Here is a 57,671-nt window from a genome sequence, read left to right as displayed (position 1 = left end):
GTTCGCGATCGACCAGCCCCATGGCGCCCAACTCCCGAAGTGCCTCGCGTACCGGGGTCCGCGAAACGTCGAAGCGGAGAGCGAGGGAACCCTCATCCATTCTTTCGCCCGGGGACAGTCGGCCCGTTACGATCAGGTCTGCGATAGCCCGTACCATCTGTTCGACGGTCGTTCCTGGCCTTATCACCTGTCTGCGCCTGATCTGCTTCACGTGCCGAGTCCGTATCGTCGACTGCATGCAGATTCACATAACAATTGGGAAAGTCAAATAATTTGCTTCTTTTAACGTCTTAGCAGCACACATGAACGAACGACTGAAGCTAACTCTCCCCGACCATGTGACGGTTTTGTTCAAATATATACCAATGATTATTTTATCATCACACGCACCCAAAAACTGCATGCAGTTTACACACACCCCTCGGTGTCGATTTTTTTAATGTTTATAACCAGCGCCTTATGCCTTTGGCACAGTGATTGCATACACTTTGCTGTGACGTTTTTTTCAGGCCCTCGCCGCAAGGAGCATACAGATGACCAAACTCCTTTCCATGAACCGCCGCAATTTCCTGCAAGCCTCTGCCGCCAGCGCGCTCGCCATCACGCCCGGCCTCCTGACGAGCCGAGCGTTCGCCCAGACCGCGCTGACGGTTGGCTTTATCTATGTCGGACCCAAGGATGACTACGGGTACAATCAGGCGCATGCCGAGGGCGCTGCAGCCCTCAAGGCGTTGCCTGGCGTAACCATCGTCGAGGAAGAGAACGTGCCGGAGACGGTCGATGTCCAGAAGACAATGGAGTCGATGATCAACCTCGACGGCGCGACCCTGCTCTTCCCGACGTCCTTCGGCTATTTCGATCCGCACATGCTCGCCATGGCGGCAAAATATCCTGACATACAGTTCCGCCATTGCGGCGGCCTCTGGCAGGAGGGCAAGAACTCTGACAACACCGGCTCGTACTTCGGCTACATCGGCCAGGGCCAGTATCTGAACGGCGTAGCCGCGGGCTATGCGTCGAAGAGCAAGAAGATCGGCTTCGTCGCCGCCAAGCCGATCCCGCAGGTCCTACAGAACATCAATTCCTTCCTACTCGGAGCGCGCTCCATCGATCCGACCATCACCTGCCAGGTGATCTTCACCGGCGAGTGGTCGCTGGCCGTCAAGGAAGCGGAGGCCGCCAACGCGCTGATCGATCAGGGTGCCGACGTCATCACCTGCCATGTCGACAGCCCGAAGGTGGTGGTCGAGACGGGCGCCGGTCGTGGCGCCTTCATCTGCGGGTACCATGCGAACCAGAGCCCGCTTGCGCCGGAAAAATACCTGACCGGCGCCGAATGGGCCTGGGGTAACGTCTACTCCGACTTCGTCAAGAAGGCACAGGCGGGAGAAAAGCTCGGCAATTTCGTGCGCGGCGGCCTGAAGGACGGGTTTGTCAAGATGAGCCCACTCGGCTCTGCCGTCTCGACCGAGTCCCGTACCAAGTTCGACGCGACGCTCGCCGAAATGATGGCCGGCAAATTCTCCGTCTTCAAGGGGCCGATCAAGGACAACAAGGGCAACGTCGTGGTTGCGGCAGACAAGAGCCTTGCCGAAGACGCGATCGAACTCGAGAGCATGGACTACCTGGTCGAGGGCGTCGTCGGATCCACGGCTTAGGCCTTAAGGGAAGAAGCGTCATGACAGTCGAGGCGAACAATCCCGCAATCTCCATCGTTCCCGGGCGCTCCCTGCTCGGACCGGTTCTGGAATGGCTAGCACGACGGGCAGAACCTGTCGCGATCAGCTTCGGCGCGATCCTGATCGGTCTGGCGCTCTTCTCGGTTTTTATCATGGCGGTCGGCAAATCGCCGGCCGTCCTCTTCCAGCTGATGTACACCGGTGGCTTCGGTAGCTGGTTTTCCGTGCAGAACAGCCTTAGCCGTTCAGCCCCCCTCCTCCTGACTGCGCTCTGCGTTGCGCTGCCGGCCCGGCTCGGCCTCGTCATCATCGGTGGTGAAGGTGCCGTGGTCCTCGGCGGGGTCGCGGCCGCCGCCATCGCGCTGCCCTTTGTCGGCGTGCTGCCTGCCTTTTTCGTGCTGCTCCTGATGGCAGCGGCTGCGATGATCGCCGGCGGCATCTGGATCGGCCTTGCCGGCTTCCTCCGGCACTATCGCGGTGTCAACGAAACGATATCGTCCCTGCTTCTCGCCTATATCGCCATCGCTTTGATGAACCAGTTCGTCGAAGGGCCACTCCGCGATCCGGCCAGCCTCAACAAGCCATCGACCACCCCGCTGCCACCCGAATACATGCTCGGCAAGCTGCCCAGCATGGACGTGCACTGGGGTCTGGCCATCGGCATCGTCGCCTGCATCATCTCGTGGATACTGATCGAGGTAACCAGCTACGGCTTTGCCGCTCGCATCGCCGGCGGCAATGTTCGGGCCGCACAGATCCAGGGATTACCTGTCGGACGGCTGATTGTCGGCTTCACCGCCATTGCCGGCAGTTTCGCGGGACTTGCCGGGATGATCGAAGTCGCCGCGGTGCAAGGCAGTGCCAATGCCTCGCTGGCGGCGGGCTATGGCTACACGGGCATCCTCGTCGCTTTCCTCGCGCGACATAATCCACTCGCGATCATTCCCGTCGCCATCCTTCTTGGCGGCATCGATGCATCGGGTGGGCTCATCCAGCGTCGCATGGGTCTACCGGACGCCACCGTGCTTGTGCTGCAGGGCACGCTCTTCGTCGTCATCCTGTTTTGCGAAACCTTCTATGGCCGCTTCAAGATCTTCAATCCCGACCTCTGGAAAAGGAGCGCATGATGGACGAGACCGGCATCGGCATATGGGGCGTCCCGCTCGCCATCCTGGCAGGCGCGATCCGCGTCTCCACCCCGTTCATTTTCGTTAGCCTCGGCGAGACGATCACCGAACGGTCGGGTCGTATCAATCTCGGCCTGGAAGGTACACTCGTCGTCGGTGCGATGACTGCCTATGCAGTCGCGGTAATGAGCGGGTCCGCCTGGCTGGGCGTATTGGCGGCCATGGGCACCGGCGCCGTCTTCGGATTGGTTCACGGCTGGATCTGCAAATGGCCGAAGGTCAACGATATCGCAATCGGCATTGCCATGATGCAATTCGGGCTTGGGCTCGCCTTCTTCCTCGGTAAACCCTTCATCAAGCCGGTAGCGCCGCACCTACCGTCGATCCCGCTCGGATTCTGGTCCCGCCTGCCGCAGGTTCAGGCGGCGCTGAATATCAACGTGCTCTTCGTGATTGGCGCTTTGCTTGCCGTTGCGCTCTGGTGGGCGTTCAAGAACACGCGCGTAGGTTTGGTGCTGCGTGTCGTTGGCGATAGCACGGATGCGGCGCGCGCCATGGGCATCGATCCAGATCGCGTACGGCTGCTTGCCACTGCCGTGGGCGGTTCGCTCGCTGCTGTCGGTGGGGCTTATCTCTCCCTCTTTTATCCCGGCTCGTGGAATGAGGGGATTTCGTCCGGCCAGGGCCTGATGGCGGTCGCGCTGGTAATTTTTGCGCGCTGGAACCCCATCGGGTGCTTCCTCGCCGCGCTCCTCTTCGGGGGTGCAGGTGCGCTCGGCCCCGCCCTTCAATCGGTTGGCGTCACGCAGGGTTACTACCTGTTCTATGCAGCCCCATATGTCCTGACGCTCGCCATCCTGATTGCCACCTCCTCGCCCACGCGTTCGCTGTCTGGCGCGCCCGGCGCGTTGTCACTCACGAAGTAATGGGGATGGCATTGAACGGTCTTGGTGGCCTCAACAAGTCAGAGAACGGCGTCTACGACACACCCGTCAGGCGCGATGGCGAAGCATTCAAACTTGTGGGCGAATAGAGGAGACAGACCGTGGATATGATGACTGAAACCAAAGAGCGCTATGTCAGGGCTGACCCCTATCCTTGGCCCTATAACGGCTCGCTCCGACCTGACAACACTGCTCTGATCATCATCGACATGCAGACGGATTTCTGCGGCAAAGGTGGCTATGTCGACCATATGGGCTACGACCTGTCGCTGGTGCAGGCGCCGATCGAGCCGATCAAAAGGGTGCTGACGGTGTTGCGCGCCAAGGGCTATCACATCATCCACACCCGCGAAGGACACAGACCCGATCTCTCCGACCTGCCGGCCAACAAACGCTGGCGCTCGCAGCGCATCGGCGCCGGTATCGGCGATGCCGGCCCCTGCGGCCGCATCCTGGTGCGTGGCGAACCGGGGTGGGATATCATTCCGGAGCTTTATCCCCTTGAAGGCGAAGTGATCATCGACAAGCCGGGCAAGGGCTCCTTCTGCGCCACCGACCTGGAACTTATCCTGAACCAGAAGCGTATCGAGAACATCATCCTGACGGGCATCACCACCGATGTCTGCGTCTCGACGACCATGCGCGAGGCCAACGACCGCGGCTTCGAATGCCTGCTGCTGGAAGACTGCTGCGGCGCCACCGATTACGGCAACCACCTCGCCGCCATCCAGATGGTGAAGATGCAAGGTGGCGTCTTCGGTTCCGTCTCCAGTTCCACCGCTCTGGTGGAGGCGCTCCCCTGACGCCATCGCTGCGCGCCCATCTCGCTGGAAACGTTGGCAAGCCCAATCTGTGCGGATCGGGTAGCGCCGAGCATCTGAAGCTGCCCCGTGGCGGTCCTGTGGCAATCATCGTCAAAAAGGAGATATGAAGTGAGCATCGTACGCGACACGGCTCTTCCGCAGGCCGGTAAGGCCGTCGGCATCCAGACACTCGACATGACGATGCGCTTCGGCAGCTTCACGGCGCTCGAGCGCGTCTCGGTCAACATTCCGGCCGGAACGTTCCACGCGCTGCTCGGTGAAAATGGCGCCGGCAAATCCACTCTGGTGAAATGTATCATGGGTTTCTATCAGCAGACCTCAGGATCGCTGTCGGTGGATGGCCGCGAGGTCGCAGTCGCCTCGCCCAAGGATGCCGCCACCTATGGACTGGGCATGGTCTATCAGCACTTCACGTTGGTGCCGTCGCTGACGGGCGCGGAGAACCTCGTCATCAGCCGTGCAGCGGTCCCTGCAATCATCAATTGGGCAAAGGAGCGCAAGAATCTCGCATCCTTCATGCAGGGGATGCCCTTCAAGATCCCGCTCGACCGACCGGTGAGCGAACTGGCGGCCGGCGAAAAGCAAAAGCTGGAGATCGTCAAGCAGCTCTACCTCGGCCGCTCTTTCCTCGTGCTCGATGAGCCGACCTCGGTGCTGACGCCGGCAGAAGCGGACGAGATGCTGGGACTGGTGCGCGGAATGACGCAGCGTGGCGAACTTACGGTGTTGATGATCTCGCACAAGTTCCACGAAGTCACCAGGTTCGCCGATGCCGTATCGATCCTGCGGCGTGGCAAGCTGGTCGGCAGCGGCAATGTCGGCGAGCTGTCGACAGCAGAGATGGCCTCGATGATGATAGGCGACGTGAAGCTCGCGGAGCTGGATACGCGGGTGCCGGTATCGAAGACTGCGAAATCGGTGCTCAGGGTCGAGCAGGTGAAGGCTCCCGACCGGTCAGGGCTGAAGACCATCGAAATCGAAACCCTCACGGTTCGCTCCGGCGAGATCGTCGGTATTGCCGGCATCTCCGGCAACGGACAGAAGGAGCTGACAGAGATTTTAGCCGGTCAAAGGCCGACGGATGCAGGGACTGTTACGGTGAACGGTGGGTCCTATGGCGCGACCCGCCATGAAACCCGCAAGAACCACGTTCGCTTCATCCCCGAAGAGCCGTTGCAGAACGCCTGCGCGCCGAAGATGACGGTCAGCGAGAACCTTGCCTTCCGGACCTTCGACGTCAGGGCGGACGGCAAGGATGCGATCTGGCTGAGCAAGGGCAAGATGAAAAAGCGGGCGACGGATCTCATCGCCGATTTCAAGGTGAAAGCCGCTTCGTCTTCGTCACCGATCGCCGCGCTTTCCGGCGGCAATGTGCAACGAGCCGTGCTGGCACGCGAATTGACCGGTGAGGTCGACCTGTTGATTGTCTCCAACCCTTGCTTCGGTCTCGACTTCTCCGCAGTCGCCGAAATAAGGGCACGCATCATGAGGGCACGCAATTCGGGCGCGGCGGTATTGCTGCTATCGGAGGACCTCGACGAACTGTTGGAAATGTCCGATCGCATCATGGTCATCTCGGGCGGAAAGCTTGTCTATGAAACCCCCGCGCGCACGGCTGACATTTCGGTGATCGGCGAGCATCTGGCAGGACATCACTGATGGAGATCAATGCACAACCCTTCGCGTTTCCAACCCGACGGCACGAGCTGGCACTCATTGTCATCGACATGCAGCGTGATTTCGCTGAACCCGGCGGTTTCGGGGCCAGCCTTGGCAACGACGTCGACCGCGTCACGAGAATCATCCCCGACGTCAAGCGGCTTCTCCAGGGGTTCCGCGACGCGGGACTACCCGTCATTCATACGATGGAATGCCACAGGCCGGACCTTTCCGATCTACCGCCCGCCAAGCGCAATCGCGGTAATCCCAGCCTTCGGATCGGCGACGATGGCCCGATGGGTCGGATCCTGATTGCCGGTGAACCGGGTACAGCAATCCTGCGAGAACTGGCACCGATCGATGGCGAGGTCGTCATCGAGAAGCCGGGCAAGGGCGCATTTTATGCGACGGAACTTGGTGACGTTCTCAAGCAGAGCGGCGTAAGCCAATTGGTATTTGCAGGCGTCACCACGGAAGTCTGCGTGCAGACGACGATGCGCGAAGCCAATGATCGCGGCTACGAATGCCTGCTCGCCGAAGAGGCCACGGAGAGCTATTTTCCGGAATTCAAGGAGGCAGCGATCGCAATGATCCGCGCGCAGGGTGCGATCGTTGGATGGACGGCGCACGTGGACGATATTCTGGAGGTTATCGGGCATGCCTGAAACGAAGCGCGAACTGTTGACGTCAGGAGGCTGGAAAGACTTGCCATTCGAGCCATTCCGGGGTGATGTCACCATTCACTGGATCAAGCCGTTCGAAGGCGACCAGCCTGGGGTAGCGCTGCTGAAATATCAGGCTGGTGCAACCGTTCCCCGCCACCGCCATGAGGGTCTGGAGACCATTCTCGTCCTGAAAGGAACGCAATCGGACGAAGCGGGCGATTACGGCGAGGGCAGCTATGTTGTGAATGCGGCCGGAACTGAGCATTCGGTCTGGAGTGATGCGGGCTGCGTCGTGCTTATCCAGTGGGACCGGCCGGTGAAGATAATCGAAGAGGAAACAGCATGACCGGCGGACCGGCATTCGATATCACATCCCTGCATTCCTTCTACATCAACGGCGGCACGGTCGCCGAGATCATCGAGACCATATTTGCGCGCATCGCCGAGGTCGACGATCCGGGCATCTTCCTCCACCTGACCGACAGGAAGGGGCTCCTGGAGCAGGCCGCTGCGCTCGGGGCCTTCGATGCGGCGGCAAAGCCGCTTTGGGGCATTCCCTTTGCCGTCAAGGATAACATCGACGTCGCCGGTATGCCGACAACAGCTGCCTGTCCCGACTACGGCTACTTTCCGGACGTTGACGCAACGGTCGTGCGCCTGCTCAGGGAGGCCGGAGCGCTGGTCGTCGGGAAAACAAATCTAGACCAGTTCGCCACCGGCCTTGTCGGTGTCCGATCGCCCTATCCGATCCCGCGTAACGCAATCGATGCTAAGCTCGTGCCTGGCGGCTCGAGTTCCGGATCCGCGGTCGCGACGGCCCAAGGCATTGTCAGCTTTGCATTGGGCACCGACACGGCGGGTTCCGGACGAATTCCTGCCGGGCTCAACAACATTGTCGGGTTAAAGCCTACCCTCGGCGCACTGTCGACGACGGGCGTCATTCCCGCCTGCCGGACGCTCGATTGCGTCTCCATCTTCGCCCTGACTGTCGAGGACAGCTGGAGGGTGTTCGGTGTGGCGGCGCGTTACGATCAGACGGACGCCTACTCCAAGGCTATCCTTGCAACTGGCTTTGGCGCTGTGCCGCCGGTCCTCACCATCGGGGTTCCGGCAACGAGCGATCGCCAGTTCTTCGGAGATGCGGTCATGGAGGCTGCCTACGAGAACGCCCTGACGACGCTCACGCGGCTTGGTCACCGGCTCGTCGAAGTGCCATTTGGCGATTTCTACAAGGTTGCCAACCTTCTCTATGAAGGCGCGTGGGTGGCTGAGCGATATGCGGCGGTGAAGGACTTCTTCGATACCCGGGAAGAGAGCTTTCATCCGGTTACGCGCAAGATCTATGGCAGCGCCAGAACGCTGACGGCTGCCGATGCTTTCAACGGACTCTACACACTGGCGGCACTGAAGCAGACGCTCCAGCCGCTGATTGCGTCGGTCGATCTGTTTTGTGTGCCAACAGCGCCGAGCCACTATACGCTCTCAGATCTTGCCGCCGAGCCTATCCGGGAGAATTCCCGTCTCGGGACCTATACGAACTTCGTCAATCTTCTTGATATGTGCGGCATCGCCGTGCCGACCGGCAAACGTACCGATGGCCTGCCGGCGAGCGTCACGTTGCTCGCGTCCGCCGGAAGGGACGCCGTGACGGCATCGCTGGCTCGCGACATCCATCAGGTTGCCGACGTGACGCTGGGCGCCACAGCTTGGCCACTGCCACCCTCAACGACGACCGCAAGAACAGGTGACGAAGCGCTGATCGATCTTGTCGTGGTGGGGGCGCATCTCTCGGGCATGCAGTTGAACACCCAGTTGCGCGATCTCAACGCTCGGTTTTGCCGCGCGACACAGACATCAAATGCCTACCGGCTTTACGCCCTCGCCGGCCAGGTTCCGGCGAAACCCGGAATGATCCGTGTCGACGTCGGCAAGGGCGGCAGGATCGACGTCGAAGTCTGGCAGTTGGCACCAGCGGCATTCGGGGCATTTGTCGCGGCAATTCCTTCCCCGCTCAGCATCGGTACGATCCAGCTTTCCGATGGTACCACCGCAAAGGGATTCCTGGTCGAAGCCACAGCGATCGCAGGAGCGATCGACATCACGGAATATGGCGGCTGGCGCAACTACGTCTCATCGAGGCAAGAAGGATTGGCTCGCGGCACGGGCTGACGTACCACTCACGCAGCGCCGACACCCCTATGCGATTGCGGCCAGTCAACCTCGAAAGTCATCTGGTCATAAGCCGGAACAACGTGATCCGGCGTCTCTGCCATCACGGTGTCGTAGTCGAGCGGCGTATGCATGTGGGTGAGAATCGCCTTCCTCGGTTTCAATCGCTCGATCCAATCGAGCGATTGTTCCAGCGACAGGTGGCTCGGGTGATACCGGTATTGAAGGGCATCAATCACAAGCACGTCCAGCGCCTCAAGTTTTGATACAGTTTCTGGTGGAAAGTCACTGATATCGCTACAATAAGCTACGTCACCTATCCTGAAACCCAATGAAATAATATCGCCATGCTGCTGTGCATGCGGCTCAAACGAAATCGTCCCGCCGCCGCCACTGATCCGCAACGGCACGCCTATGTCTTCGATGATCTTTGGTTCGACGATGGGCGGATAGTTGCTTCCCGGAGGCGTTTCCATGCAATAGGCGAAACCGCGGCGTATGCTGTCCATGGTGCTCTGTGTCGCATAGATCGGCACGCGCTGCTGCGAACCAAAATAATAGCCGCGCAGATCATCGAGACCATGAATGTGATCCGCATGCGCATGCGTATAGAGTACGGCGTCGACGTGCTTGACACCGGCTGTGACCATCTGCGCTCGGAAATCCGGGCCGGTGTCGATGACGACCGTGGTGACGCCACCGTTGTCGTCATATTGCTGCACCATGAACGATGCGCGCGTGCGGCGGTTCTTGGGATTGGTCGGATCGCATGCGCCCCAGTCACCGGTGATGCGGGGCACGCCCGGCGACGACGAACAGCCGAGAATGGTGAAACGCCGCCGGTAACCCACTGCGTCAGATCCTCGGCATCTTCGAGAAACAACGGAAGGCGTTGTCGGTCGTGATCCGAGCGATTTCAGCGTAGCTGAGGCCAAGCGTGTCGGCGAGGACCTCGGCGGTGTTGACCACGTAGGATGGCTCGTTCCGCTTGCCGCGCCATCGTTTCGGCGCGAGGTAGGGTGCGTCGGTCTCGACCAGTAGCCGGTCGTGCGGGATCGTCTTGGCTATATCGCGTAGTTCGTCAGACTTCGGGAACGTCAGGATGCCCGAAAAGGAGAGGTAGCCACCGAGTTCCACGCCCGTTCGTGCGAGTTCCGGGCCGGCCGAAAAGCAATGCAAGATGAAAGGAAAAACGCCCTTCGCCGTTTCCTCGGTCAGGATTTCAGCCATGTCCTCATCGGCGCTGCGGCTGTGGATGACCAATGGCAGGCTTGTTTCACGGGCCGCCGCGATATGCCGGCGAAAACCGGTCTTCTGATCTTCCGGTGTCTGCGTATCGTAGAAGTAATCGAGACCAGCCTCGCCTATCGCGACGATCTTCTCATGGGCGTCGGCGAACCGGACAAGGTCTTCGGTCTGGATGTCGAGCTCTTCATTCGCGCTGTTTGGATGCGTGCCCACGGAACAGAAGACAGAAGGATATTTCTCGGTAATGGCCAGTAGCCCGTCCAGCTTGCGAACGCGCGTCGAGATCGTCACCATCTGCCTGACACCGGAATCATGGGCGCGCTTGACGATCTCGTCACGCTCCTGGTCGAAGTCGGCAAAATCCAGATGGCAATGCGTATCGATGAGCATGGAGCCTCACGCCTCCGGTGCGACATAGCGTGGGAAGACGGGTTTTGGCGCCTCGATCGCCGTGCCCGCGATAAGCCTGCCTGCTTCGCCAAGTGCCGCAAAATCTCGCTTGTCGGCGGGCGCGGCAACCAGGTCGAGCAGCTTGTCGGCAGATTCCGGTACGAACGGCTGCAACAGGATCGCGATCTGGCGGACGACTTCGGCGGTAACGTAGAGCACCGTTGCCATCCGTGCGGGATCGGTCTTCTTCAGCGCCCACGGCTGCTGGCCAGCGAAGTAACGGTCGGTTTCGGATACGACCGATATGATCGATGCAAGCGCACGATGGATCAGCTGCCTGTTCATGTCATCGTGTGTCGAAGCATGCAATGCGTCGGCAGCTGACAGCATTGCCTTGTCCTCGTCAGTGAGCGGACCGCATTCAGGAATCTGGCCATCGCAGTTCTTGACGATCATCGACAGCGAGCGACTGGCCAGATTGCCGATGCCGTTTGCGAGGTCGGCATTGATGCGGGTGGCGATCGCGTCTTCGCTGCAATTGCCGTCCTGGCCGAAGGAGATTTCGCGCATCAGGAAATAGCGGATCGCGTCGAGCCCGAAATGACCGATAAGCTCGACCGGATCCAGCACGTTGCCGAGCGACTTCGACATCTTCTCGCCGCCCTTGGCCAAAACGAAACCGTGCGCGAACACGCGCTTGGGCAGCGGCAGTTTTGCCGACATCAGGAAGGCTGGCCAATAGACCGCGTGGAAGCGGATGATGTCCTTGCCGATAATGTGAACATCGGCCGGCCAGTATTTCGCCCGCGGGCCGTTCTGGTCTTCAATATAGCCGGTTGCCGTGATGTAGTTGGTCAACGCGTCGACCCAGACATACATGACGTGGGCAGGATCGTTCGGAACCTTGATGCCCCAGTCGAAGGTGGTGCGCGAGATCGATAGATCTTTCAGCCCCGACTTGACGAAGGAGATCACCTCGTTGCGTCGCTCGGCCGGCCCGATGAAATCCGGATTGGCTTCGTAGAGCGCCAGAAGCTTCTCCTGGTACTCGGAGAGCTTGAAGAAGTAGCTTGCCTCTTCCACCCACTCGACCGGCGTGCCCTGTGGTCCGTAGCGCACACCATCACCGCGCAGCTCCGTCTCGTTTTCCTGGTAATACGCTTCGTCGCGCACAGAATACCACCCGGCGTAGCTATCCTTGTAGATGTCACCGCTATCGGCCATCAGGTTCCAGATGTTCTTCGAGGTCTCGTGGTGCCTCTCCTGCGTGGTGCGGATGAAGTCATCGTTCGAGGCGTTCAACAGCGTGGCCATCGACTGGAACTCGGCGGAATTGCGATCGGCCAACTCCTGCGCAGAAATACCTTCGGCACGCGCCGTCTGCTGCATCTTCTGGCCGTGCTCGTCGGTGCCCGTCAGGAAGAAGACATCCTTGCCGTCGAGGCGCTGGTAACGCGCCATCGCATCGGTCGCGATCAGTTCGTAGGCATGGCCGATATGCGGCTTGCCGTTCGGGTAGGATATCGCGGTGGTGATGTAATAAGGAGTCTTGTCTGTCATGGCGGCCATCGTGTCCGGCTTACTCTATAAAATTTGTCAGCCGCTCTTAGCGCATGTGCCGGCGAAGCGAAACACTAAGTTTGGCAAGGATCAGTGATTTGGCGATCTGCGGAAGGCCGCCCTTGACTCGGTTTTGGCTGCATTCTACCCCAGACAAAACGAAAATGGCGGGACAACAGCGACGTGACAACTCCCATGCTTGGCAGCACGATTTCACGCGCGTCCTTGAGGTAGCCGTTTGACTTTTCTTGCCAGCTTCAATCCACTCTATTCTCTCTCGGGCCTCTTTGTTGGCGCACTTGTCGGCATCACGGGCGTGGGCGGCGGCTCGCTGATGACGCCGCTTTTGGTGCTGCTTTTTGGCATCCATCCTGCTACCGCTGTCGGCACCGACCTGCTCTATGCCGCCGTGACCAAGACAGCCGGCACGGCGGTCCACGGCATGCACGGAAGGGTCAATTGGCGTATCGTGGGCTGTCTTGCGGCTGGCAGCGTCCCCGCTGCCATGCTGATGCTCTGGCTGCTGGCGGGCATCGACCGCAAGAGCGTCGAAGCGGCACACACAATCACAACCGCGCTCGGCTGGTTAGTGGTAATGACCGCCGTCATGCTGGTCTTTCGCAAGCAGGTTCTTGCGCTGGCGCTTCGAGCGATCGGAAGGCGTTCCAAGCCTAGGCCGGTTACTATTGCGCTTTGGACGACAATGCTCGGTCTCGCGCTTGGCGTGTTGGTGACACTGACGTCCGTCGGTGCAGGGGCGCTCGGCGTGACCGTGCTTCTTGTTCTGTATCCTCGACTGGACGTCCGTGAGATCGTCGGCTCCGATATTGTACATGCAGTGCCTCTCACCCTGATCGGCGGCATGGGTTACTGGATGATCGGCGAGATCGATTGGGGGATTCTGCTCGCACTCCTGGTCGGCTCCATCCCCGGCATCATTGCCGGCAGCCTGATAGCACCCAGGCTGCACGAGCGGACAATCCGGATCGTGCTTGCACTCACGCTGGCCGTCGTCGCCTGGAAGCTGTTGTCCGCCTGATCACGGCCCAGGCTGCTTGATCTCGCCGAGGATGCTCAGGACCGTCTGCTTGCGGTCAAGATTATAGGCATCCGAAACCGCTAGCCTTTCCGCAATATCCGAGTGAATCCGCGAGAGCCTTTCAGCTGCGGCGACCTGTCCCGCCATCGCTGCTGCGCGCGCCCTGTTGATGAGGTCGTCGCCTACGTGTCCGGCAAAAAACTCGAAGATCGTTTCGCTCTCCTTGCCGGACAGGGCGTCTGCAAGGCGGTGCATCGCCTTGCGCGCCGAAGGTCCTTGCGTCGCGAGAACCTCGTTGTAGGCAGCGATAATCTCTCCACCGCCATAGTTTACGAGTTTGAGTGCCTCACCCACGCTGCCCTTGGCAGCCGCAAGCAAGCCGCCCTCACTGGCATCGACGCCGAGGTTGGCAAGGGCAGCGCCCAATGCACTATCCCCAAGCGGCGATAGCCTTAGCGGCAGGCAACGCGATCGGATAGTCGGCAGCAGCTTGCCCGGCGCATGGGAAATCAACAGGAACATCGCGCGCTTGGGCGGCTCCTCGAGAATCTTGAGGATGGCATTCGCCGCATTGCGGTTCATGTCGTCGGCGGGATCGATGACGATGATACGCCAGTTGCCGGTGCCCGATGTCTGGGAGAAGAAGCGCCCTGCCCGCCGGACCTCGTCGACCGTGATTGCAGACTTGATCTTGCCGGTCTTCTCATCGACCGGACGCGCCAGATGCAGCAGATTGTGGGAAGCGCCCGAAGAGACCAGTCGGCTGATACTCGCTGCGGGATCTGGATCAGCCATACTCTCGGGGGCGCTTGCCGGGTCTGGGTGCGTCAGAACGTGATTGGCAAAACGAAAGGCGAGCGTCGCCTTGCCAATCCCCGCCGGTCCCTCGATCAGGATCGCGTGGTGACCCTTACCGGAGCGGTAAGAGTGCGCAAGGAATGCTTCCGCATCCTCGTGGCCATAGAGTTTCGTATTGTCCGCCGGCCAGATCGCGCCGTCCAGAAGTCCGGGCCGTTCATCACTCATGCGCAGCCTCCGCGCGATTTTCCGCGTCTCCCGCGGCAGTAGTCGGTGTCTCCCGCGGTAATAGATGGTGTTCAACGACCGCGAAAATCGCAGTCGCGATCGTTTCTTCGGCCTGCATCGCATCGATGACGTGGCAGCGCTCCGGCTCCCGCGCCGCAATGTCGAGGAAAGCCTCGCGCCGCTTCTCGTGCGTCTGCAGCTCCTCTTTTTCGTATCGGTCCGGACCGAGATCGGCGGTTGCACCCCTCCTTCGGGCGCGCTCAAGCCCCGCCGTTGCCGGCAGATCGAGGATGAGAGTGCAATCGGGAACGATGCCGTTTACGGCAACGCGCTGAAGTGTCTCGATGAACTCGGCCTCAAGGTTGCCGGTCACGCCCTGGTAGACACGAGAAGAATCCATGAAGCGATCGCAGAGCACAACAGTCTGGGCCGCAAGCGCCGGACGGATAACTTCCTCGACATGATCGTTGCGGGCGGCTGCGAAGAGAATTGCTTCCATCCGTGTGCCGAACGCCTCCGCGGCGCCGGAAAGCAAAACGTGCCGCACTGCCTCCGCGCCGGATGAACCTCCAGGCTCGCGGGTCAGCAACACATCATAGCCATTGGCACGAAGAGATTCAGCGAGGCGACGAATCTGCGTTGACTTTCCCGCACCCTCACCGCCTTCAAACGTAACAAACAATCCAGTCCCGGATGACAATGACAATTTCCCGCATTTCGGCGCGTCCGCGCTGCGCCTCTGGCCTACATCTAGCGGAAGATCACCGTCAGCGAAACCGCCTCAAGCGAACCATCCCCGTGTGAGCCACCAATGTCGCGATCACGTGGGCTCCGGTTTGTCCCACAACCAGGAGAACAGCAGCGTTTCACCGAGTTCCATAATCGCGTCGACGGCCCGACTGCCGAGCGAACCAACTTCGACACTCTCCTTCGTGAAAAGTGGGAGGTCACGCACCACGCGGCTGCCCGCGAATATCCTCAGTGTCGCGACCTCGCGCTCGGCTGCGACGGGCGCCATCAACGGCCAGCGATAGGTTATGCGCGCCGAAAGTCGCTCGGGATTGCTGACCGGCATGTAGACGCTGACAGCCGACTTCGCTACGAGATCGACCTTGCGCAATGTACCACCATAGACGCCCGCCTGTCCGATCACTTCGCTCTCGCCAAAGATCTGCCGGCTCTCAAAAGCCGACAACCCCCACTCAAGCACACGTTTTGCCTCGTCGGTACGCTCCTTGTCGGAGGCTATGCCAGCCAGCGCCACAAACAGGCGCCTGCCATTGCGCTGCGCCGATGCGACAATCGAATAGCCCTCGCCGTCGGCAAATCCCGTGGCAAGACCATCAACGCCCATTCCAAATCCGAGCAACGGATTTCGGTTGCGCTGAAATATCCTGTTCCATTCGAAATCGGGTTGAGCGAACAGCGGATAGAAATCCGGGTAGGACTTCTGCAGCTGAACTGCGAGCGTCACCATATCCAGAGCAGTCGTCCTGCTCTTGCCGTCCGGTAAGCCCGTGGAATTGCCAAAGATCGACCGCTCCATTCCGAGTGTCCTTGCCCGGCGCGTCATGGCCTCGGCGAAGGAAGGCTCGTCACCACTCATCCCCTCCGCAAGAATGATGCAACTGTCGTTGGCCCCTTGGATCGCGATCCCCTTGATGAGATCCTCGACGCGCACGCTTGACTTAAGCGCCGCAAACATCGTCGCCGTACGAGACGGCGCGCCGCCGGTTCGCCAGGCATACTCGGAAACCCGGTATTGCGTGTCGAGCGTGATCTGGCCTTTGGCAAGTGCATCGAAAGTGAGTTCGAGCGTCATCAGCTTGGCCAACGAAGCGGGCGAGAATGTCTGGTTCTCGCTTTTGGCCAGCAGCACCGTGCCGGTGGACGACTCCACCATGTACGCCTGTGCGGCTTTTGTCACGAACGGTGCATTGGGTTCGTTCGGCGCGGCGGCAGTTCCGGAAGCGAATGGCAGAAGACAGACACAGAGGCCAAGTAGACGCTTCAACACCGAAAACCCCATCAATCATGCTGCCTTTTGCGGACTCTAGAACCTGATGCGCTGCGACACAATCGCCGCATTCACATGAAGCCCCGCGTTACCGCTTATGCCGCTTGAACGATGCGAGAATGGAATCCTGCGTGAGTCCGTCGTTTCGGACCATAACAGCATCAAACGCGAGATCGACGGTCACGGTCTTCACGCCCTCTTCCTGATAACCCATTGCCAACGAGCCTTGCGGCCGTCCAAACGGACGCTCGTAGGGGAACGGACCGATCTCAGGCAACACCACCACCTGGTCGAAGGATGGCGCGGCGTTGCCAAAAGACGGCTGTGCGACGGGCTTGGGAACCGGCGCTCCGTTGTACTTCGCACTTGGCGTAGAGCCGGCATATGAAGTCGCGGATAGCGGCACCGGCACATTTTCCGGCGCTGGTGTAAAGCCGCCGAAGCTCTGCAACTGGTCGGCAGTGATGCGTTTGCTGTTCGACGCGACCATCACGCCCGTGGCAATCTGGCCGCCACCCGGATTGATGCCGGGGACGCGACTGCCTTTCGGCACATAGGATGCCATCAGATAAGGCATATCGTGGCCGTCCATACGGGCACGACCGACATATTGAACACGCACGTTGCCAGTACCGCTGTGCTGCAGGTCAAGCATGTCGGCGGTCTTGTTGGAAAGATCGATGATGCGCCCCTCGTGATACGGACCGCGATCGTTGACACGCACGACGACGGAGGAGCCGTTTTCGGTATTGGTCACCCGTGCATAGCTCGGAAGCGGAAATGTCGGATGCGCGGCGGAAAGATGCATCTGATCATAGACTTCGCCGTTAGCGGTCAGGCGGCCGTGAAATGCCGAGCCATACCACGACGCAATGCCGACCTTGTTGTAGGAAAAATCTTCCTTTGGATAATACCGCTTGCCCTTCACCATATAGGGATTACCTACGATGTAGCGGCCGCCGCCCTTGGGGATATTATCGCCCGTCGCAACCCTGGGGCTTGCCTTCACGCCATATTCTTTTTCCGAGAAGTATTCCTTCCCGTGCGTGCGCTTCGTCGGCGCCGGCGTCGATCCACAGGCTGTAATCGTTGCACAGATCAGCGATAGCCCGACCCATCGGATCCCCGCCGCGAATGACACCGCCCCGTAGTCTCGTCTCATATGTCTCACGCCGCTCAAGACCGTTATGGTTAAGAAATCTGCCCAGAATGGGTCAGTCACCCCTAATCCCACCAACCTAACGAGACTTTAATCATGCGGTCTTCGTGGCAAATTTGCGACACATTTCCCCGAGATAGAGTCAATTCTAATTAACATGGTTAACAAAATGCTAATTAAGGCATCTTCGCCTGGCGCGTTTCCAGTCCCTTGTGGCCCACGGGGGGCCTGCCGCGGCGCTTCTTCCGCTGGTCGCTTTGGTCCACTCCGATTCCAAGACCCTCCCGGTTGCGACGTACCAACAACGCATCATTCCAAAAACATTAGCATCTCGCCGATCTGCAACCCAACCGTAGAACAGGTTGACGCTGCAAGCCGAAGCGCTATAAAGCGTCCGGACTTGACTTGAATGCAACCGGTGGCGGGCGCCCGAAATATCTCAGCGCCAAACGCGGAATCGCGATCAACTCAATCAGATGGAAGAGTGTCCGAGTGGTTTAAGGAACCGGTCTTGAAAACCGGCGTGCGGGAAACCGTACCGTGGGTTCGAATCCCACCTCTTCCGCCATAAGCGATTGAAAAACCTGAATATTTTCCGCCGCTCCATTCGACCGATATCTCGCCCCGCTTGCAACATTTCAACAGTTTTCTGCAACATTGTTGCAACAACTCTTGTTCTGCACAGCTGCATGCCTGATGGGCGGCACTGTCGGATCTACTCGCGTTGTTCGAGCGGGATCTGTCGGTCCCCGAGGTGAGCCTGATCAGCGGCCACAAAGATGCCCGGATGCTGTTCCGGTACACCCACATGACCGCTGCGCACGTGCCGGGTAAGCGGTGTGCCGCTTCTCGCACGTTGTAATTATACATTTGATGGCGAGGTCGCGCAGCCTTGAGGGTAACGGCAGCGTCGCTATGCTTCTGGCGGGCGATCTCTAATGAATGATATCGCGACTTTTTTTGCTCTGATAAATCCATCCAATCCATAGCAGGGGAGAAGTTCGATCTCGATGTCGAGAACATCCTCCGGCGTCGCATAGTAGCCTGAACGGCCTCGGTCCCTTGCACGCTGAAGGATAAGGCCTGCGATAACATTCTGACTGCTGAAGCCGTCTAGTTGAAGGTCCATAATTCCTTCAAAGCTGAAGGTCACGACAGCGTGCTTATCAAGCACGATGTATCCATTCGGATCGACACCGTCGGTCGTGATCGAGCCGTGTATTTTGAGTTCGCTGGCTCTGGTTCGGCTGAGAGACAGACTGATTATCTCGGCATCGTGGAAAGTGGGCACCTCTCCGAACCACGCCACCAACTCATCTCCTCCTGGCACATCTGCGTAGATCATATCTTGTCTCATGCAAAAGCTGCCGCTTCACCATAACAACCTGAAGGACTTTAGCAACGCGCTCAGACACGCAGGATTATAGCGCAAGGAACTGATTGCGGTCCTTGTGCGTGCGTTACCCCACCAGACAATTCCATGGCAAGAGTTCCTCAATTCGGGACTGCCTGTGGCCGTTGACGATTGCGGTGAGCGTGGCGGACAGGTAGGCGAACGGATCGACAGCATTGAGCTTGCAGGTCTCGATGAGCGAGGCGATAGTTTTCACTGATGAGAACTCCGAAGCGGCGTTCAGCGCTAGTACAGTGCTCGTCCCACAGAGATCGAGATGAAGAGCGGGGCTACCTGCGACAGCTCGAAGGTGAAACTAGGCAAGACGTCGTCGCCCATTGGTGATTGGCAGTAGGTCTTGCCGAAATTGTAGCGTGTCGGGTCCCCACGTAGAACATGAGTTGCCCGATGCATTCGTACAGCGTGCTGCAGCAGGACGCTCAGACCTCCGTCCACCGTCAGGCACGTCGCGTTCGTGAACGGGCACTCATCCGAAATCATGAAGACGGCAGGATGTGCCCGAGACCATACGCATGCGCAATCCGGACAATGCGGGCCGCGCAATGGAGACGCAGAGCCGGGAGCAATCATAAAGCCTCTTGAAGGGATCCGACGACTCGTTGAAGGTTGATTCAACTCGAACGTGCAGGCGCGCAAGTCCTCGAGTTTTGCCATTCAGATATCTCGCCTAGCCTTTGATGGCCCCCGTAGTCATAGAGCCCGAAATCTGCCGATACATCAGCAGGCCAAGGAAGACCGGCGGCAGTGCGCCAAGAACCATGACCGCGGATGCGGTACCCCATTGGACACCGCCGCCACTTGCCGCAAAGAAGAACGATGCACCGACCGTCATCGGAACCGCCTTGTTCGTCGTCAGCATCAGCCCGAACAGGAACTCATTCCAGGCGGTAATGAAACCGAAGATGAAGGTCGTTACCAGCGCGGGTCGCACGACCGGTCGGATGATGCTGATCATAGTCCGCCAGGAGCTCGCGCCATCAACTCGCGCGGCTTCGTCCAGTTCAGGCGGGACGTCGGAAATCGCATTGACGAGAATGACAAGCGCCAGCGGCGTGTTGACGATGGTCAGAATCAGGCCGAGTCCGAGCTGGGTGTCGAGAAGGCCGAGCCACTGATACATCATGTACAGCGGTATCGCGAAAATGATGAGCGGCACGGCGCGTAGATTGACGACGATCGGCAGCAGCGTGTGTTTGCCCGCCTCGCTCCTTGCAATCGCATAGGCGGCCGGAAAAGCAAGCAGTATTGCAAGCCCGGTCCCGATCAACGACGCGACGGTGCTGTTCCAGAGATAGGAATATATGTTGAAACGGTCGGTCTGCGTCAAAACGCGCAGGTAGTTTTCCAGTGTTGGCTGGCTGATCCACAAACCGGGATTGGTCGAAAGTTCGCGCGCGCTCTTGAACGAGGTGACGAGCGTGACGATAACCGGAAAGTTCATTGCCAGAGCAGCTGCGGCAAAGACGAGCCAGCGGAGCGCATTGATCATGCAGATCTCCTCCTGCGGCCGGCCAGCCAGTTGAGGCCATAGAGCACGGCCAGTGAGGCGAGGAAGAGGACAACGGAAGCCGCCACCGCCTTGCCGATCGCACCCTCCTTGAAAAACGCCTGATAGATGTAGATCGACAGCGATGTGGTCGAGCCGCCCGCACCGCTGCCAGTCAGCGCGTAGACGTTGTCGAAGACTCGAAATCCGTCGATGAAGCGGATGAAGAATGCGATCAACAATGTCGGCAGCATCAGCGGCAGCTCCACATACCAGAGAAGCTTGATTGCCGACGCGCCGTCGAGGGCGGCCGCCTCACGCACGTCAAGCGGCACCGCGACATAGGCCATGTAGAAAAGCAAAAAAGCAAATGGCGTCCATTGCAGCGTTTCGACGACGGTCAGCGTCCAGAACGCGTGAGCGGCATCCAGAAAGGCCGGACTGTCGCCGAACCACGCGAAGAGATAATAGGGTACCGGTCCGGCGAACTCGTGCAGCACCAGTCGGTACATCAGACCGATCATGGCGGGCGCCACCATCAGCGGCAGCATAAGAAGTGCCATCAGGGCCGAGCGCTTCGACAGCAGAGGCGCCAGAAAGATCGCCAGAAACAGCCCCAGCAGGCACTCGATGAGCGCCGTCAGAATGCCGAAACGCAGCGAAAACGAGGTGGCGCGCCAAAAATCACGATCGGCAAGCACGGAAAGGTAGTTGCCGAAGCCGCTCAGCGTCGGACTCCGCAAGGTCTGGAAGTCAACGGTCGAGACCGAATAGATGAGGTTGATGATTGCGGGAAATCCAAGAAACAGGAGCAGGAACCCCACGAGTGGTGTGAGATAGGCCCTTCCCTCGGCACGTTTTATGATGGCCATTTCGATCCGCCGGATGGGCCGGACACCTTGCATGGAAGCAGGCGCCCGGCGGATATCACTTCTTCAGGAGATCCTGCATTCCAGCCTTGGTATGAGCCAGCGCATCGTCGAGGTTCTGCTGGCCCGACCAGTAGCCGGTGAACTCTTTTGCCTGCAATTCATAGACGGAGAGCGCGTTGGCGGAAGTCGCACCGTTCATGACGTACCCGTACTTGCTGGCGAACTCGCCGAGCTTGACCAAATCAGGACGTTCTTTCGCGACTTTCGCCACCACGTCAGGTGTAAGGGCTGGAGAACCGCCCTTTCGGGCATAGAGCAAGGCGGCATCCTCGCTCGCCAGCCATTTCAGGAACTTGATGGCGCCGTCCTTGTTCTTGGCGTTCTTGTTAAGGCCCAGGCCCAGGCCGTGAATATGGTCAGCGCGACCATCCGGCCCGGCCGGTGGCGCCACGATGCCGGTGACTTCGGCAACGGCGGGGGTTTTTTCGGCACTGGTGAGATCTGCGGCAGCGGCATTCCATTGCAGCGCCGTTGCGGCCTGGCCGGAACCGAAGGCGGCATTGGTCTCGGCATATTCGTAGCTCAGCGAATCCTTGGGCGAAGCGCCTGCGTCATAAAGCTTCTTGTAGAGTTCGAGGGCAGTTTTGTAGGCGTCGGAATCGATGGTGACGTTGCCCTCCTTATCGGTCCAGTCGCCACCATAGGAGCGTGGCAAGGACTGAAACACCATCATGTTGAAAAGCAGGTTCTTCATCTGCAGAACGGTGCCGTAACGCACGGGGCTTTCGGAATTTACCTGCTTGGAGAAATAGAGAGCCGTTGCTGCCCAGTCGTCCCAAGTCCAGCTGTCCGGGTCCTTCGGCTGCAATTCTTTGCCGAGGTACTGCTTGGCGATTTCGGCATATTTCTTCTTGGCCGCATCATCCTTCATCAGTGCATCGATCAGATCCTTGCGGTAATACATGAAGTGCAAGGACAGATCCGTCGGCACACCGTACTGCTTGCCGTCAAACTGCATGGTCTTCAGCACAGAATCGCCATATGTCGCTGCCGCACCGCTGCCGAGATCGATCGGCTCCATGTAAGGCGCGTAACGGCCGATCGAGTAGGTGGCGACGAGGTTGATGTCGAAAGCCGTCGAGCCTGCTGCCATGTCGGCCTGCAGCTTGTCGTAGAAACCCTCCCGGTTGAAGAACAAAAGCTCGACCTTGTCGGCATCGCTGATACCGGATGTTGCGTTATAAGCTTCGACGGTCGCACGGAGCGCGGTTTCTTCCGATCCGCCCGGCCAGCCGAGAACGGTGACTGTCGCGTTCGAGGTACCCGGCAGCGCAACGCTTGCGAGAAGCAAGGCAAGAGCGGATAAGGACGTCCTGTTCAATTTCATCGTAGTTCCCTTTCTTTTATTGTTAGGTCTGGAGGCATGTCTTCTGGGTAGTCAGCCGTGTTGAGCGGCGAGGCTGGCCACACCGATAATACCGGCACGGCTGCCGAGCTTGGCGGGCAGGAGAACGGGCGTCAGCCTGCTATCGACACCCGCGAGGCAATCGCGCATCCGATCGAGATAGCCCGCGGCAAGACCGATCCCGCCGCCGATGACGATATGCTTCGGGTCGAGCATCATCTGGATGTCGCGGCAGAGCGTGGCCGCGCGGAATGCCGATTGCGAAACCAGGGCCGCAGCCCAGGCCTCGCCTCTGTCGGCATGTCCGAACACCTCGGCGGCGGTCGCCTGATAGCCAGCCTTAGCGGCTTCGGCCGCGATCCAGCGGCCCGATGTCTGATCTTCGAGAGGCGATTGCCCTGAGGACGGCCCGCGGATCAGGCCGAAATGACCGGCAAGCCCTCCAAGCGGACGACCATTGACGATGATGCCGCCACCGATGCCGGTCGAGATGGTGAGGAACACCAGATCCCCGCCATCGCCTGCGCCGAACCTGTACTCGCCCCAGGCTGCAGCCTGCGCGTCGTTGATGGCCAAGGTCGGCGTGCCAAAAACCGCGGTTGCCTTGTCGACCAGCGGGTATTGGTCGGGAATGCCGAGCGTTGCCGGATTGAGCGCCGACCAGAATCCATCTTCAATGATGCCCGTTGCCGCGATGCCGACGCGGGAGTAGCGACCCACCCATGGTCGAACGGAGTCGGCGATCGCGGCAAGCCACGCATCAGGACCTGCTTCCCGCGCCGTCGGCACCGTTATTTCGTCCAGCACTTCGCTGCCTGTGACCAGCGCGGCCATCGTCTTCGTACCGCCGATATCGATGGCAAGTGCCGTCTGCGGACTGTCGGCCTCATAGGCCAAGGTAACGGCATCGCGAAACCACGATGTCACGTGTTCGGTGCGCGTGATCGCCGAGCCCACGACGACGGCGAAAGCCCCGGCCCTGGCTGCGCCGGCTGCCTGCTCCGGCGTGCGGATACGCCCCTCGGCGATGACATAAGGCGTGAGCGCACGCATGGCGGTGATCAGGGCGATATCGGGATCGACCGGCTCGGGGCCACCGACGTAACCGGAGAGCGTGGTGCCAACGAAATCGACCCCGGCCGCCAATGCGCTCCTCGCGTCTTCGAGGCTCGAGCAGTCGGCCATCGTCAGCTTGCCCCGCGCCTTGACCGCCGTCACCAGCGCTCCGATGGGAGCCGGGCGCACACGATCGGTGGCGTCGAAGGCGACGACGTCGGCGCCTGCATCCATCAGCGCTTCCGCGTCGGCAACGAAGGGTGTGATCCGCACCGGACTGTCATCGAGATCGCGCTTGACGATGCCGATAATCGGCACGCTCACAGCAGGACGAACGGCTTGGACATAGGCGGTGGATTCGATCCGCAACGCGGTTGCGCCGGCGTCGACGGCGGCTCTTGCGAACCCGGTTACGAATTCGGCCGTATCGGTTGGCCCGCCGGGAACCGGCTGACAAGAAACGATGAGGCTCTTCTTGATTTCGTCGCGCTGCAATCGTGACACTCCATTTGGGCATCACGATAATGGTAAAGTACCAGATTACAACCAGTTTATAACTGGTATCATCGCGTCAGTTCAAACACGAAGTCATAGACGTCGCCCTTGTAGCGGCTCTCGCAGTATTCGACGATCTGGCCATCGCTAAGGAAACAGCGGCGCTCCGTCATCAGCAACGGCGCGCCTGCCTCACAATGGAGATGTTGCGCATCCTCCGCCGAGGCCGCGCGCGAACGCATGCGCTGGACGGCGCGTTGCGGCAGGAAGCCACGCGCCTCCAGCGCCTGGTAGAGTGAGTCGCCGACCATATCCACCGAAGGGATGAATCGAATCGGCACGGTTGAGGTCTCGACAGCAATCGCCACACCATCGGCCGTTCGGATACGCTTCATGCGCAGGATGTTGCTGTTTCCGGCAACACCGAGCGCCATCATTTCGATTGGTGAGGGACGACTTATGTGTTTGGAAAGCCACACGCATCCCGGCACGAGCCCACGTGCGAGAATGTCCTCGGAAAAGCTGGTGAGCGTGGAGAGGGACTTTTCGACCCGTGATCCGACTTCGGTCTTGAAGCCGTGGCGGCGATTGATGAAGCCCTCTTCATCGAGCATGGCAAGCGCCTTGCGCACGGTCACCCGGGAGAGCGAGAGCGTCTCGGCAAGCACGCGTTCTCCCGGCAGAACGGCACCAGCCTTCAGCGCATTCGATAGGATCGCAGTTTCGATCGCTGTTTTCAGTTGCTTGTACAGCGGTGGGCCGGACGCCGATGCCTGCAATTCTTTACCGATCACGTCGATCAACTCATCCGTCGCCATGAACTCTCCCGGAACCATTCGCGGTACCTCGACTTTTTTCAGTTGGGCACCGCTGGATCTATACTGGTATTAGAGTGAAAGGGCAATTGCCTCGACGGCGGGCGCCCATCACGGAGAATCCAAACTTACTCATTTGACAGATATCCTACAAGTGGATATGTAGATCCCACACTTGTGGCCGTGAGACGAAGATCGGGTATGGCAATGAAATCGATGAAGCCGCTGACACGCGCCCCGCTGCTGCATGTATCCGTGCAGGAGAGCCTGCGTGCCTATATCGAAGACAACGACATCGCGCCTGGAACTCTTCTACCGGCCGAGGCGGAGCTCGCCACCCAGCTCGGCGTCAGCCGCAATTCGCTGCGGGAAGGCATCAAGGCGCTGGAATCGCTCGGCGTGTTGGAGACGCGGCGGGGTGTCGGCATATTCGTGAAGGCCTTTTCCTTCGAGCCGCTTCTCGACAACCTCGCTTACGGCCTCGGCGGCGCCCTGCGGCAGATCGAAGAAGTCATCGAAATCCGCCGCACTCTCGAGGTGGGTTTAATCGGCAAGACGATAGAGGTGATCAGTGATGAAGACATCGCCGAGCTGCGCGCCACCGTCAATCGTATGCGCACCCATGCCGAGCGCGGTGAAACTTTCGCCAAGGACGACCAGCTGTTCCACAGGCTGCTGTTTCGCTGCCAGCACAATGAAACGCTCGTGCGGCTGATCGATGTCTTCTGGCTTGCCTTCTACAAGGCGTCGGATTTCGTAAACCTCGAAAATATCGATCCGATGGCAACCTGGCGTGATCACGCCGCGATCGTCGATGCAATCGAGACAAAAGATCTGGAGGAGGCGCGCAGGCGTCTGGATCGTCACTACGAAGGCATTGCCCGGGTGATTGCCAACAACAAGACAAGTTCAAACGTGGGAGGAACGCATGAAAAGACTGTCTAGGTTATCCATTATCGCCCTTGGCGCTATGCTGTCGTCGGCTGCCATTCCGGCACTTGTCGCTTCGGGGGTCGCAACTGAGGCCCGGGCCGCCACTCTGTCAGGCGGCTTCGATGTCGGCCCCGGCGGCTTCCAGGGAAACTTCAATCCGCTTGCCGCAACTTCCGGCTTCACCTGGCTCAGCGTCTACTACGAGCCGCTGGTCACCTATGACGAGAAGTTGCAGAAGGTCGTCGGCGCGCTGGCGAGCTCCTACGAGGTCAGCTCGGATCAGATGACCTACACGTTCAAGCTGGCAGACGCCAAATGGCATGACGGCAAGCCTTTTACCGCCAAGGACGCGAAGTTCACCTTGGGCCTTGCGATGGACGCAAAGACCGGCTCGGTTCTGGCTGCCCGGCTGAAAGCCGTATCGTCGGTCGAGACGCCGGACGATCACACTGTCGTCATCAAGCTGAGCGCGCCGAGCGGCAGCCTTCTCGACACGATGACCAAGGTGATGATGCTGCCGGAGCACGCACTCTCATCGATACCGGCCGACCAGCTGGCAAAGAGCACGTGGTGGTCCACCACCCCGATCGGCACCGGTCCATTCAAGTTCACTAAATATGTGTCGGATCAGTATGTAGAACTGGCGGCAAATGCCGATTATCGGGGTGGCAAGCCTGCGCTGGAACGCGTCATCAATCGCTATTTCGCCAATCCGGCCGCCGCGATCGCCGCACTGAGATCCGGCGAAATCCAGTTCACCTACGTCGATTCCAATGATGTGCCGACATTCAAGGACAGCAAGGACTTCAATGTCATCGAAGGCAACTCTTTTGTCGTCAACTATCTTGGCTTCAACCACGATTCTCCGATCTGGAAGGATGTCCGCGTCCGCAAGGCGGTGATGCATGCGATCAATCGCGATGCCATCATCCAAAGCCTCTACGGCGGCGCGGCCGAACCGGCCAATTGCGCTTACGTCGCCGAACAGTTGATCCCGCAGGGTATCGATACCTACGCCTACGACCCGGAAAAGGCCAAACAGCTTCTGACGGAAGCCGGCTGGGACCAGATCAACGGCGGCCAGCCGATCACGCTTCTGACCTACTATACCACGCCGCTTGCGACCAACGTTCTTGCGGCCGTCCAGGCGATGCTCGCCCAGGTCGGCATCAACGTTGTCCCACGCGCCGTCGATACGCCGACATACAACAGCATCGTGCTCAACCCGAAGCCGGACACTGCCCAATTCCAGATGGTTTATGCCGGGCTGCAGAACGGACCGGACGCCGGAAGCATCAATATCGGCCTCAATGAGAACCAGATCCCTCCGGCCGGACCGAACGTCGCCAGGGTTCGCATGCCCGACCTCAGCAAGGCGCTAGATACCGCACTTGCCGAGCCTGACAGCGCCAAGCGGGACGCCGCCTATCAGGACGTCTGCAAGGTAATGAACACGAACCTTCCCTGGGCGACGCTATGGGTGGCAAATCGCTACGGCGTCGTCTCGTCAAAGGTGAAGGATTTCGTCTGGACGCCGGCGCCGGGCGGCGGCCCTTACCAGGCCAATCCGCAGAAATGGTCGATCGCCGAATAAGCGTTCTTCGCAAAGCCTTGTGGGTGGCTTCCGCCACCCTAGCAGGACGGATTCACAATGCTCCGATACAGTCTCAGACGCCTGATCATAGGAATAGGCATGCTCATTGCATTGAGCATGCTGATTTTCCTGATGCTGCGCCTGGCGCCAGGCGATCCGATCGATGCATACATCGATCCGAACATACCGATGTCGCCGTCAGATCTTGCCGATCTGCGCAGAAGCCTTGGGCTCGATCAGCCGTTGGCAGTCCAGTATCTGGGCTGGCTGCAGCAGGCGCTCATGGGCAACCTCGGCTATTCGATCAAGCGCCTCGATCAACCGGTTCTGGGCCTGGTTCTGTCGCGGATCGGCCCGACGGTGCTGTTGATGGGTACCGCTCTCGTCTTCGCGATTGTTGCGGGTATTGCTTTTGGCGTGATCAGCGCGATCCGCCGCAATTCGATTGCCGATCTCTCGCTGTCGGTGATTGCGCTTGGAGGAATTTCCAGCCCGGCGTTCCTCAGCGCACTGATCGGCCTCTACATTTTCTCTGTCCGGCTGCAGTGGATGCCATCCGGTGGCATGCTGACGCCCGGCGAGGAATTTTCAGCGATCGATCTTCTCCACCATCTGATCCTGCCCGCCGCGCTTCTGTCTGTCGCACAAGCCGCTTTGATCATGCGCTACATGCGTGCTTCGCTGCTCGAAGTCCTGAACCAGGACTATGTGCGCACAGCACGAGCCAAGGGCGTGCGCGAGTTTTGGGTGATCACCAAGCATGCATTGCGCAATGCCCTTCTTCCGATCGTTACCCTGGTCGGCTCCACCATCGGGCTCGCAATCGGCGGCGCCATCTTCATCGAGAGCGTCTTTAACTGGCCAGGGATGGGTCTCCTGCTCGTCGACGCGGTGCAGACCCGCGACTATCCCGTCATCATGGGAGCGACACTCCTCATCGGCGCTTGCGTCATCGTCGTCAATCTTCTGACCGACATTACCTACGCGGTCGTCGACCCGCGCATCAAGGTGGGTTGACCATGCTGGAACGCTTTCCCCGACGCCGCAGCCCGGGCCCGATTGCTCGCGCCTTCGGACGGTTTCTGCTCAACCGCGCCGCCATCGTCGGCGTCTGCATTGCAGTCCCCATGCTGCTTCTGATCGTCTCCTATCCGTTGTGGTGGACTTTCAAGCCGAATGACATCGATCTGCTGGCAATGAACAGCGGTCCGACGACCACTCACTGGTTCGGAACGGACGGCGTCGGCCGCGATGTCTTTGCGCGCGTGCTCGAAGGCGGGCAGATTTCCCTTCTGGTTGCCATTGCTTCGACCGCCCTTTCCGCAGCGATCGGCTTTCTCTTCGGTGCCGTCTCGGCACTTGCAGGCCGCTGGGCAGATGCGGTCTCGATGCGTTTCGTCGACCTTGTAATGACCCTGCCGCCCGTCATCTTTCTGCTCGTGCTTGCCTCGATTGCCGGTACCGGCATCTGGCCGACCGTGCTGGTCATTTCGCTGCTTTCCTGGCCGCTGCTTGCGCGCATGATCCGGTCCCGGCTTCTGGAATTGCGTGAGCGCGACTTCGTCATGGCCGCCCGTGGCATGGGCGCCGGCGTTGGACATCTGCTCTTTCGCCACGGCCTGCCGAACTCGATCGATATTCTTGTCGTCTATGCAACGCTGCAGATCGCCAACGCCATCCTGCTTGAGGCGGGCCTGTCCTTCCTCGGTCTCGGCATCGCTCCGCCAGCCGCGAGCTGGGGCAATATGCTGAACGCAGCCCGCTCGACCGCCGTGCTCGAACAATATCCATGGCAATGGCTCTTTCCCGGCGCCGCGCTGATCCTTGCCGTGCTTGCTATCAATTTCATTGGCGATGGCCTCAGAGATGCCTTCGACCCGCGTGCCGAACTGAACTGACAATCGAAAGAAAGCGAAAATGACCAAATTCAAGGGTGTCGTCCCCCCCGTCGTAACACCGCTCAACCCGGATCTGACCGTCGACTATCCGTCCTATACACGGGTGCTGGAACATCTGATCCATGCCGGCTGCCACGGCGTATTCGTTCTGGGCTCGACGAGCGAAGTGATTTTCCATGACGAGAAGACACGGCAGGAGATCATCGAGCATTCAGCCAAGGTGGTGAATGGTCGCGTCCCGCTGATCGTTGGCGTCATCGATCCGACCACAGATCGCGTCATTGCCCATTCGAAAGTTGCGAAGTCGGCCGGCGCCGACGCGGTCGTGGTGACCGCACCTTTCTATACCGTCACCAGCCAGGCCGAGATCCTCGATCACTTCAGGTATATCCGAGATGCGGTGGATGTTCCGCTCGTCGCATACGACATTCCCGTCTGCGTGCACGTCAAGCTCCAGCGTCAGACCGTCGTCACGCTTGCCAAGGAAGGCACGATCATCGGCCTCAAGGATTCGAGCGGCGACGACGGCAATTTTCGCTATGCGCTCCTCGACCTCGCCGCGCACAAGGACATCTTCCTGATGACCGGCTCCGAGATCGTCGTCGACAACGCTCTTCTGATGGGCGCCCATGGCGTCGTTCCCGGCATCGCCAATGTCGATCCGCACGGTTATGTGCGCCTTTGGGATGCTGCCCAGCGGGGCGATTGGGTTGCTGCGAAAAAGGAGCAGGAGCGCCTCTGCCGCCTCTTCGAAATCGTCTGGGTTGCACAGGGCCGCGTTAGCGGCGGCGCGTCGGGCATTGGCGCCTTCAAGGCTGCCATGCGCAGCCTGGGGATTATCGACTCCGCAGTCATGCCGCGACCACGCGCGCCATTGAACGATACGGAAACGGCGCGGATCGACAAGATCCTGCGTGAAACCGGCCTGCTGAACTGAGCCAGACGATGAAACAGACCGCCGAACCCGTACTCGATATCAAGGGACTGCGAACGGTCTTCCGCGTCCGCGGCAGTGAGATCACGGCGGTCAACGATATCGATCTGACCGTTGCCGCCGGCGAGACCCTTGCGCTCGTCGGCGAATCCGGCTCCGGTAAATCGGTCACCAGCCTGTCGGTCATGCGGTTGCTTACCCGCAATATCGGGGCCATTGCCGCAGGCAGTATTCGCCTGAGGACACGAAGCGGCGCGGTCCGGGATCTTGTCTCACTGGACGACGAAAATATGCGCAGGATAAGAGGCGACGACATCGGCATGGTGTTCCAGGAGCCGATGTCCAGCCTCAATCCCGTTTTCACGATCGGCGACCAGATAGCCGAACCGATCCGCATCCATCGCGGCGCAAACCGCAAGACTGCGATGGATGCAGCGGTAGCGCTGCTCGAAAGCGTCGGCATACCGGACGCCCGCCGCCGCGCCGGCCAATATCCGCACGAGTTGTCGGGCGGCATGCGGCAACGCGCCACGATTGCCATGGCACTGGCCTGCGATCCGGCACTCCTGATCGCCGACGAGCCGACCACGGCGCTTGATGTCACGATCCAGGCCCAGATTCTCGACCTGCTTCTCAAGCTACAGCGCGAGCGCGGCATGGCCATGCTCTTCGTCACCCACAATCTCGGCGTGGTCGCGGAAATCGCCCATCGTGTCGCGGTGATGTATGCCGGGAGGATCGTCGAGGAAGGTCCCGTCGGCGAGGTTTTCCGCAATCCGAAGCATCCTTATACGATGGGCCTTCTCGCCTCCATGCCGCGCTTAGGCGACGCGTCGCGGATGAAACAGGCTGACGAAAAGCTCGCCGCGATTCCCGGAATGGTTCCGAGCCTGATGAGCATGCCACGCGGCTGTGCTTTTTCTCCGCGCTGCAAATTCGCGATCGATGCCTGTCGCGCCGAAGTCCCCTCGCTCGAAGTGATCAATCCGCAGCACTGCAGCCGCTGCATCAGATGGCAGGAGATCTAGATGAGCGCACCGCTGCTCTCCGTCCGCGAGCTTTCCAAGCACTATACTTCCCGCGGTACGCGGCTGAATATTCTTCAGAGCATCTCCTTCGATATCGGCAAGGGTGAAGTCGTCGGGCTAGTCGGTGAATCCGGCAGCGGAAAGACCACGATCGGGCGTTCCGTCCTTCGTCTCGTCGAACCGTCATCGGGCAGCGTCCGCTTCGACGGAAAGGAACTCACGGCACTTTCCGCCTCGGCGCTCAGACGCGAACGGCCGCGTATGCAATATATTTTCCAGGACCCCTTCGCCAGCCTGTCACCGCGCATGACGATCGGCGAAATCCTGACGGAGGGTTTGAAGATCCAGGCGATCGGATCGGCACACGAAAGGCTTGAACGCGCGCAAGCCGCCCTGGCGCAGGTCGAGTTGCCGGCCGACGCCATCAATCGATACCCGCACGAGTTTTCCGGCGGGCAGCGCCAACGCATCGGAATTGCCCGCGCCTTGACACTGTCGCCTGAATTCATCGTCGCCGACGAGCCGGTCTCCGCCCTCGACGTTTCGATCCAGGCGCAGGTGATCAACCTTTTACGTGAACTGCAGCAACGGCTTGGCCTGACGATGCTGTTCATCTCGCACGACCTCGCCGTCGTGGAATATATCTGCGACCGGGTAATCGTGCTCTATCTCGGCCGTATCATGGAGATCGCGCCAAGCGCCGACCTCTATGCGAGACCGCACCATCCCTATACACGCGCCCTGCTCTCGGCCATTCCATCGCCGGATCCGGATGCCCGGCGCGACCGGCAGATCCTGAAAGGCGATATCCCAAGTCCGGCCAACCCACCGAGCGGCTGCGTCTTTCGCACACGCTGTCCGAATGCGCTCGATGCCTGCGCCGCCACGGTTCCCCCACTGCGGGAGGTTGCACCCGGACGGTTCAAGGCCTGCATTCGCGACGATCTCAACTGAACTGAACCTCTGGGAAACGATAGATGAACGCGAAGAAACGGCATCCAGTCATCCGCGGCAACTGGGCGAGCCTGCTGCTGCCGATTGCGCCCGACGATAGCATCGAATTCGACAAGCTCGGCGAAGAGATCGATATCCTCATCGACGCCAAGGTCGATGGCATTTATTCGAACGGCACCGCTGGTGAGTTCCACAATCAGACCGAGGAGGAGTTCGACAGGATACAAGGGTTGCTGGCCGAGCGCTGCAGTGCATCCTCGACGCCATTCGTGATTGGCGCTTGCCAGCCGGATTCGATGATCATGCTCCATCGCGTTCGCCGGGCCAGCGCACTCGATCCCGCCGCCATTCAGGTGATACTGCCAGACTGGTGGCCGCTAACCGATCCCGAAGCGATCGACTTCCTGAACCGTGCTGCGGAAACGGCCAATGGCATTCCGCTCATTCTTTACAATCCGCCGCATGCAAAACGCGTACTGACGCCCAAGGAGCTGGGCGCGGTCTGCGCATCGGTGCCTGGTGTGACCGGCATCAAGCTCGCCGATGGCAACAGTTCTTGGTATGCAGAGGCGCGTCGCCACCTTTCAGGCCAGTCTCTCTTCGTTCCCGGCCATCATCTCGCAACCGGCACGAAGGAGGGTGTAGCGGCAGGCTCGTTTTCCAACGTTGCGTGCCTCAGCCCACGGGGCGCGCAAAAGTGGACGGAATCGATGCGGAGCAATATCGATGCCGCACTGGATCTTGAGCGACGCATCTGCGCCTTCATGGACAATCACATTGTCCCCTTCCGCCAGAACATGGGTTTTTCGAACGCTGCTCTCGACAAATTGTTGAGTGCGATCGGCAATTGGGGACCCGTGGGAACTCGTCTGCGGTTTCCTTACCGATCGATCGACGCTCTGGAAGCCGTGAGGTTGCGAACCATTGCATGGTCTGAGCTCCCCGATCTATTTCACTGACTGACAGTGTCAGGCCCGTTGGAGCTCTTGATGCGACCCACCAGCGGCTAAATAGCTATCAATAGAGGAACCCCTCTCGCCAGCGCCGGTAGGCGCTGACCGCGCCGCATTAAGGCCGGTTCTCTGAACCTGCTCGCTAGCCAGCTGGAACCTCCAGGCCAGCTTTGATCCTGTCCATCGCTACGAAGCTACGGAACCGCTTGACGTTGTTATTCCCGAAAAACAGCCGCTTGGTGAGCGCTTCGTAGGCGGCCATCGAGGGCACCGTAATCATCATCACGAAATCCGCCTCGCCGGTCACGTAATAACAGAGCTGGATTTCCGGGATGGCGGCGAATTCGCGCTTGGCATCCTCGATCTGGTCCGCCGTCTCGCTGATCACCTCGACCTCGACGAAGATGGTGATCGGGTGGCCGAGCGCCGCCGGATCGACGATCGCGACATTCGCCTGGATCACACCGGTCTCTGTCATCCTCTTGATCCGGCGCTGGACGGCTGGAGCCGAGAGGTTGACGGCCTCGCCGATCTTCCGTTGCGACGTGAGATTGTCCTTTTGCAGTATCGCAAGGATCTGGCGGTCGAATGCGTCCAATGCTGGACGGCGCGCGGTCTCGGTCATCTGGAGGCCTCAATGAAACAAACTTGCAAATCGAACCCGGAAATACAGCGCACTTTGCGCGGCGCTTGCAATATGTTTGCTCTCGAACAGAGCGAGGTCCACCATGTTTCTCACGAACACGAATCCCGCATACAAGTCTTCCCTCGAGCCGAGCGACGCTGAAACGCTGGGCGTTGAGGCCGCCGCCACGGTCAGCCGGTTCCTCTCCTATCGTGAAAACAACGCGGAAACGCCCCTCGTATCACTTTCCGGTCTTGCCCGCGAACTCGGTGTTTCCAGCATCCGCATGAAGGACGAGGGTTTCCGGCTCGGTCTCGGCAGCTTCAAGGCACTCGGCGGCTCCTATGCAGTAATCCAGCTCGTCCTTGAAGAGGCGAGCAAGCAATTGTCGAGGCCTGTAGACGTTTCAGAACTCAAGACGCGCGCGGTCGCAGCGGTCGCGAAAGCCATGACCGTAGCCTGCGCCACGGACGGCAATCACGGACGGTCGGTAGCACAGGGCGCCCAGCTTGTCGGTGCCAAAGCTGCGATCTTCGTGCATTCCGGCGTCAGCGACGAACGGGTTGCCGCGATTGGCCTATACGGGGCCCAGATGATCCGGGTCGCCGGCACCTATGATGACTCCGTGAAGGAGGCGGCAAGGGTTGCCACCGAACGCGGCTGGACGATCGTGTCGGATACATCCTGGACCGGTTACGAGCGGATCCCCGGCCTTGTCATGCAGGGTTATACGGCGATCATCGGCGAAGCGCTCCGCAAGATGCCGGAGCCGCCGACCCATGTCTTCGTGCAATCCGGCGTCGGCGGTATTGCCGCCGCCGCCGCAGGCCATCTGGCAGTAGTGCTCGGCGACAAGCGACCGATCTTTACCGTCGTCGATCCGAAGCGTGCCGCCTGCATTGTCGAAACCGCCAAAGCCGGGCATCCGGTTGTTGTCCCCCACGGCGAACCGACGGTCATGGCCATGCTCGAATGTTACGAACCCTCGCTCGTTGCCTGGCGCATTCTTTCGCGCGTCGCGGATGCCTTCATGACCGTGGAGGATGAGGATGCCATTGCGGTGATGAAGAGGCTCGCCAATCCGGTTGAGGGAGATCCTGCTGTCGTCGCGGGCGAAAGCGGTGGTGTCGGCCTTGCCGGCCTGATCAGAGCGGTCAGCGATTCTGACAGCAAGGCGGCTTTACAGCTAGGCCCGCAATCGCGGGTCCTCGTCATCAACACCGAGGGCGCGACAGACCCGGCCCAATACGAGGAAATCGTTGGGGAAACACCCGCCAGTGTCCTGTCGAGAAACACGGACGTTTTGGCATGAGCTGCGTATCGGTAAATGCAGAGCGTCTGCTTGGGCGCCTTCGGGACCTCGGCTCGATCGGCCGCGACGAGGCCGGGCGCCTTGTCAGGCTCGCGGCGTCGGATACCGACAAGCTCGGCCGTGACTGGCTTGTCGGCTGGATAGAGGAAGTGGGGCTGGAGGTCGCGGTCGATCGTATCGGCAATGTCTTCGGCATCTGGGCCCCATCAGGCATCGATGCCGCGATCGGCCCGCTGATGCTGGGCTCCCATATTGATACCGTCATCAATGCCGGCATATTCGATGGATGCTACGGCGTGCTGGCAGGGCTGGAAGTGATCGCGACCCTCAAGGCGGACGGCTTTGATCCCGTCCGCCCGATCGTTGTCGGCGCCTTCACCAACGAGGAAGGCGTGCGTTACGCACCCGACATGATGGGGTCGCTGGTCTATTCGGGCGGGCTGGATATCAAGGCCGCGCTTGCGACGATCGGCACCGACGGCTCCGTCCTCGGGGAGGAACTCGCGCGGATCGGCTATGCCGGGCCACATGACCCGGGTTTCCTGCAGCCCCATGCTTATATTGAGCTGCATATCGAGCAAGGGCCTGTGCTCGAGCGCGAAGGCGTGTCGGTTGGTGCGGTTGAAAACCTGCAGGGCATTTCCTGGCAGAAGGTGACGATCGAAGGCGATGCCAACCATGCCGGCACGACGCCGATCTCGATGCGCCGCGATGCGGGGCTCGCTGCGGCACGCGTCATCACCTTTCTGCGCAAACGGGCAATTGCCTCTAATACGCCGACCGTTGCCACGGTCGGATGCATGGAATTCGAGCCGAACGCAATCAATGTCATTCCATCGAAGGCAACCTTTACCGTCGACCTGCGCGACCCGGACGAGGAACGCCTTCTGGCCGAAGAGGCAGCTCTCGCCGCCTATCTCGACAGGATCGCGGTAGAAGAACAGGTGACGATCTCCACCGAACGCCTGGCCCGTTTCCAGCCCGTGACCTTCGACAACGGCATCGTGGCCGAGATCGAGGCAGCGGCGGCCAGGCGCGGATTGCGATCGCGACGGATGACGTCAGGCGCCGGACATGATGCTCAAATGATAGCGCGCATCGCTCCGGCCGCGATGATTTTCGTGCCGAGCATCGGCGGGATCAGCCACAATCCGAAAGAACACACGCCGGATGCGGACCTGATTGCCGGCGCCAACATCCTGCTGGACGTCGTCCGCAAACTCACAACCTCAAGGGACTTACCCGATGACTGATATCGTCAAGCTGCAGGCCGAAATGACCGAATGGCGCAGGTACCTGCATGCCAATCCCGAATTCGGCTTCGAGGAAAAGGCAACCTCCACCTTCGTCGCTGCTAAGCTCCGCGAATTCGGCCTGGATGATGTTGTCGAGGGCATCGGCGGCACCGGCGTGGTCGGCACGCTGAAACGCGGCACCGGCAACCGGGCAATCGCATTGCGGGCCGATATGGACGCGCTGCGGATCACTGAGCACGGCGCCCCGGCCTACAGATCGCGGAACGACGGGGTCATGCATGCATGCGGCCATGACGGGCATACGGCAATGCTGCTCGGTGCCGCCAAACTGCTTGCCGAGGAAGGTGGTTTTGACGGCACCGTGCGGTTCATCTTCCAGCCGGCCGAGGAATGGGGCAAGGGTGCGCTCGCCATGATGGCGGATGGCCTGTTCGAGCGTTTTCCCTTCGATGAAGTCTACGGCATCCACAACATGCCGGGCATTCCGGTCGGGCAGTTCGAAACCAAGGCCGGCGCTTTCATGTCCGCCGAGGACAATTTCGAGATCACGCTGAGGGGAATCGGCGGCCATGCAGCTCGCCCGCATTGGGGCAATGAGGTGCTGGTTGCCGCCTGCGCACTGGTCACCAACCTGCAGACCATTGTCTCACGGCGCATCGACCCTGCCGATATCGGCGTCGTTTCCGTCACCGAGCTCATCACCGATGGCACCCGCAACGCGCTGCCGGGCATTGCGCGCATTCTGGGCGACGCCCGAAGCTTCCGAAGCGAGATCAGCGAGCGCATCGAAAGGCAGATGCGCATCATCGCCGAGGGCACGGCGCTTGCCTACAATGTCGAGGCCGATGTGCATTATACGCGCGAATTCGTGCCGCTGCTGAACGACCCCGCTTTGGCAGATGAGGCCATGACTGTCGCCGCAGACCTTCTTGGCGAGGCGAATGTGCGGGTTGCGACGAAACCCATGACTGGATCGGAAGATTTCGCGCAGTTCATGAGCCGCGTGCCGGGATGCTTCGTATTTCTCGGAAATGGCAAGGAATCAGCGCCGCTTCACAATCCGAACTACGACTTCAATGATGATGGGCTCGCTCACGGGATGAAGTTTCACGCCGCGATAGTTCGTCGGCGTCTGGCGTAGTCGCCTTTCGCCTTGAATGGATTCGAACCCAAGTTCGCGTCGTCTAGTGCGGCGTATTGGCTTTTATAGAACTTGACCGTAGGCCGCCTTTACGACTCGATAAATCTCACTTTAACCGCCCTTGTGCCTATTTATTTCCACCGTTCCGGTTCACCCGCCGAAGGCGACGGCTACGGCGACTAAGGCAACGCCGATCAAAACCATTAGAAACCCCGCGCGCCATGGTTTACCCACATGCCGTCCAAAAGCGAAACCGGTGATGAACAGCATTGCAACGGCAACCACGTTGGAAAGTCTCAGGGCGAACGTGACGTCGTCGACGAGGATGAACGGGGCGGCAACAGGGAACAAGCTCAGGAAAACGAGGAGGAACACGCCGAAGGCGGCCAGGTAGTCTCTCCTGGCGAACCGGCCATCGACGGAACCGGCGGGGAGTCCGCCGAGATGACGGCGGATGCGCTCGAGGTCGACCGTCGTGAGAGCCGGCAGCACGGCGCTGGGCAGTTGATCTGCGACGATCGCACGCCCAGCGGCAGGGTCCTCGGCTTCGTGGATCGCCTGCAATGTAAAGGCCGCCAACCGGCGCTCGCCTCGCACACCCATCAGGTACATGACTGCATCGATGATCGCCCAGGCGAGATTGCAGCCAAGCATTCCGATAAGCATAGCCCTCACGTCGGCGTGTCCCGCTTCGGTGACTGCAAGGGATAGGGTAAATGTCAGGACCATGATGATGCCGAACAGGATTTCACTCGCGCGCGACACCGGATCGAGCGCCCGGCGGAACGCGGTCGGACGTGCGGCGTTGGTTTTGTAGTCTTTCCCCATCTCAGAGGAATCGTTATCTAGGGTCATATCGAGGGTGGGCCCATGAAGAGGGTCAGTTCTTACATAGCATAGACCAGAAGGATCATCACGCCGACAAACCAGCCAGATCGGCCACCGTTGGTCATCAAGGTAGCCGCCAGCGTTGCGATCAGCATCATCGCGGGTGCTCCGGGCCAGAATTGTAGACTCATCGGCGGATGATGAAATTTGCGACAAATTCCAGGCGCAAGGCTGAGGCTAGCCAACGATCCGAGTCCCGCCGTGGCTTCACGACCCACGTGGATCTCTGCCGACTATCCGGCGATAGCACTGACGATCACGGTTCCCCAGGTCGTGAGCAGGATATGACCGATTGGCACCGCCGGCGTGTAGCCGAGGACCGCGACAGTACTGCCCGATCGGTCCTGAACGGCCGCCATACCGGCCGTCATGGTTTGCGCCCCGGCGAGTCCCCCAAGGAGCAATATTGGGTTCATACCGAGCACGTAGCGCCCGAAGTAAAGTCCTACGATCATCGGGACAAGGGTTACGACCATGCCACCAAGCAACAACCCGATTCCCGCTTCGGTGACCGCCGAGAGGAAGACTGGTCCCGCGTGCAAACCAGTCATCGCGACAAAGGACGCAAGACCAAGTGCGGTCATCAGCGACACTGCGGCATCAGGTATACGGCCGAAAAGGGGAAAGCGCGTGCGCAGATGTCCCACCAGCAGCCCTGCCAGCAAGGTGCCCACGCTTGTACTCAGGGAAATCCGTATGTCACCGATCGGAAACGCAACAACAACGCCGACAAGCCCGCCGAGGAATATCGCCAGTCCGAGAACGAAGAAGTCCGTGGACGTCGTTGGTGCGACGGTGCTGCCGATCTGCTTGGCAGCGTAGGAGACCACGGCTTCCGGCCCTACAAGGCGGATGATGTCACCCCGTTCAACAGTGACCCCAGGTGCAAGCGGGATGTCGTTTCCCCCACGCGTGATCCCACGCAGATAGAGGCTGTGTGCCCAACCGAGCTTGGCAACATCCGCTAAGGTCCGCCCCCCGATTTCAGGGGAAGTTAGCAAGACGTCGGCGGTCGATACCGGCATGTCGAGAAGCTCGCGGTCCTCTACTTCCTCGGCGCGCGGGCCCAACACCTGCACCAGCGTTTCCCGCGCCCCGGATACTGCGACGACGTCACCTGCGCTGATAATAACCTCGGGCGCTGCCTCGACGATCATACTCCCCTTTCGCAAACGTTGAATGAAAAGCCTGTGTTCTGGAAATTGCTTCTCGGCCGAGACCATAGACACGCCGACGATCGGCGCATTTTCCGCGATCCGATACGCACGCAACTCGAATCTGTGCCAGGCAGAGGAAACCCCGGCAGCCGTTCGGGTAATCCCGAGCTCCTGCTCCAGTTTGAGTGCCTCTGCTGCAAGGTCGATTCTGAGTAACCTAGGCCCGGCGACACTGCAGAACAGAATGACGCCGAGGGCACCGAATATGTAGCAGACGGCATCAGCCACAGCGATGTGCGCCACGAATTGTGCCCGATCCGCCTCTGGCAGCGGCAGTGCGTTTATCGCCTCCGTCGCAGTACCCATTGCCGGGCTTTCGGTGAGTGATCCGGAAAGAAGCCCCGCAGCAAACCCCGGATCAAGACCAAGTGTCTTGGCGACTACGATAGCCACCAGCAGCCCGGTTGTGCAGACGACGACGGCAAGCAAGACCGGTTTCATCCCATCTCGCTTCAAAGCCTGCAGGAACTGCGGGCCAACGGAGTAGCCGATGCCGAAGAGGAACAGCAGGAACAGGAACGACTTGGCCATGCCGGCAATTGGCACCTCGGCGACCTGCCCGATCAGGATCCCCGCGAACAGGGATCCGGTAACGGGTCCGAGGCTGAAACCGCCCAGCCTGACGCCGCCGATCAGATATCCGATGCTGATCGCAAGAAACACGGAAAGTTCGGGATACTTGACGAGGAATTGCTCGACCCAAACCATCTGCAGACTAGCCCCTCTCCCTGATCAAAAGCCACGGCGCCGGGCGTGGCTGGCGCTGCTGCGAAGCTGTTCAGCGCTTCGCCTTTGCCGCGACCGCATCCGGTCTGACGAGCTTGAGCCCCCTGGCCTTCTCGTAGCCATGGATCTCTTTCACATCAAGTTTGCGCATGAAGTCGATGGTTTCCTGCGTCAGAACCTGCCCCGGCACCATGATCGGGAACCCCGGCGGATAGGGGATGACGAAGTTGGCGGAGACCATCTCCGGCCCCTCCCGCAGCCGCCGATCGCACTCGGCCCCGATTAGCGGTACGTATTCACACACCGACGCATCATAAGCGTTGAAGAATGCGGTGCGCATATCGCCTTCCGGCGTCATCCGCCCTGCATCGCCGCGGAAGACCTCGTGGAAATGACTGAAGTTGGGAAGATCAGGGACATCGGTCATCAGCGACTTTACCCGCGCCGCGAAGACGGCTCGCTCGCCCTCCCCGCCATCCGCCAGGCGCTTTTCGATACCGTGGCAGATTTCGACCAAGACTCGGATGAGATGTGCAACATCGCTCCTGGTATTGTTGATGTTCGACTGCAACAGCACGCTGTTGCGCGACGTCTTGTTGAGCTGAATTCCGTACTCGTTTGCCAGGAGACCCTTGAATTGCGTACCGTCGAAACCTGCTGTTCCGCAGACCAGCGTCATGCGCGTCGGGTCCAGGTAGAATTCGTCATCCTGCATTGCCTTAACCACTGTTGCCCATGTCGAGCCGGACGCTAGGTAGTCCTTGAAGCCCGACTGACGATAGGCATCGGGGATCATGTCATCCGCACCGAGAACGCGGAAATATTTCGATATCAGCGGATGCTCGTTTATGGCCCGCCGGATCCTGAAGGATATCTCGATGGCGTTCATTACCAGTCCGTAGCCCTCGAGTTCCATCTGCCGGCGGGCAACATCGAGACTGGCGATCAGCTGCTGGTTGGGACTGGTCGACGCATGCGTGAATACTGCTTCGTGGAACTGGGCCTCCACGGTATGGAAGTCGACATCCTTGACCAGCAACATCGAACCCTGTCGAATGGCTGACATTGACTTGTGCGTGGAGTTGGTCTGGTAGACGCGAAGGCGCACCAGACGCGGGTCGGGGATCAGGCGGGCGGCGAGCAATGCTTCGTCCGAAGGGTTGTCGCCGAGGTCCGCGCGCTGCTTCTCATAGGCCTTGATGGACGCCGGATCCCGAAGCCATCCCTCAATATCCGCGGCGGCGCCCATGGCGGTGCGCGGTCGCAGGAAAGGCGAGAAACGGGCGAATCCGGACCACGCCTCATCCCAGAGGAAAATCAGATCCGGCTTGATCGCGAGGCATTCCTCCATTACCCGCCTGACATTGTACATATGCCCGTCGAAGGTACAGTTGGTCAGGTCGAGCAACTTCAGGCGATCGAGACGGCCCTCGGCTCTCAGCGCAAGCAGCGCAATCTTTATGGTTGCGAGAGGCACTGCCCCGTACATCGAGTACTCGGTCATCGGAAAGGCCTCGACGTAGTAGGGCTGCGCGCCGGTGAGGACCATACCGTAGTGGTGCGACTTGTGGCAGTTGCGATCTACCACCGCGATATCGCCGGGTGCTAACAGCGCCTGCACGGCCATCTTGTTGGAGGTCGAAGTGCCGTTGGTTACGAAAAAAACGTGATCGGCCCCAAACGCACGTGCAGCCATGTTTTGTGAGCGTTTGATGTTGCCGGTCGGTTCCAAAAGGCTGTCGAGGCCACCCGTGGTTGCGCTGCTCTCCGCCAGGAAGAGATTGAGTCCGTAGAACTCGCCCATATCGCGGATCCAGTCGGACTTGAAGACCGACTTTCCGCGCGCGATCGGAAGAGCGTGAAACGTCCCGATCGGCCGTCGCGCATATTTCTTCAGATTGTCGAAGAACGGCGTTTCGTAGCGCGCCTGCACGCCCTCGAGTATGGCAAGATGCATTTCTAGCGGTTCTTCGACCGCGTAGAAAATCCGCCGTATGGAATCTGCTGCGGGATCGCCGGCAATTTTCTCCACCTGACGGTCGGAGAGCAAGTAAACGTCGAGCTCCGGGCGAACCCGTCGCAACGAGCGCGCGAGCCGCAACGCCGACATATCCGCACTCTCGGTCTCGCCAAGCGGATCCAGAACCGAACGGAGCACTGGCGCGTCGTGGCGCGAACGGTAGGGGAAGCCTTCGGCGAGGACGACCGAGATGATGTCGGGGTTCAGGAGCACTGCGCAGGCGGCGTCCTCGAAGGAGCCGACAATGATCGGCTCGTAGATGAAAGGATCTTCCGGGCGACGCAGCCGGCGGATCTCTCTGGCAAATGCAGGCCATCGTGCGGCTGGCTGGCTGTTGACGAACAGCGCTTCGAAATAGGGCCGGCGCGCGCCCAGTTCACCTGTCGCAGGCGGCGGCATGACATCGGCCACCTCGCCCGGCGCCATTTCGTCGTGCACGTCCCATTCGCTCGGGCGATCGCGATAGGCATGAGTGAGCAGTCCATTAGAGATGCGCCGCGCTAGCTTTGCCGCTCCGACTGCGTCGTTCGTGGCAATGCGCTCGCGCAACGCGGCCAGCAACTGCGCCCCCGGATAGGCGTGATATTCCTCAACGGCCTCCAGCGCGGAAACCGCCTCCTCCAGTGCAGCCCTGTGGCCGTGCCTGGTCGCCCAGGCATCTGCCAGCGTCGTGAGCTCGCGCCAGTTGTCGGCACGTGCAGAATGGATGAGCAGAAACTGGTCAATCTGTGCGGTCTTGCTAGACATCTCGCGCTCCAACGTCGCTTCGATTGTTTGTGCGGCCACGGCTGCTCTGCTTCATTACGCTGATTTCAACCAAGGCTATTCGCCAGCGTGGTCAGGCCAACAGCAGCACCAAGACCATGCCCCAGATGGTCAACAGCGTGTTGCCGACGGCATAGGTGACCGTGTAGCCTAGGCCTGGGATCTGGCTTTTCGCCCGGTCGTTTATCATACCGAGTGATGCCGTCGTCGTGCGTGCACCGGAGCAGCACCCCAGCAGAATCGCGGGGTGGAAGCGAAAAATGTACTTTCCGACATACATTGCCAGGATTAGCGGGATCGTGGTCACAGCGATGCCCCACAAGAACAGGCTGAAGCCGAGCTGCTGCAAGCCCGCTACAAAGCCCGGTCCCGACGATATCCCCACGACGGCAATGAACACATTGAGACCGACGGAGTTCATGAACCAGACGGTCGGCGACGGAATGCGCCCGAATGTCGGGCGGACCGAGCGAAGCCAACCGAAGAAAAGACCTGAGATCAGTGCGCCACCGGAAGTCGACAAGGTGAGCGGAACGCTTCCAATCTTAAAGGTTAGCGCACCAACCAAGGCACCAATCGCAATTGCTGCCCCTATAAAAGCCACATCCGCCACATCGGTCTGCGCATCTGGTCTTCCCATGTCCTTGGTGGCTGCGGCCGTGTCCTGCGTGCGGCCGACGATTGTCAGGATATCGCCGCGATGAACCTTGGTATTTGGCAGAATCGGGATTTCGGTGGCCGTCGCGCCACGGACGATCTTGCGCAGAAATACCCCGCGGGCTGTTGGTCGGGCCGCAAGCTCCGCAAGCGTCTTGCCATCGACGGCCTTGTTCGTAACGAAGACATCAACACCATCGGCAGGGACAGCAAGCAGCTCCCGATCATCAACCTCGTCTGCCACGGTACCGATCAGATCCACAAGGACCTCTCGGCGTCCTGCAATCGCGACGATATCTCCCGCCGTGATTACGGTGTCCACGGTGACATCCTGCACCGCTCCGGCACGGCGGATGCGTTCGATGAAGACGCGCTCGGACGGCAGTAAGCCTTCAGCCTGTTGCGCCGTCATACCCACGATCCTGGCGTCTCCTTTCACCCGATATGCCCGCAGTTCATAGTTGTGCCATGCGGTTCCTGCGCCGCCGAGTACCTTCTTACCTCCTTGCTCCTCCTCATAGCGTTTGCATTCAGCCTCCAGATCGATACCCAACAAAGCCGGACCGAACAGAGCAAGAACAATAGCCGAGCCAACCGTGCCGAAGATGTACGTTACGGCGTATGCAACCGGCATCGCATCCAACATCGCCTTACTTTGCTCCGGTGGCAGTCCCAACCGATTGATGGCGTCGGTGGCAAGGCCCATCGATGCGGAAATCGTCTGGGAACCGGCATAGAGCCCGACCGCCGAACCGATATCGTAGCCAGCGAAAAGCGCACCGAAATAGGCCGCACCCAGGCAGAAGAGACACACAACTACAGCGAAAAGCGCCTGTGGAATTCCGTCCTTCGCTATACCGCGCACGAATTGTGGGCCGACTCCGTATCCGATTGCGAAAAGGAACAGGAGAAAGAATGTCGACTTGAGAGGAGGGGAAATGGTAATGCCGAGCTGACCAATCAGCACGGCAGCAATGAGCGTTGCCGTTACCGCGCCAAGCCCTAGTCCTTTGTAGGTGAACGACCCGAAATAATAGCCCAGGCCCAGTGACAGAAAGATCGCAATTTCCGGGTAACTACGGAGCGTGCTAACAAACCACTCGATCATCGGTCCCTCACTTGTTTGATCGTAGGTAGCGTTACCGAACAAAAGTCGTCCCGCTCTCCCGCGCTGCGTGCAACTATGATCACAAATTCTCGCTAGAATTACCCCGCGACTGCAATTCTCCAAGTAAAATACCGTATGATACAGCCGATGAGCGGTGCCCTGCTGCGTTGCATATCCATCGGTCGATCAATCCGGACAGTTGCTGGAAGACGTGTTGTGAGAAGCGGCCCTTGTCCTGTGGGGACTATGCGGAAGAGCTGCGGAAACGTGGCTCGGCTCTGTCACGACAGGTCACTTCTTCAAGATGTGTGGGCTAGGGTTGCGCCATTTCACCCTTTGCCGCGCGGTAGGCTTGCAGATATCCGCGTGCAACCGCCCTGATCGCCCGGCCGATGGAAGTGTAGGCCTCGTCCGGTAGGTTTGCAAAAGACACGCGCACCGACCAGTTCGGGGCCTCGAAGCCCGATCCGTTCAGAACAACGATGCCGTGATCTTCCGCCAGCTTGAAGGCGATATCGAGCGGATGAATGTTTTCCTTTACCCAGTCCGTCACTTCGTCGCCGACGTATTTGCGCGCCCAATATTCGTAGTCGATGATGCCGTAGTAGCGATCGAAGTACGGGCGGGCCTGAAACTCTATGCCCATGCCGTCCATTAGTTTGTGAAAGCGCTTCTCGCAGATCGCCATGCAGGCCTTCTGATAGATCTTGTCGTCGTCCATCATCTCGACGAGACCGAAGAGTGACATCATCACCTGTTGCGGCAAGGAGAGGCCAGCAGTGTGATTGAGCGCCACATCGCGGCTATCGGCCACAATTCGGTCGATGAATTTGATCTCGCGCGGTTTGAGCGCTAGCGCCTTGTATCGGGCGTCAAGGAGCTTTTGGTTGGCCGCTGGCAGCGCCTGGATCATCTTGTCAAAGATATTGTCCTGGGCTACGGCGACGACGCCGAGCCGCCAACCGGTGCAGCCGAAGTACTTGGAATAAGAATAGACACCGATGGTGTTGTGCGGCAGATGCCCCATCACCGATTCGAAGTTCGGAACGAAGGTACCGTACACGTCATCCGTCAGGATCATCAGATCGGGTCGCTTCTTGTTCACGAACTTGACGAGGCGCTCCATCGATTCCGGGTCGAGGGCGACTGCCGACGGATTTCCTGGATTGACGATGAACAAGGCCTTCACTGTCTTGTCTTGCAGCGGGGACAAGTCTTCGTCAGTTAGTTGGAAGCGATCCTCGGCCTCAGCCGACACGTGGACCTGCTTCAAGGCGTAGTCTTCCAGATGTGGCATTTCCAGATAAGGGGTGAAGATTGGGGTGACGAGCGCGATGGTGTCACCAGCATTCAGAAGGCGCGCGTTCTTCAGCGCCTTGAAGATGTAGCACATCGCCGCAGTGCCACCTTCGACCGGATAGAGGTCAAACTTCGCGCTGGGTCTATGGCCCGCGCACATGGCCCACATCAAGTACTCGTGCGTAATCGCTTCGTTGTGGACGAGGGCGCGATCGGGCACAGGGTAATGATCCCCGATAATCGAGTCAGTCAGCTCGTTCACGAACGTGTCGGGATCGAAAGCAAACTTTTTAATAGCGAAATCCACAACCTCATCAAGCGTCTCTGCCCCAGGCGTATCGGCGTCACCCTTGCGCCTCTCGACCCACGCTTTGAGCCTCTTGTAGCAACCGTCCATGGGAGGCATACCGGCGAGACCGGCCTCTTCGTCGAAAAAGACCCTCTTGGACTCGGTAAGCGCGAACTGTCCTAGCAGGAAGAAGGCTTCGCGAGCACGCGTGGCAACCCAGTTGGGGTTGCCACGGCCGGCGTTCAAATATGTGCGGTTGGCCTTGTCCGCCTGCGCCAACCGGATGAGTTCATCCTTGATTTCGAAGGGGCTGAGGTCCTCGAACTTGGCGTAGATCCCCGCGTCGGCCATCACAGTTTCCTCCCTCGATGAGTTTGGCAGATGGTAGCCTGAGCGGTTGTGGCACGGAAGTATATTACAGGGCTGGTTGCCGCAACATACGGTATAGTACGTGATCAATTCGAAGCAACCTCGGCGGCATTTTCATGCTTGCGCGCGATCGAGCCCGCTGCGAGGCAGGCAGTCGACAGCCGCGGAGCATGGCGATCGCCGAAAGCCCGTTGGTCATGGTGCCGTTGGCGATAGCTATGCTGCCACCCAGCACGTCAGCTCCCCGTGCAGTCAAGATCGTATCAACAGCCAATAAACGTCGCCGTGCAGGCCGCCTTCGTTTGATGCCCAGAACGATCCCGTCGTCAGAATTGAAGCTGGCAGAATTCGAAGAGCCCTGGAACGCTATTATCCTGTCGCTGGGCAGGCCGACGCGATTGTAATCACGATACCAAAGGGCGGATATATTCCGCATTTTTTGAATACGCCCGAGGACCACGTGCGGCCGACCAACCGAGGCATGCTCTCGATCGCGTAGACTTGCTGCCATCTGTCGATGGCCAGCACCGTTTTACACGATCAACGCCCCCCGTGCTATTATTGCAATGGTCCTCATATCCGTGGCCGGTGTTTAACGCTCAAGCCAAACTTTTTCAGGTGGAACGAAGGCGTCGCAGATCTGCCCGCAACAAGTCCATCGGAGCCAGTCGTGATTGTCGATGTCTTTCAGTTCGACGATTCTGCAGATGGCGTACCCAATTTCGCTCAGAGCTTGAGAGACGAGGTCATTGGTCAGCTCGCTACCTTCAATGCGATCGTTGTTGTCGCCGATCCATCCAAACCCACCTACAGGAACGCGGTTGGCTACACTTTACAGGGAGGTGTTCAACGTGACGGCAACAAACTGCGCTCAATCTTGCGGCTGGCCCGTCGGTCCGATGCCGCGGTGATTTGGGCCAATAGTTATTATGCCGACCTTCGCGTTAGGAGCATCCTGCAAATCCAGGCGGACCTTGGCCAGGAGATCGCTACCGCTGTCGCAAAACCGCGCGGGCACTCTTCTTGGCCAGCACCGACGCCCGAGATGATCGAAAATAGTCGCAGGGAAGCTCACCGTAGGTCTCCAACACACGGAGGACCATGGGCGTTACTTGGGCGGACCTCGGGTCGACTAGGTGAACCGAACTAGAATGCGCGCTGCAGACGTAGGAAGCCGCTGGTGACATCATCGCCATCCTCCTCATCGAGATAGCTGGCGGTTACCTTCAAATAGAAATCTGTGGCGATGTGGTAGTCTGTGGTAAAGCCGAGCATCCAGGCATCGCCCAGTCCCTCGAAGGAGGCCGGAATAGCCCCATCGTTAGTATCTGTAGCGTACTTGCCAAAATACTGAGCCGCAGGCGTCACTGACCACTTGTCGGTAACTTCGATGGCGTACTCCGTGGCTATAGTCCATTCCGACTGAGCATAATAGGAATTAGGCCCGGACGCCCACACGCCTGCGAGACCGAGGGTGCCGGGGCCCAACTGAGCGAAGATCATGCCGCGGATCGCGCCTTCCTCGTTGTCGGTGTCGTAGCCGCCGATGACCTGGTAGCTAAAGTCGCCGATCTTGTCGCCGATCCCGAAAGCGATGCCCAGGTTGTTTGGTTCTTCGCCGAGTTTGTAATAACCATCCTCCAATTCATCGACACTCAGGCCGGAATAGAAGTCGCCGGTTTCATACTGGTAGCGGATCGAGTTGTGCAGCGTCTCGAAGCTCGATAGCACGTCTGGCTCCCCGTTGAGGTCGTCATCCCACCACGAGTAGAACAGACCAGCGCGGAGGCCGGCGACGTCTATGTATGCCGAATCCAGAATAGTTGTCGTCGACGAGTTATCGCCGTTGTTTCGCAGTACGATTAGGCCGGTCAGCGGACCATATTCGGTATCGCTCTTGGCAATGAATTCTACGTGCGCGCGTGTACGAGCATTCCAGTCAGATGTGCCGTTTTCATCTGGTCCGCCGTACACTTCAAATCGCAGGTACCCGCCGATCTTTAGGCACGTCTCGGTGCCGGGAATATAAAAGTATCCGGTACCATAGGCGTCACAGACGCGAACATATTCAATCGCTTTGGGTTCGGCGGCGACGATTGCATCAGCGGCAAAGCTCGGCGCAGCCACGACTGCGGCAGCACAACCAAGCAGCATCATGCGTAAGCTCATCTCTCGTCCCCCTTCGCCAAGGTGTTTCGTCCCCCAAGACCTAATTTTCAAAATGCTTTCCAGAAGTGATGCCACATAGAAGTTCGCGACCTTCTACTTTCACCAAAGTCTACACGCATGAAGTGAATGCGGTCGAGGTGTCTTTCGAAGAAAACGGTTCCGAGTGGCGCATGAGCAACACGAGTATGGACAAACACCGGCGTGGCCAGCTTTGGACGCTAAAAGCCTAGTATTAGCCATGTCGCTCGGCGCGGAGCCAGTTGTAGAAGCCGACCCTCGATCCTTGAGAAGGCCTTCTCGACCCTTCCATCTGGGTGTCGAGCCATCGGCAGCCTGGCCCACGTTGTTGAGCAGCGAATCAGCGAATACGTCGATCTCCGCGCCCGCGGGACAGCGGCTGACTGTCCCGATGCCTTCGTGCCCTGAAGAATTGGAACTGGAGTGCGAGCGGTTTCCATATTGTTCTCCCGCAAGGAGGATCCGACTCCACTGGCGAAAGGCGATTCGTTCCAATTGTTGTCGGTGCACCCGATCTGCTACGATAGCTAGGCTACGCGGTTCAAACCTGGTTGGAGGCGTCATTGTTTTCCGTGTGAACAGCCGGAGTCCGATCATGAACAAGGTCGCAGTTGTCGTAGCCGTGGTTTTGGCAGCGTCCCCCGCCTTCGCGATCTCGCGACTAAGCCCACTTAAGATGACTTGTGAGCAGGCGCGGGCCGCGGTTCACAATCAGGGAGCCGTCATTTTCCGGTGGACGTCGCCTCGGGGTTTGCCGCTATACGATCGCTTTGTTCGCGACAGCCGCTTTTGTGACGCAAACCAGTACGCCGAATGGAAACGAATTCCTACGCGCGATGAGCCGTCATGTCCGGTCTTGTTTTGCGAAAATCTCAATCGGCTTGACGGCGACTTTATCATTCCAGACAACTCGCTTTGATCGGCGGGGCCTGGTGGCTTCTCACTCAATTCTTAACGGCCACATTGTCCTGAGCTGGTGGAGCCCCTTTCTCGACGCGCCAAATTATATCATCCCGATCAGAGTCGGCCGCAGCCAGACGGCGTTCGTTCACGCCCGCCGTAGGACACGTTGCGACGCACAAGGCAAGGCAATCTCTAAATAACGCGAACGTGCAGTTAGTCCCCATTCAACTGGCGCGATGTTTCGCTACCTTCTCCCCGGAATGGTGACAGGTCTTAAGGGAAATCGAGCGGTCGGCCGCCATGTAGGTGTGGTCAATGTCTTAATGCGCGCGCCAATAGAATCAAACATCAATCAGGGGGAGTCGCCAACACTCGCGTAGGCATCGCTGATGCGCGCCACCGCTGGTGGAGCTTTTCAACCGGTCCCTTTCGTGCTGAAATGAGTAGTCCGTGAGGCGCTGATGATTTCGTACTAGAGAGGCTACGGTTATACTACAGGCCTCCAAGGTCATAGGATGCTATCTTCTGTCGGACTAGTAGAGCGATAAGGGCGAGTTGCGCCCGACGGTGTGGGGTTCTCGATGACCGATCTACCAGCTTTGAAAGGCGATAGGCGGCTTTCGCGACGGGGTGAGCGACTGGCGTTTGCGATCCTCGCATTTGGCGTCTGGCCCGTCGTTGCGGTTGGAACCGTTGCGGCTTACGGCTTTGTTGTTTGGTTCTACCAGATGATCTTTGGCCCGCCGGGGCCGCCGCCGACTATTCACTGAGGTGGCCCATGAACGCGAACCCACTGTCTCGTCGGGCCTTCCTCAAGGGCGAGGTTTCTCGCCTGCCGATCCTGCCTCCGGGCGTCTCGCCATCTTCGCTTGAACAATGCACCGCTTGCAATCGATGCGCCGAGCGATGTCCCACCTCCATAATCCGGCTTGTCGCCGGAGTTCCCAGGGTCGATCTGTCTATCGGGGAATGCACTTTCTGTCGAGAGTGCCTGCGTGTCTGTCCGGAGCCAGTTTTCGATGCCGAGCGCTTCCAGTTCAACCATGTGGCAGAGGTTTCCGGCGAGTGTCTGGCGGCGAAGGGAGTTGCTTGCCAATCCTGCGGCGAGGCTTGTCCCGCTCAAGCGATAGGATTCCGGCCACGGATTGGCGGGCCGTTTTTGCCTGTCATCGATCCAACCACCTGCACGGGATGCGGCGCATGCCTGCAGGTCTGTCCCGTAGATGCCATCGCCGTCCGTTCGCTGGGCGAGGTTTCCAATGGTTGAACACTCTCTTTGGCATGTCTCAAGCGCGGTCATCGCCACACGGTTTGAATATACGAAAGTGGTTTTGGCGCAGCTCGAAGCCGTCGAAGGGCTGGAGGTGCACGGCCATGACCGAGGCAAGATCGTCGTTGTAATCGAGGGCCCAAGTACGGGATTTCTGGGCGAGGCTCTTTCCAGGGTATCGCTGATGGACGGCGTCATCGCCGCCAGCATGGTTTTTGAGCAGGTGACGGAGGAGAAGCATGTCGAAGACCGAATCGCTGACCCGGCGTGATGTCCTGAAGGCCCAGGCAGCTGCGATAGCGGCCACCGCTGCCGGGGTAACGCTTCCCGCCGCGGCGCAGCCGGTTCCCGGTGGCGTGGAAGCCTTGCAAATCAAATGGTCGAAGGCTCCCTGCCGCTTTTGCGGCACAGGCTGCGGTGTCATGGTCGGCGTCAAAGCCGGGCAGGTCGTCGCGACCCATGGCGACATGCAGGCGGAGGTTAATCGCGGGCTGAACTGTATCAAAGGCTACTTCCTCTCCAAGATCATGTACGGCGAGGATCGTTTGCAGACGCCATTGCTGCGCAAGCGGGATGGTGTCTATGCCAAGGATGGAGAGTTCACGGCGGTCACCTGGGACGAAGCCTTCGACGTCATGGCCGAACAGTGCAAGAAGGTGCTGAAGGAAAAAGGCCCGACGGCCATCGGCATGTTTGGCTCTGGCCAATGGACCATCTTCGAAGGCTACGCCGCGACGAAGCTGATGCGAGCTGGCCTTCGATCCAACAACCTCGACCCGAACGCGCGCCACTGCATGGCCTCGGCCGCCTACGCCTTCATGCGCACCTTCGGCATGGACGAGCCGATGGGCTGCTATGACGATTTCGAGAACGCCGATGCCTTCGTCCTGTGGGGCTCCAACATGGCGGAGATGCATCCGATTTTGTGGACGCGGGTCGCGGATCGCCGCCTGGGGCATCCCCATGTTCGTGTTGCGGTCCTTTCGACCTTCACGCATCGCAGCATGGATCTCGCAGACGTGCCGATCGTTTTCAAACCGGGCACGGATCTCGCGATCCTCAACTACGTAGCAAACCACATCATCCAGACCGGCCGCGTCAACAAGGACTTCGTGGACAAGCACACCAAGTTCGCGCGCGGTGTTACAGACATCGGGTATGGCCTCAGGCCCGACAATCCCGTGGAGACGAAGGCCGCGAATTCGGCGGACCCCGGCAAGACCGAGCCTATAGACTTCGAGGCATTCAAGGCACTCGTTTCGGAATATACGCTTGAGAAGGCGGCGGCCCTGTCCGGCGTCGATGCGGACTTTCTTCAAGAGCTGGCCGAACTTTACGCCGACCCGGCCCGCAAGGTGATGTCGCTCTGGACAATGGGCTTCAACCAGCACGTCCGCGGCGTCTGGGCCAACCAAATGGTCTACAATATCCATTTGCTGACCGGTAAGATCGCCGAACCTGGCAACAGCCCGTTTTCGCTGACCGGACAACCATCGGCCTGCGGCACCGCCCGCGAAGTGGGCACATTCGCCCACCGCCTGCCAGCGGACATGACCGTGACCAACCCCGAGCACCGAAAGCATGCGGAGGAAATCTGGAAGGTCCCTGAGGGGATCATTCCCGAAAAACCCGGTTATCATGCCGTCCAGCAGGACCGCATGCTTAAGGACGGCAAGCTGAATTTCTATTGGGTCCAGGTCAATAACAACGTCCAGGCCGGGCCCAACACCAGCAACGAAACCTGGCAGGGTTATCGCAATCCTGACAACTTTATCGTGGTCAGCGACGCCTACCCGACGATAACGGCCATGAGCGCCGACCTGATCCTGCCGGCGGCGATGTGGGTGGAGAAGGAAGGCGCCTACGGTAACGCCGAACGCAGAACGCATGTCTGGCATCAACTGGTCCAGGCCAAGGGCGATGCGCGTTCAGACTTGTGGCAGATCGCAGAGTTTTCCAAGCGGTTCACAACCGATGAGGTCTGGCCCAAGGACATTCTGGACGCCAATCCTGGGTACCGCGGGAAGAGCCTGTTCGACGTGCTGTTCCGTAACGGCCAGGTCGATAAATTTCCCTTGAGCGAAATCAGCCGGGATTACGACAACAACGAGGCCAAGGCTTTCGGATTTTACATCCAGAAGGGACTGTTCGAGGAATATGCGACCTTCGGCCGAGGGCATGGCCACGATCTCGCACCCTATGACATGTACCATGAGGTGCGGGGCCTGCGTTGGCCCGTCGTAAACGGGCAGGAAACCCGCTGGAGATACAGGGAAGGCTACGATCCCTATGTCAAACCAGGCGAAGGGTTGAATTTCTACGGCCAGAAGGATGGCAAGGCCGTTATCCTTGCCGTGCCATACGAGCCGCCCGCTGAATCCCCGGACGACGAATACGATTTCTGGCTGGTGACCGGGCGCGTGCTTGAGCATTGGCATTCCGGTTCGATGACCATGCGCGTTCCGGAACTCTACAAGGCATTCCCCGGTGCACGATGTTTCATGAATGCGGAGGATGCCCGCAAGCGCGGCATCAACCAAGGAGCCGAGGTTCGCATCATCTCCCGGCGCGGTGAGATCCGTTCACGCATCGATATCCGCGGTCGGAACCGAATGCCGCCTGGTGTCATCTTCGTTCCCTGGTTTGACGCCAGCCAGTTGATCAACAAGGTGACGCTGGACGCCACAGATCCCATCTCCAAACAGACGGATTTTAAAAAATGCGCGGTCAAAATCGTCTCCGCCATTTAAGGCGGTCGCAATGGATGACAGTGGCGGCCGGTCTGGTCGTGTTCGTAGCGACAGCCGCCATCGGCCAAGTTGTGCAGCGGAATGTCCCTCAGCTCGAGGGGCCGCCCCAGGCTATGGCCACCGGCGAGGCGAAGCCTCTGCCGAAATGGGTAACGGATGATCAGCGGAAAATGCGTGCCTATCCCGATCAGCCGCCGATCATTCCGCATTCGATCGAGGGCTACGAGCTATCGGTCAACGCCAATCGCTGCCTTTCATGTCACAAGCGCGAGTTCACCCAGGATTCCGGTGCGCCGATGATCAGTGTGACGCATTACATGACGCGCGACGGCCAGATGCTCGCCGACGTCTCGCCGCGGCGATACTTCTGTACGGCCTGCCATGTTCCGCAGGCGGATGCCCGCAACCTTGTCGTCAATCAGTTCAAGGACATGAGTGAACTGGGCTTCAAACCGGCGGGGAGTGAGTGAACTCATGGCCTGGCTGAAGAAAGGATTCTTGTGGGCATGGTCGATCCTGACGACGCCGGCTGCAACGATCGGCCTGGGGGTGCTCACCCTCGGCGGGTTCGTTGGCGGCGTGATGTTCTGGGGCGCGTTCAATACCGCGCTCGAGCTTACCAACACCGAGAAATTCTGCACCTCCTGCCACGAAATGCACGACAACGTCTATCAGGAGCTAAGCCGTACCATCCATTTCTCCAACCGCTCCGGTGTCCGTGCGACCTGTCCCGATTGCCACGTTCCGCATCAATGGACCGACAAGATTGCGCGCAAGATGCAGGCTTCGAAGGAAGTCTGGGGGAAAATCTTTGGTACGATCAACACCCGTCCGAAATTTCTCGAGAAACGTCTGGAGCTTGCCCAGCACGAATGGGCTCGCATGAAGGCAAACGACAGTCTGGAGTGCCGAAACTGTCACTCAGACGTGGCGATGGACTTCCAAAAGCAGACACAGCGCGCTGCCGATATCCACTCGAAGTATCTGCTCTCCGGCAAGGCCACATGCATCGATTGCCACAAGGGCATCGCGCATGAGCTTCCCAACATGGATGGCGTTGATCCGGGCTGGAAAATGCCGAAGGAACTCGAAGGCACCAAGACGGCAAATGCAACACCAATCGATGACCTTGAGCGGGCGATCGCTGACGCGCACGGGATGGCTTTCGGTCTGCAGCCCTGAGCACCCTACCAAGGATGCGGATCGCTGGACCCGCATCTGCTTTGGTTCCCCGATACGGTTAGTCGGCCGTAGTCGCGATTGGCGTTGTTGGTCGATAAAGTCCGAGATTTCCCCAATGTGGTGCATGGCTCCTGCGGTATGGCTCAATACAGGCCGCACTCATCCAGGAGCTGCTCGCGCAACCGAAAAAAAGCAGGCTCGTTGCGATTGCGCGGCCTCGGAAGATCGACCTCGATCTCGCGCGTTCGACCACCCCTGTCCTTGGGGAGGATAAGCACCCGATCCGCCAGATTGACGGCCTCCTCGAGGTCATGGGTGACGAGGACCATCGTCACTCTTTCCTCACGCCAGATGGGTGCAAGCTCCTCCTGCATCGTGATCTTGGTCATGGCATCGAGTGCTCCGAAGGGCTCGTCGAGCAGCAAAATCCCCGAGATTTGTAGACACCTTCTTTCCTAATTTTGAGGCAGGAAGAGCATCATGAGCAAATCGAATTTCAGCGAAGAATTTAAGCGCGACGCTGTGCGAGCGCGAGCGCTGCGGCACGACTATCGCGAGCCGTCGCCCTACGCTGTCGGCCCGTCACCGGCCCGAGCGGCATCTACTCGAACATCGGCGACTTCACCCCATAGTATTTCTTGAACACCGTTTCATAGCCTTTGATGAACCACTCCGGCGATGAAGCTGTTGGAAGCGGTCTGACCTGCATCGGAATTGCGTCCAGCTGGAGTCCTGTCTTGACCGTGGCGTTATCGCCCAGCATAGCCCTCGCATAGACGACCTCGACCTGCCGTGAAAACGCATTCCCTTTTTCGATCTCCTGAAATGAGCCGTGCTGTAACTTGGAAAACAAGACGACGAGAAGTAACGTTAGGATAGGTTGAACTGTGCGGTGCTCGGAGGCGACACGCGAAACGACGAGTGCAAACAAATACAGGACAGCTATTTTCCCTACCAGCATGAGGTCGCCCCAGGGATATTCTGTTATCGCCAGATAGTTCACCCGTGTCTTCAGAGAGATCAGAAACGTCACCGCAAGCACGACCAGAGCTGTCTGAATGCAGAAAAGCACGCTGCTCCGATGCTCGGCATCTTCCGGCATTTTTCTCCCACGCCACAATGCAATGGCACTCGCGCCAATAAGAAAAAGTGCCAGCTCAACCGGTGCCAGCTTGGAAGCGGGACCGAACGTGAACCCTTCGCTAGGCCCCGCACCGATCACACCCACCCTTGCTCTTTCGGAAAAGAAGATCGTGATGAGAAGAGCGAGCAAGCTGAAGAGCATGTTGGTCAGGACGATCATCGATCGCGATCCAATTTTGACCTGCGACATGACCGCAGGCACCTGCCATCCGTTCTTGTGCAAATGCAACCCGAGCAGCATTGCGTTGAATATGAAAATTGCCGCGGAAAATGCTTCGAGCGAGAACGAGCAGACATAGGACAGCAACAACAGGCACGAGGTTTTCTCGATGCTCGCCCCGTTATCCTTGATGCCTGCTGTCATCCCGAGCAGGACGAATGTCGAGAATGCCGGCAACTGGTAGCAGATAAAATGTACCTGGTTCCTCCAGGGTAATAATTTGAAAATGCAAACTGCAATAATCAGCGAAAAGACAAATGAAAAAACCTTGTTTCTCGGGTCAACAGGCAATGATCGAAGGAAATAAGCAAGCACTCCGGTGGAGAAGAGTGCAAAGACGCTTGCTGAGAAAAGCTTGTAGAAGCTGAAGAAGCTAACCTTTGAAACTCCATTCGCGGCAAAGAACAGAAAATTGAATGTCGAGGCAAAGATGCTTCTTCCGTAATTGTCAAGGACTCTATTTGGAGTCCATCCGCCGCTGAATTTCGGAAGCATTGAGCTCTGCAGCGACGACGCGTAGTGAACTACATCGTCACCATTCATGACAGCAACGCTATAGGTCGCCAACCATATGAGAACAAAAAAGCATGCAAGAAATATAAAATGTGGCCGATTGTTTCTGATCTTCATAAGTCCTCGGTATCGCTTTGTTCGATGGTTGTCGAGCGGCCGTTTGCCGGAATCAAAACGCTACGAGTGTAGATTAATTCTGCCCGGATCGATGGAAACGTGCGGTTGCGTTTTCGACTCGCGTGGTTTCAGGAGCACAAACGCGCCGCTGGCTGTGATGCGCACGCCGTGACCAGTGCATGTCTGAGTGTGGGAGGTTTAATTGGAGGGAATTGTGAATAGAAAAAAATGCGTATCCATCATTGTCCCGTTCTATAACGAAGCGGATGGTATCGATCGATTTCGGAATGCGATTGCTGGCGTCATGGCGAAAGCCCCGGCATACGACTTTGAAGTCATTTGCGTGGATGACGGGAGTCAGGACGATACGT

The 57,671-nt window shown here is 59.2% G+C and carries 51 protein-coding genes, 1 tRNA gene and 3 pseudogenes (2 of these 55 running past the window's edge); 30 read left to right on the top strand and 25 right to left on the bottom strand.

The annotated features are described in order from the left end of the window. Positions 1–211, bottom strand: the 5' end (the start) of a protein-coding gene (locus ASC90_RS10160) for a GntR family transcriptional regulator (protein WP_056540189.1). It extends 482 nt beyond the left edge of the window; the window shows 211 of its 693 coding nt (coding positions 1–211); the start codon lies at positions 209–211; its stop codon lies beyond the left edge, outside the window. 322 nt (positions 212–533) lie between these two features. Between ASC90_RS10160 and ASC90_RS10155 the strand changes: the two genes are divergently transcribed. From ASC90_RS10155 to atzF, 8 genes are all read left to right on the top strand, one after another. Next, positions 534–1,658: a BMP family ABC transporter substrate-binding protein gene (locus tag ASC90_RS10155; RefSeq protein ID WP_056539162.1), complete on the top strand. Its 1,125-nt coding sequence runs from the start codon at positions 534–536 to the stop codon at positions 1,656–1,658. Positions 1,659–1,678: 20 nt separating this feature from the next. Further along, the gene (locus tag ASC90_RS10150; RefSeq protein ID WP_056539159.1) at positions 1,679–2,806 is read left to right on the top strand and encodes an ABC transporter permease; all 1,128 of its coding nucleotides are present in this window, start codon (positions 1,679–1,681) and stop codon (positions 2,804–2,806) included. Next, a complete protein-coding gene (locus ASC90_RS10145) occupies positions 2,806–3,732 on the top strand; it encodes an ABC transporter permease (RefSeq protein ID WP_056540186.1) in 927 nt (308 codons plus the stop codon). Before ASC90_RS10150 ends, ASC90_RS10145 begins: the two co-directional genes overlap by 1 nt. A gap of 119 nt (positions 3,733–3,851) precedes the next feature. Next, complete coding sequence (locus tag ASC90_RS10140) at positions 3,852–4,553, top strand: isochorismatase family cysteine hydrolase (protein ID WP_056539156.1); 702 nt, start codon at positions 3,852–3,854, stop codon at positions 4,551–4,553. Between the two features lie 129 nt (positions 4,554–4,682). Further along, positions 4,683–6,233 (top strand): ABC transporter ATP-binding protein, encoded by a 1,551-nt coding sequence (locus ASC90_RS10135; protein ID WP_056539153.1) that lies wholly within the window; start codon positions 4,683–4,685, stop codon positions 6,231–6,233. Continuing rightward, positions 6,230–6,898 (top strand): isochorismatase family cysteine hydrolase, encoded by a 669-nt coding sequence (locus ASC90_RS10130; RefSeq protein WP_056539150.1) that lies wholly within the window; start codon positions 6,230–6,232, stop codon positions 6,896–6,898. Before ASC90_RS10135 ends, ASC90_RS10130 begins: the two co-directional genes overlap by 4 nt. Next, positions 6,891–7,244 (top strand): cupin domain-containing protein, encoded by a 354-nt coding sequence (locus ASC90_RS10125; protein ID WP_056539147.1) that lies wholly within the window; start codon positions 6,891–6,893, stop codon positions 7,242–7,244. Before ASC90_RS10130 ends, ASC90_RS10125 begins: the two co-directional genes overlap by 8 nt. Next, the gene (gene atzF / locus ASC90_RS10120; protein WP_056539145.1) at positions 7,241–9,067 is read left to right on the top strand and encodes an allophanate hydrolase; all 1,827 of its coding nucleotides are present in this window, start codon (positions 7,241–7,243) and stop codon (positions 9,065–9,067) included. Before ASC90_RS10125 ends, atzF begins: the two co-directional genes overlap by 4 nt. Positions 9,068–9,075: 8 nt before the next feature. Here the strand turns inward: atzF and ASC90_RS10115 are convergent, their stop codons facing one another. From ASC90_RS10115 to metG, 3 genes are read right to left on the bottom strand one after another with little or no spacing between them, the layout of a single operon-like run. Continuing rightward, positions 9,076–9,918, bottom strand: coding sequence for an MBL fold metallo-hydrolase (locus tag ASC90_RS10115; RefSeq protein ID WP_056539140.1), 843 nt, complete (start codon positions 9,916–9,918; stop codon positions 9,076–9,078). A 4-nt stretch (positions 9,919–9,922) separates the two neighbouring features. Further along, entirely contained in the window at positions 9,923–10,705 is a 783-nt protein-coding gene (locus tag ASC90_RS10110; RefSeq protein ID WP_056539137.1) for a TatD family hydrolase, read from the bottom strand. A gap of 6 nt (positions 10,706–10,711) precedes the next feature. Beyond that, on the bottom strand, positions 10,712–12,265 hold the full coding sequence (gene metG / locus ASC90_RS10105) for a methionine--tRNA ligase (protein ID WP_056540183.1): 1,554 nt from the start codon (positions 12,263–12,265) through the stop codon (positions 10,712–10,714). A gap of 238 nt (positions 12,266–12,503) precedes the next feature. Between metG and ASC90_RS10100 the strand changes: the two genes are divergently transcribed. Continuing rightward, the gene (locus tag ASC90_RS10100; RefSeq protein ID WP_056539134.1) at positions 12,504–13,304 is read left to right on the top strand and encodes a sulfite exporter TauE/SafE family protein; all 801 of its coding nucleotides are present in this window, start codon (positions 12,504–12,506) and stop codon (positions 13,302–13,304) included. Here the strand turns inward: ASC90_RS10100 and ASC90_RS10095 are convergent, their stop codons facing one another. From ASC90_RS10095 to ASC90_RS10080, 4 genes are all read right to left on the bottom strand, one after another. Next, entirely contained in the window at positions 13,305–14,330 is a 1,026-nt protein-coding gene (locus tag ASC90_RS10095; protein WP_056539131.1) for a DNA polymerase III subunit delta', read from the bottom strand. Further along, positions 14,323–15,030 (bottom strand): dTMP kinase, encoded by a 708-nt coding sequence (gene tmk / locus ASC90_RS10090; RefSeq protein WP_056539127.1) that lies wholly within the window; start codon positions 15,028–15,030, stop codon positions 14,323–14,325. The genes ASC90_RS10095 and tmk overlap by 8 nt, the downstream gene beginning before the upstream one ends. Positions 15,031–15,150: 120 nt before the next feature. Further along, on the bottom strand, positions 15,151–16,347 hold the full coding sequence (locus tag ASC90_RS10085) for a D-alanyl-D-alanine carboxypeptidase family protein (protein ID WP_056540180.1): 1,197 nt from the start codon (positions 16,345–16,347) through the stop codon (positions 15,151–15,153). 88 nt (positions 16,348–16,435) lie between these two features. After that, positions 16,436–17,509 carry a septal ring lytic transglycosylase RlpA family protein gene (locus tag ASC90_RS10080; protein WP_056539124.1) on the bottom strand — a complete coding sequence of 358 codons (1,074 nt, stop codon included), beginning with the start codon at positions 17,507–17,509 and terminating at the stop codon, positions 16,436–16,438. 475 nt (positions 17,510–17,984) lie between these two features. Between ASC90_RS10080 and ASC90_RS10075 the strand changes: the two genes are divergently transcribed. Next, positions 17,985–18,074: transfer RNA gene (locus ASC90_RS10075), tRNA-Ser, on the top strand. A 345-nt stretch (positions 18,075–18,419) separates the two neighbouring features. Here the strand turns inward: ASC90_RS10075 and ASC90_RS10070 are convergent. The 8 genes and pseudogenes from ASC90_RS10070 to ASC90_RS10040 form a co-directional block, all read right to left on the bottom strand. Continuing rightward, positions 18,420–18,851, bottom strand: coding sequence for an Imm50 family immunity protein (locus tag ASC90_RS10070; RefSeq protein ID WP_056539122.1), 432 nt, complete (start codon positions 18,849–18,851; stop codon positions 18,420–18,422). A gap of 115 nt (positions 18,852–18,966) precedes the next feature. Continuing rightward, positions 18,967–19,107: pseudogene (locus ASC90_RS27975) on the bottom strand (transposase domain-containing protein); the annotation flags it as partial. 38 nt (positions 19,108–19,145) lie between these two features. Further along, a pseudogene (locus ASC90_RS29800) lies at positions 19,146–19,409 on the bottom strand (hypothetical protein); the annotation flags it as partial. A 178-nt stretch (positions 19,410–19,587) separates the two neighbouring features. Beyond that, entirely contained in the window at positions 19,588–20,409 is an 822-nt protein-coding gene (locus tag ASC90_RS10060; protein ID WP_056539116.1) for a carbohydrate ABC transporter permease, read from the bottom strand. Next, complete coding sequence (locus ASC90_RS10055; RefSeq protein WP_056540176.1) at positions 20,406–21,278, bottom strand: sugar ABC transporter permease; 873 nt, start codon at positions 21,276–21,278, stop codon at positions 20,406–20,408. The genes ASC90_RS10060 and ASC90_RS10055 overlap by 4 nt, the downstream gene beginning before the upstream one ends. A gap of 55 nt (positions 21,279–21,333) precedes the next feature. After that, positions 21,334–22,665: a sugar ABC transporter substrate-binding protein gene (locus ASC90_RS10050; protein ID WP_056539113.1), complete on the bottom strand. Its 1,332-nt coding sequence runs from the start codon at positions 22,663–22,665 to the stop codon at positions 21,334–21,336. A 51-nt stretch (positions 22,666–22,716) separates the two neighbouring features. Next, positions 22,717–24,234: a putative N-acetylmannosamine-6-phosphate 2-epimerase gene (locus ASC90_RS10045; RefSeq protein WP_056539110.1), complete on the bottom strand. Its 1,518-nt coding sequence runs from the start codon at positions 24,232–24,234 to the stop codon at positions 22,717–22,719. 68 nt (positions 24,235–24,302) lie between these two features. Then, entirely contained in the window at positions 24,303–25,052 is a 750-nt protein-coding gene (locus tag ASC90_RS10040; protein WP_056539107.1) for a GntR family transcriptional regulator, read from the bottom strand. Between the two features lie 198 nt (positions 25,053–25,250). On the opposite strand from ASC90_RS10040, the gene ASC90_RS10035 reads away from it, so the two are divergent. The 8 genes from ASC90_RS10035 to ASC90_RS10000 are packed head-to-tail and all read left to right on the top strand — an operon-like array spanning position 25,251 to position 33,349. Further along, the gene (locus ASC90_RS10035) at positions 25,251–25,994 is read left to right on the top strand and encodes a FadR/GntR family transcriptional regulator (RefSeq protein ID WP_056539104.1); all 744 of its coding nucleotides are present in this window, start codon (positions 25,251–25,253) and stop codon (positions 25,992–25,994) included. Next, positions 25,978–27,576 carry an ABC transporter substrate-binding protein gene (locus tag ASC90_RS10030; RefSeq protein ID WP_056539100.1) on the top strand — a complete coding sequence of 533 codons (1,599 nt, stop codon included), beginning with the start codon at positions 25,978–25,980 and terminating at the stop codon, positions 27,574–27,576. Before ASC90_RS10035 ends, ASC90_RS10030 begins: the two co-directional genes overlap by 17 nt. Positions 27,577–27,633: 57 nt before the next feature. Further along, on the top strand, positions 27,634–28,593 hold the full coding sequence (locus ASC90_RS10025; protein WP_056539098.1) for an ABC transporter permease: 960 nt from the start codon (positions 27,634–27,636) through the stop codon (positions 28,591–28,593). Between the two features lie 2 nt (positions 28,594–28,595). After that, positions 28,596–29,474 carry an ABC transporter permease gene (locus ASC90_RS10020; protein WP_056539096.1) on the top strand — a complete coding sequence of 293 codons (879 nt, stop codon included), beginning with the start codon at positions 28,596–28,598 and terminating at the stop codon, positions 29,472–29,474. A gap of 19 nt (positions 29,475–29,493) precedes the next feature. Then, positions 29,494–30,411 carry a dihydrodipicolinate synthase family protein gene (locus tag ASC90_RS10015; RefSeq protein ID WP_056539093.1) on the top strand — a complete coding sequence of 306 codons (918 nt, stop codon included), beginning with the start codon at positions 29,494–29,496 and terminating at the stop codon, positions 30,409–30,411. A gap of 8 nt (positions 30,412–30,419) precedes the next feature. Further along, complete coding sequence (locus tag ASC90_RS10010; protein ID WP_056539091.1) at positions 30,420–31,436, top strand: ABC transporter ATP-binding protein; 1,017 nt, start codon at positions 30,420–30,422, stop codon at positions 31,434–31,436. Continuing rightward, entirely contained in the window at positions 31,437–32,390 is a 954-nt protein-coding gene (locus ASC90_RS10005) for an ABC transporter ATP-binding protein (protein ID WP_056539089.1), read from the top strand. A 23-nt stretch (positions 32,391–32,413) separates the two neighbouring features. Further along, entirely contained in the window at positions 32,414–33,349 is a 936-nt protein-coding gene (locus tag ASC90_RS10000; protein ID WP_056539086.1) for a dihydrodipicolinate synthase family protein, read from the top strand. A gap of 136 nt (positions 33,350–33,485) precedes the next feature. Here ASC90_RS10000 and ASC90_RS09995 read toward each other — a convergent pair whose 3' ends face one another. Continuing rightward, positions 33,486–33,968, bottom strand: coding sequence for an Lrp/AsnC family transcriptional regulator (locus ASC90_RS09995; protein ID WP_056539082.1), 483 nt, complete (start codon positions 33,966–33,968; stop codon positions 33,486–33,488). Positions 33,969–34,071: 103 nt separating this feature from the next. On the opposite strand from ASC90_RS09995, the gene ASC90_RS09990 reads away from it, so the two are divergent. The 3 genes from ASC90_RS09990 to ASC90_RS09980 are packed head-to-tail and all read left to right on the top strand — an operon-like array spanning position 34,072 to position 37,677. Further along, positions 34,072–35,280: a diaminopropionate ammonia-lyase gene (locus tag ASC90_RS09990; protein WP_056539078.1), complete on the top strand. Its 1,209-nt coding sequence runs from the start codon at positions 34,072–34,074 to the stop codon at positions 35,278–35,280. Beyond that, positions 35,277–36,533: a Zn-dependent hydrolase gene (locus ASC90_RS09985; protein ID WP_056539076.1), complete on the top strand. Its 1,257-nt coding sequence runs from the start codon at positions 35,277–35,279 to the stop codon at positions 36,531–36,533. Before ASC90_RS09990 ends, ASC90_RS09985 begins: the two co-directional genes overlap by 4 nt. Next, complete coding sequence (locus tag ASC90_RS09980) at positions 36,526–37,677, top strand: M20 aminoacylase family protein (protein ID WP_056539073.1); 1,152 nt, start codon at positions 36,526–36,528, stop codon at positions 37,675–37,677. Before ASC90_RS09985 ends, ASC90_RS09980 begins: the two co-directional genes overlap by 8 nt. Before the next feature lie 150 nt (positions 37,678–37,827). Here the strand turns inward: ASC90_RS09980 and ASC90_RS09975 are convergent, their stop codons facing one another. From ASC90_RS09975 to ASC90_RS09955, 5 genes are all read right to left on the bottom strand, one after another. Further along, positions 37,828–38,532 (bottom strand): VIT1/CCC1 transporter family protein, encoded by a 705-nt coding sequence (locus tag ASC90_RS09975; RefSeq protein ID WP_244480359.1) that lies wholly within the window; start codon positions 38,530–38,532, stop codon positions 37,828–37,830. Between the two features lie 266 nt (positions 38,533–38,798). Then, positions 38,799–40,490: an aspartate-alanine antiporter gene (aspT, locus tag ASC90_RS09970; RefSeq protein WP_056539067.1), complete on the bottom strand. Its 1,692-nt coding sequence runs from the start codon at positions 40,488–40,490 to the stop codon at positions 38,799–38,801. A 70-nt stretch (positions 40,491–40,560) separates the two neighbouring features. After that, entirely contained in the window at positions 40,561–43,275 is a 2,715-nt protein-coding gene (locus tag ASC90_RS09965; protein ID WP_156392898.1) for a decarboxylase, read from the bottom strand. Between the two features lie 91 nt (positions 43,276–43,366). Next, positions 43,367–45,058: an aspartate-alanine antiporter gene (gene aspT / locus ASC90_RS09960; protein WP_056539064.1), complete on the bottom strand. Its 1,692-nt coding sequence runs from the start codon at positions 45,056–45,058 to the stop codon at positions 43,367–43,369. 313 nt (positions 45,059–45,371) lie between these two features. Beyond that, entirely contained in the window at positions 45,372–46,997 is a 1,626-nt protein-coding gene (locus tag ASC90_RS09955; RefSeq protein ID WP_056539062.1) for a bifunctional aspartate transaminase/aspartate 4-decarboxylase, read from the bottom strand. A 688-nt stretch (positions 46,998–47,685) separates the two neighbouring features. Between ASC90_RS09955 and ASC90_RS09950 the strand changes: the two genes are divergently transcribed. Further along, positions 47,686–48,165, top strand: coding sequence for a hypothetical protein (locus tag ASC90_RS09950; RefSeq protein WP_056539059.1), 480 nt, complete (start codon positions 47,686–47,688; stop codon positions 48,163–48,165). On the opposite strand, the gene ASC90_RS09945 is transcribed toward ASC90_RS09950, so the two are convergent. Continuing rightward, a complete protein-coding gene (locus tag ASC90_RS09945; RefSeq protein WP_056539056.1) occupies positions 48,162–49,184 on the bottom strand; it encodes a porin in 1,023 nt (340 codons plus the stop codon). The genes ASC90_RS09950 and ASC90_RS09945 overlap by 4 nt on opposite strands. A 613-nt stretch (positions 49,185–49,797) precedes the next feature. Between ASC90_RS09945 and ASC90_RS29795 the strand changes: the two genes are divergently transcribed. The 7 genes from ASC90_RS29795 to ASC90_RS09910 all read left to right on the top strand — a co-directional run bounded on the left by ASC90_RS29795 (position 49,798) and on the right by ASC90_RS09910 (position 55,307). Further along, positions 49,798–50,121 (top strand): hypothetical protein, encoded by a 324-nt coding sequence (locus ASC90_RS29795; RefSeq protein ID WP_056539053.1) that lies wholly within the window; start codon positions 49,798–49,800, stop codon positions 50,119–50,121. 565 nt (positions 50,122–50,686) lie between these two features. Then, positions 50,687–50,875, top strand: a complete 189-nt coding sequence (gene napE, locus ASC90_RS09935; RefSeq protein WP_056539051.1) for a periplasmic nitrate reductase, NapE protein — start codon at positions 50,687–50,689, stop codon at positions 50,873–50,875. A gap of 8 nt (positions 50,876–50,883) precedes the next feature. Beyond that, a complete protein-coding gene (locus tag ASC90_RS27965) occupies positions 50,884–51,372 on the top strand; it encodes a ferredoxin-type protein NapF (protein ID WP_082519866.1) in 489 nt (162 codons plus the stop codon). Beyond that, complete coding sequence (locus ASC90_RS09925) at positions 51,365–51,646, top strand: chaperone NapD (RefSeq protein ID WP_056539045.1); 282 nt, start codon at positions 51,365–51,367, stop codon at positions 51,644–51,646. The genes ASC90_RS27965 and ASC90_RS09925 overlap by 8 nt, the downstream gene beginning before the upstream one ends. Next, positions 51,615–54,125 (top strand): periplasmic nitrate reductase subunit alpha, encoded by a 2,511-nt coding sequence (napA, locus tag ASC90_RS09920; protein WP_056539042.1) that lies wholly within the window; start codon positions 51,615–51,617, stop codon positions 54,123–54,125. Before ASC90_RS09925 ends, napA begins: the two co-directional genes overlap by 32 nt. Further along, on the top strand, positions 54,095–54,595 hold the full coding sequence (locus ASC90_RS09915) for a nitrate reductase cytochrome c-type subunit (protein WP_056539039.1): 501 nt from the start codon (positions 54,095–54,097) through the stop codon (positions 54,593–54,595). Before napA ends, ASC90_RS09915 begins: the two co-directional genes overlap by 31 nt. Positions 54,596–54,599: 4 nt before the next feature. Continuing rightward, positions 54,600–55,307: a NapC/NirT family cytochrome c gene (locus tag ASC90_RS09910; RefSeq protein WP_056539036.1), complete on the top strand. Its 708-nt coding sequence runs from the start codon at positions 54,600–54,602 to the stop codon at positions 55,305–55,307. 143 nt (positions 55,308–55,450) lie between these two features. Here the strand turns inward: ASC90_RS09910 and ASC90_RS09905 are convergent. Then, positions 55,451–55,735 (bottom strand): annotated as a pseudogene (locus tag ASC90_RS09905) (ABC transporter ATP-binding protein); the annotation flags it as partial. 173 nt (positions 55,736–55,908) lie between these two features. Then, a complete protein-coding gene (locus ASC90_RS09900; RefSeq protein ID WP_156392897.1) occupies positions 55,909–57,165 on the bottom strand; it encodes a hypothetical protein in 1,257 nt (418 codons plus the stop codon). A gap of 349 nt (positions 57,166–57,514) precedes the next feature. Here ASC90_RS09900 and ASC90_RS09895 point away from each other — a divergent pair, with 349 nt between their 5' ends. Further along, positions 57,515–57,671, top strand: partial view of a glycosyltransferase family 2 protein gene (locus tag ASC90_RS09895; protein WP_056540172.1) — the 5' end (the start) only. Its footprint extends 854 nt past the window's final position; 157 of the gene's 1,011 nt are visible here — the first part of the coding sequence; its start codon is at positions 57,515–57,517; its stop codon lies off the right edge, out of view.

It is taken from the genome of Rhizobium sp. Root1220 (assembly GCF_001426265.1).
In the GTDB taxonomy this organism is placed as follows: domain Bacteria; phylum Pseudomonadota; class Alphaproteobacteria; order Rhizobiales; family Rhizobiaceae; genus Rhizobium.
The sequence above is the reverse complement of the archived record's forward strand: the minus strand, read 5'-3'. Positions and strand labels throughout refer to the sequence as shown.

Bases quoted from the DNA above. Each gene is read 5' to 3' on its own strand.
- ASC90_RS10030 (WP_056539100.1), top strand. From the start codon at position 25,978: ATGAAAAGACTGTCTAGGTTATCCATTATCGCCCTTGGCGCTATGCTG.
- ASC90_RS10025 (WP_056539098.1), top strand. From the start codon at position 27,634: ATGCTCCGATACAGTCTCAGACGCCTGATCATAGGAATAGGCATGCTC.
- aspT (WP_056539067.1), bottom strand. From the start codon at position 40,490: ATGGTTTGGGTCGAGCAATTCCTCGTCAAGTATCCCGAACTTTCCGTG.
- ASC90_RS09925 (WP_056539045.1), top strand. From the start codon at position 51,365: ATGGTTGAACACTCTCTTTGGCATGTCTCAAGCGCGGTCATCGCCACA.
- ASC90_RS10010 (WP_056539091.1), top strand. From the start codon at position 30,420: ATGAAACAGACCGCCGAACCCGTACTCGATATCAAGGGACTGCGAACG.
- ASC90_RS09955 (WP_056539062.1), bottom strand. From the start codon at position 46,997: ATGGCCGACGCGGGGATCTACGCCAAGTTCGAGGACCTCAGCCCCTTC.
- ASC90_RS10080 (WP_056539124.1), bottom strand. From the start codon at position 17,509: ATGAGACGAGACTACGGGGCGGTGTCATTCGCGGCGGGGATCCGATGG.
- ASC90_RS10125 (WP_056539147.1), top strand. From the start codon at position 6,891: ATGCCTGAAACGAAGCGCGAACTGTTGACGTCAGGAGGCTGGAAAGAC.
- ASC90_RS10095 (WP_056539131.1), bottom strand. From the start codon at position 14,330: ATGAGTGATGAACGGCCCGGACTTCTGGACGGCGCGATCTGGCCGGCG.
- ASC90_RS09985 (WP_056539076.1), top strand. From the start codon at position 35,277: ATGAGCTGCGTATCGGTAAATGCAGAGCGTCTGCTTGGGCGCCTTCGG.
- ASC90_RS10055 (WP_056540176.1), bottom strand. From the start codon at position 21,278: ATGGCCATCATAAAACGTGCCGAGGGAAGGGCCTATCTCACACCACTC.
- atzF (WP_056539145.1), top strand. From the start codon at position 7,241: ATGACCGGCGGACCGGCATTCGATATCACATCCCTGCATTCCTTCTAC.
- ASC90_RS09975 (WP_244480359.1), bottom strand. From the start codon at position 38,532: ATGACCCTAGATAACGATTCCTCTGAGATGGGGAAAGACTACAAAACC.
- ASC90_RS10070 (WP_056539122.1), bottom strand. From the start codon at position 18,851: ATGATCTACGCAGATGTGCCAGGAGGAGATGAGTTGGTGGCGTGGTTC.
- ASC90_RS10020 (WP_056539096.1), top strand. From the start codon at position 28,596: ATGCTGGAACGCTTTCCCCGACGCCGCAGCCCGGGCCCGATTGCTCGC.
- ASC90_RS10035 (WP_056539104.1), top strand. From the start codon at position 25,251: ATGGCAATGAAATCGATGAAGCCGCTGACACGCGCCCCGCTGCTGCAT.
- ASC90_RS09965 (WP_156392898.1), bottom strand. From the start codon at position 43,275: ATGTCTAGCAAGACCGCACAGATTGACCAGTTTCTGCTCATCCATTCT.
- metG (WP_056540183.1), bottom strand. From the start codon at position 12,265: ATGACAGACAAGACTCCTTATTACATCACCACCGCGATATCCTACCCG.
- ASC90_RS10015 (WP_056539093.1), top strand. From the start codon at position 29,494: ATGACCAAATTCAAGGGTGTCGTCCCCCCCGTCGTAACACCGCTCAAC.
- ASC90_RS09910 (WP_056539036.1), top strand. From the start codon at position 54,600: ATGGCCTGGCTGAAGAAAGGATTCTTGTGGGCATGGTCGATCCTGACG.
- ASC90_RS09900 (WP_156392897.1), bottom strand. From the start codon at position 57,165: ATGCTTCCGAAATTCAGCGGCGGATGGACTCCAAATAGAGTCCTTGAC.
- aspT (WP_056539064.1), bottom strand. From the start codon at position 45,058: ATGATCGAGTGGTTTGTTAGCACGCTCCGTAGTTACCCGGAAATTGCG.
- ASC90_RS09915 (WP_056539039.1), top strand. From the start codon at position 54,095: ATGCGCGGTCAAAATCGTCTCCGCCATTTAAGGCGGTCGCAATGGATG.
- ASC90_RS10000 (WP_056539086.1), top strand. From the start codon at position 32,414: ATGAACGCGAAGAAACGGCATCCAGTCATCCGCGGCAACTGGGCGAGC.
- napA (WP_056539042.1), top strand. From the start codon at position 51,615: ATGTCGAAGACCGAATCGCTGACCCGGCGTGATGTCCTGAAGGCCCAG.
- ASC90_RS09995 (WP_056539082.1), bottom strand. From the start codon at position 33,968: ATGACCGAGACCGCGCGCCGTCCAGCATTGGACGCATTCGACCGCCAG.
- ASC90_RS10040 (WP_056539107.1), bottom strand. From the start codon at position 25,052: ATGGCGACGGATGAGTTGATCGACGTGATCGGTAAAGAATTGCAGGCA.
- ASC90_RS09990 (WP_056539078.1), top strand. From the start codon at position 34,072: ATGTTTCTCACGAACACGAATCCCGCATACAAGTCTTCCCTCGAGCCG.
- ASC90_RS10005 (WP_056539089.1), top strand. From the start codon at position 31,437: ATGAGCGCACCGCTGCTCTCCGTCCGCGAGCTTTCCAAGCACTATACT.
- ASC90_RS29795 (WP_056539053.1), top strand. From the start codon at position 49,798: ATGAACAAGGTCGCAGTTGTCGTAGCCGTGGTTTTGGCAGCGTCCCCC.
- ASC90_RS10050 (WP_056539113.1), bottom strand. From the start codon at position 22,665: ATGAAATTGAACAGGACGTCCTTATCCGCTCTTGCCTTGCTTCTCGCA.
- ASC90_RS10060 (WP_056539116.1), bottom strand. From the start codon at position 20,409: ATGATCAATGCGCTCCGCTGGCTCGTCTTTGCCGCAGCTGCTCTGGCA.
- ASC90_RS09980 (WP_056539073.1), top strand. From the start codon at position 36,526: ATGACTGATATCGTCAAGCTGCAGGCCGAAATGACCGAATGGCGCAGG.
- ASC90_RS27965 (WP_082519866.1), top strand. From the start codon at position 50,884: ATGAACGCGAACCCACTGTCTCGTCGGGCCTTCCTCAAGGGCGAGGTT.
- napE (WP_056539051.1), top strand. From the start codon at position 50,687: ATGACCGATCTACCAGCTTTGAAAGGCGATAGGCGGCTTTCGCGACGG.
- ASC90_RS10110 (WP_056539137.1), bottom strand. From the start codon at position 10,705: ATGCTCATCGATACGCATTGCCATCTGGATTTTGCCGACTTCGACCAG.
- ASC90_RS10150 (WP_056539159.1), top strand. From the start codon at position 1,679: ATGACAGTCGAGGCGAACAATCCCGCAATCTCCATCGTTCCCGGGCGC.
- ASC90_RS10155 (WP_056539162.1), top strand. From the start codon at position 534: ATGACCAAACTCCTTTCCATGAACCGCCGCAATTTCCTGCAAGCCTCT.
- ASC90_RS10145 (WP_056540186.1), top strand. From the start codon at position 2,806: ATGGACGAGACCGGCATCGGCATATGGGGCGTCCCGCTCGCCATCCTG.
- ASC90_RS09945 (WP_056539056.1), bottom strand. From the start codon at position 49,184: ATGAGCTTACGCATGATGCTGCTTGGTTGTGCTGCCGCAGTCGTGGCT.